This window comes from Spirosoma pomorum, assembly GCF_054776615.1.
The window spans coordinates 1-47,356 of record NZ_BAAHBP010000020.1 but is presented as its reverse complement, the minus strand read 5'-3'; the positions used below and the strand labels follow the sequence as shown (position 1 = coordinate 47,356).

Annotated in this window: 35 protein-coding genes; 16 read left to right on the top strand and 19 right to left on the bottom strand. The window is 50.8% G+C overall.

The genetic code is table 11. From position 1 onward, the window contains the following. The 3 genes from ACYVAD_RS11615 to ACYVAD_RS11605 all read right to left on the bottom strand — a co-directional run. The coding region (locus ACYVAD_RS11615; RefSeq protein WP_461139661.1) for a hypothetical protein at nt 1-2,421 on the bottom strand (2,421 nt) is incomplete at its 3' end. An 849-nt stretch (nt 2,422-3,270) separates the two neighbouring features. Then, nucleotides 3,271-4,053 carry a ThuA domain-containing protein gene (locus ACYVAD_RS11610; RefSeq protein WP_461139660.1) on the bottom strand — a complete coding sequence of 261 codons (783 nt, stop codon included), beginning with the start codon at nt 4,051-4,053 and terminating at the stop codon, nt 3,271-3,273. Nucleotides 4,054-4,061: 8 nt separating this feature from the next. Further along, nucleotides 4,062-7,571, bottom strand: a complete 3,510-nt coding sequence (locus tag ACYVAD_RS11605; RefSeq protein ID WP_461139659.1) for a ThuA domain-containing protein — start codon at nt 7,569-7,571, stop codon at nt 4,062-4,064. Between the two features lie 764 nt (nt 7,572-8,335). Here ACYVAD_RS11605 and ACYVAD_RS11600 point away from each other — a divergent pair. After that, complete coding sequence (locus ACYVAD_RS11600) at nt 8,336-8,560, top strand: iron chaperone (protein WP_461139658.1); 225 nt, start codon at nt 8,336-8,338, stop codon at nt 8,558-8,560. A 119-nt stretch (nt 8,561-8,679) separates the two neighbouring features. On the opposite strand, the gene ACYVAD_RS11595 is transcribed toward ACYVAD_RS11600, so the two are convergent. Continuing rightward, complete coding sequence (locus ACYVAD_RS11595) at nt 8,680-9,906, bottom strand: DUF6923 family protein (RefSeq protein WP_461139657.1); 1,227 nt, start codon at nt 9,904-9,906, stop codon at nt 8,680-8,682. A gap of 295 nt (nt 9,907-10,201) precedes the next feature. Here ACYVAD_RS11595 and ACYVAD_RS11590 point away from each other — a divergent pair, with 295 nt between their 5' ends. Beyond that, entirely contained in the window at nt 10,202-10,840 is a 639-nt protein-coding gene (locus ACYVAD_RS11590) for a hypothetical protein (RefSeq protein WP_461139656.1), read from the top strand. Here ACYVAD_RS11590 and ACYVAD_RS11585 read toward each other — a convergent pair. From ACYVAD_RS11585 to ACYVAD_RS11555, 7 genes are all read right to left on the bottom strand, one after another. Beyond that, nucleotides 10,832-12,352: a GH3 family acyl-acid amido synthetase gene (locus ACYVAD_RS11585; protein WP_461139655.1), complete on the bottom strand. Its 1,521-nt coding sequence runs from the start codon at nt 12,350-12,352 to the stop codon at nt 10,832-10,834. The genes ACYVAD_RS11590 and ACYVAD_RS11585 overlap by 9 nt on opposite strands. A 101-nt stretch (nt 12,353-12,453) precedes the next feature. After that, entirely contained in the window at nt 12,454-12,999 is a 546-nt protein-coding gene (locus ACYVAD_RS11580) for a hypothetical protein (RefSeq protein ID WP_461139654.1), read from the bottom strand. 627 nt (nt 13,000-13,626) lie between these two features. Beyond that, the gene (locus ACYVAD_RS11575) at nt 13,627-14,316 is read right to left on the bottom strand and encodes a hypothetical protein (protein ID WP_461139653.1); all 690 of its coding nucleotides are present in this window, start codon (nt 14,314-14,316) and stop codon (nt 13,627-13,629) included. 114 nt (nt 14,317-14,430) lie between these two features. Next, on the bottom strand, nt 14,431-15,039 hold the full coding sequence (locus ACYVAD_RS11570; protein ID WP_461139652.1) for a hypothetical protein: 609 nt from the start codon (nt 15,037-15,039) through the stop codon (nt 14,431-14,433). A gap of 287 nt (nt 15,040-15,326) precedes the next feature. After that, nucleotides 15,327-16,001, bottom strand: a complete 675-nt coding sequence (locus tag ACYVAD_RS11565) for a peroxiredoxin family protein (RefSeq protein WP_461139651.1) — start codon at nt 15,999-16,001, stop codon at nt 15,327-15,329. A 150-nt stretch (nt 16,002-16,151) separates the two neighbouring features. Further along, a complete protein-coding gene (locus ACYVAD_RS11560; RefSeq protein ID WP_461139662.1) occupies nt 16,152-16,589 on the bottom strand; it encodes a glycosyl-4,4'-diaponeurosporenoate acyltransferase CrtO family protein in 438 nt (145 codons plus the stop codon). Between the two features lie 304 nt (nt 16,590-16,893). Then, nucleotides 16,894-17,409, bottom strand: coding sequence for a hypothetical protein (locus tag ACYVAD_RS11555; protein WP_461139650.1), 516 nt, complete (start codon nt 17,407-17,409; stop codon nt 16,894-16,896). Between the two features lie 623 nt (nt 17,410-18,032). Between ACYVAD_RS11555 and ACYVAD_RS11550 the strand changes: the two genes are divergently transcribed. Beyond that, the gene (locus ACYVAD_RS11550; protein ID WP_461139649.1) at nt 18,033-18,674 is read left to right on the top strand and encodes a hypothetical protein; all 642 of its coding nucleotides are present in this window, start codon (nt 18,033-18,035) and stop codon (nt 18,672-18,674) included. 236 nt (nt 18,675-18,910) lie between these two features. Here ACYVAD_RS11550 and ACYVAD_RS11545 read toward each other — a convergent pair whose 3' ends face one another. Both ACYVAD_RS11545 and ACYVAD_RS11540 read right to left on the bottom strand, forming a co-directional pair. Beyond that, nucleotides 18,911-19,099 (bottom strand): hypothetical protein, encoded by a 189-nt coding sequence (locus ACYVAD_RS11545; protein WP_461139648.1) that lies wholly within the window; start codon nt 19,097-19,099, stop codon nt 18,911-18,913. Nucleotides 19,100-19,561: 462 nt separating this feature from the next. After that, entirely contained in the window at nt 19,562-20,443 is an 882-nt protein-coding gene (locus ACYVAD_RS11540; RefSeq protein WP_461139647.1) for an AraC family transcriptional regulator, read from the bottom strand. A gap of 137 nt (nt 20,444-20,580) precedes the next feature. On the opposite strand from ACYVAD_RS11540, the gene fucP reads away from it, so the two are divergent. The 4 genes from fucP (at nt 20,581) to ACYVAD_RS11520 (ending at nt 25,592) form a co-directional block, all read left to right on the top strand. Further along, nucleotides 20,581-21,834, top strand: a complete 1,254-nt coding sequence (fucP, locus tag ACYVAD_RS11535; RefSeq protein ID WP_461139646.1) for an L-fucose:H+ symporter permease — start codon at nt 20,581-20,583, stop codon at nt 21,832-21,834. Nucleotides 21,835-21,904: 70 nt separating this feature from the next. Beyond that, nucleotides 21,905-22,696: an L-fucose dehydrogenase gene (locus ACYVAD_RS11530; protein WP_461139645.1), complete on the top strand. Its 792-nt coding sequence runs from the start codon at nt 21,905-21,907 to the stop codon at nt 22,694-22,696. A gap of 4 nt (nt 22,697-22,700) precedes the next feature. After that, nucleotides 22,701-23,717 (top strand): zinc-binding alcohol dehydrogenase family protein, encoded by a 1,017-nt coding sequence (locus ACYVAD_RS11525; RefSeq protein WP_461139644.1) that lies wholly within the window; start codon nt 22,701-22,703, stop codon nt 23,715-23,717. 216 nt (nt 23,718-23,933) lie between these two features. Further along, the gene (locus ACYVAD_RS11520; RefSeq protein ID WP_461139643.1) at nt 23,934-25,592 is read left to right on the top strand and encodes an alpha-L-fucosidase; all 1,659 of its coding nucleotides are present in this window, start codon (nt 23,934-23,936) and stop codon (nt 25,590-25,592) included. A gap of 219 nt (nt 25,593-25,811) precedes the next feature. Here the strand turns inward: ACYVAD_RS11520 and ACYVAD_RS11515 are convergent, their stop codons facing one another. The 3 genes from ACYVAD_RS11515 to ACYVAD_RS11505 form a co-directional block, all read right to left on the bottom strand. Further along, nucleotides 25,812-27,425, bottom strand: coding sequence for a glycoside hydrolase family 43 protein (locus ACYVAD_RS11515; protein ID WP_461139642.1), 1,614 nt, complete (start codon nt 27,423-27,425; stop codon nt 25,812-25,814). A 119-nt stretch (nt 27,426-27,544) separates the two neighbouring features. Then, nucleotides 27,545-29,068, bottom strand: coding sequence for a tagaturonate reductase (locus ACYVAD_RS11510; protein WP_461139641.1), 1,524 nt, complete (start codon nt 29,066-29,068; stop codon nt 27,545-27,547). Nucleotides 29,069-29,204: 136 nt separating this feature from the next. After that, a complete protein-coding gene (locus tag ACYVAD_RS11505; protein WP_461139640.1) occupies nt 29,205-31,682 on the bottom strand; it encodes a glycoside hydrolase family 95 protein in 2,478 nt (825 codons plus the stop codon). Between the two features lie 527 nt (nt 31,683-32,209). Here ACYVAD_RS11505 and ACYVAD_RS11500 point away from each other — a divergent pair. The 8 genes from ACYVAD_RS11500 (at nt 32,210) to katG (ending at nt 42,173) form a co-directional block, all read left to right on the top strand. After that, on the top strand, nt 32,210-32,527 hold the full coding sequence (locus tag ACYVAD_RS11500) for a hypothetical protein (RefSeq protein ID WP_461139639.1): 318 nt from the start codon (nt 32,210-32,212) through the stop codon (nt 32,525-32,527). A gap of 271 nt (nt 32,528-32,798) precedes the next feature. Continuing rightward, nucleotides 32,799-33,017 carry an FtsX-like permease family protein gene (locus ACYVAD_RS11495; RefSeq protein WP_461139638.1) on the top strand — a complete coding sequence of 73 codons (219 nt, stop codon included), beginning with the start codon at nt 32,799-32,801 and terminating at the stop codon, nt 33,015-33,017. 2,344 nt (nt 33,018-35,361) lie between these two features. Further along, complete coding sequence (locus tag ACYVAD_RS11490) at nt 35,362-35,673, top strand: hypothetical protein (RefSeq protein WP_461139637.1); 312 nt, start codon at nt 35,362-35,364, stop codon at nt 35,671-35,673. A 252-nt stretch (nt 35,674-35,925) separates the two neighbouring features. Further along, nucleotides 35,926-37,602, top strand: coding sequence for a capsule assembly Wzi family protein (locus ACYVAD_RS11485; RefSeq protein WP_461139636.1), 1,677 nt, complete (start codon nt 35,926-35,928; stop codon nt 37,600-37,602). Between the two features lie 8 nt (nt 37,603-37,610). Further along, nucleotides 37,611-37,832 carry a hypothetical protein gene (locus ACYVAD_RS11480; protein WP_461139635.1) on the top strand — a complete coding sequence of 74 codons (222 nt, stop codon included), beginning with the start codon at nt 37,611-37,613 and terminating at the stop codon, nt 37,830-37,832. 273 nt (nt 37,833-38,105) lie between these two features. Beyond that, nucleotides 38,106-38,483 carry a response regulator gene (locus tag ACYVAD_RS11475; RefSeq protein WP_461139634.1) on the top strand — a complete coding sequence of 126 codons (378 nt, stop codon included), beginning with the start codon at nt 38,106-38,108 and terminating at the stop codon, nt 38,481-38,483. A gap of 115 nt (nt 38,484-38,598) precedes the next feature. Further along, nucleotides 38,599-39,099 carry a hypothetical protein gene (locus tag ACYVAD_RS11470; protein WP_461139633.1) on the top strand — a complete coding sequence of 167 codons (501 nt, stop codon included), beginning with the start codon at nt 38,599-38,601 and terminating at the stop codon, nt 39,097-39,099. A 776-nt stretch (nt 39,100-39,875) separates the two neighbouring features. Then, nucleotides 39,876-42,173: a catalase/peroxidase HPI gene (gene katG / locus ACYVAD_RS11465; protein WP_461139632.1), complete on the top strand. Its 2,298-nt coding sequence runs from the start codon at nt 39,876-39,878 to the stop codon at nt 42,171-42,173. Between the two features lie 962 nt (nt 42,174-43,135). Here the strand turns inward: katG and ACYVAD_RS11460 are convergent. From ACYVAD_RS11460 to ACYVAD_RS11450, 3 genes are all read right to left on the bottom strand, one after another. Next, a complete protein-coding gene (locus tag ACYVAD_RS11460; RefSeq protein WP_461139631.1) occupies nt 43,136-43,597 on the bottom strand; it encodes a MarR family winged helix-turn-helix transcriptional regulator in 462 nt (153 codons plus the stop codon). Between the two features lie 192 nt (nt 43,598-43,789). Beyond that, nucleotides 43,790-44,680, bottom strand: a complete 891-nt coding sequence (locus ACYVAD_RS11455; RefSeq protein WP_461139630.1) for an SDR family oxidoreductase — start codon at nt 44,678-44,680, stop codon at nt 43,790-43,792. A gap of 33 nt (nt 44,681-44,713) precedes the next feature. Further along, on the bottom strand, nt 44,714-45,073 hold the full coding sequence (locus ACYVAD_RS11450; RefSeq protein ID WP_461139629.1) for a VOC family protein: 360 nt from the start codon (nt 45,071-45,073) through the stop codon (nt 44,714-44,716). A 717-nt stretch (nt 45,074-45,790) separates the two neighbouring features. Between ACYVAD_RS11450 and ACYVAD_RS11445 the strand changes: the two genes are divergently transcribed. Further along, on the top strand, nt 45,791-47,023 hold the full coding sequence (locus ACYVAD_RS11445) for a carcinine hydrolase/isopenicillin-N N-acyltransferase family protein (protein WP_461139628.1): 1,233 nt from the start codon (nt 45,791-45,793) through the stop codon (nt 47,021-47,023). Nucleotides 47,024-47,356: the final 333 nt, after the last annotated feature.

Sequence of the window (47,356 nt, the reverse complement as noted above, 5' to 3'; positions counted from 1 at the left end):
GTTGGTGCCCGATGGCACGGTCGGGATGTTGACGTTCAACAGGCCGTTGGCGCCCAGCACACTGACCGTTACGTTGGCGATACCCGACACGCTAGCCGTTAGCAGGCTAGGCAGGTTGTTGCCGATGTTAGCGATGCCCACCGAGAAGGACAGAGGCTGTCCAGCGCAGATGGGAGCCAGCACGGGCTGGGTCAGGCTAGGCAGCGATACGGTTGGCAGCGTGATGGTTGCCGGTGGGCAGGGGCTGCCCTGACAAGCGATGGTGACCGACTGGCCCGAGAGGTTGGCCGCGAAGGTCAGGTTGCCCGTGCCGATGGTGCCGTCGGCCAGGGTATAGCTCAGGGGGTTGCCCACGGGGCAGGTGCCCAGGGTGAGGGCGGTGCCGACCACGGCGGAAGCCAGGTTGGTAGCAGGCACGATGGCGTCAATGCCCGTCACGCTGATGGGCACCGTGGCCACCTGTACGCCAGCCAGGCTGAGCGAAACGGTGAGCGTGTTGGTGCCCGATGGCACGGTCGGGATGTTGACGTTCAGCAGGCCGTTGGCACCCAGCACACTCACCGTTGCGTTGGCGATACCCGACACGCTAGCCGTTAGCAGGCTAGGCAGGTTGTTGCCGATGTTAGCGATGCCCACCGAGAAGGACAGGGGCTGTCCGGTACAGATGGGGGCCAGCACGGGCTGGGTCAGGCTGGGCAGCGATACGGTCGGTAGCACGACCGTTGCCGGTGGGCAGGGGCTGCCCTGACAAGCGATGGTGACCGACTGGCCCGAGAGGTTGGCCGCGAAGGTCAGGTTGCCCGTGCCGATGGTGCCGTTGGCCAGGGTGTAACTCAGAGGATTGCCCACGGGGCAGGTGCCCAGGGTGAGGGCGGTGCCGACCACGGCGGAGGCCAGGTTGGTGGCAGGCACGATGGCGTCAATGCCCGTCACGCTGATGGGCACCGTGGCCACCTGCACGCCAGCCAGGCTGAGCGAAACGGTGAGCGTGTTGGTGCCGGAGGGCACGGTCGGGATGTTGACGTTCAACAGGCCGTTGGCACCCAGCACACTGACCGTTACGTTGGCGATACCCGACACGCTAGCCGTTAGCAGGCTAGGCAGGTTGTTGCCGATGTTAGCGATGCCCACCGAGAAGGACAGGGGCTGTCCAGCGCAGATGGGGGCCAGCACGGGCTGAGTCAGGCTGGGTAGGGATACGGTTGGCAGCGTGATGGTTGCCGGTGGGCAGGGGCTGCCCTGACAAGCGATGGTGACCGACTGGCCCGAGAGGTTGGCCGCGAAGGTCAGGTTGCCCGTGCCGATGGTGCCGTTGGCCAGGGTGTAGCTCAGAGGGTTGCCCACGGGGCAGGTGCCCAGGGTGAGGGCGGTGCCGACCACGGCGGAAGCCAGGTTGGTAGCAGGCACGATGGCGTCAATGCCCGTCACGCTGATGGGCACCGTCGCCACCTGAGCACCAGCTACGCTGAGCGAAACGGTGAGCGTGTTGGTGCCGGAGGGCACGGTCGGGATATTGACGTTCAACAGGCCGTTGGCACCCAGCGCACTGACCGTTGCGTTGGCGATACCCGACACGCTGGCCGTAATGGTACTGGGTAGGACGGAGCCGATGTTAGCGATGCCCACCGAGAAGGATAGGGGCTGTCCGGTACAGATCGGCGCCAGTGTTGTTGGCAATAGGCTGGGCAGCGATACCGTTGGTAGAACGAGCGTGCTAGCAGTTGCCGGACAAGGACCGCCTGTACAAGCGACGGCAAGTGTCGCACCATTGAGCGCGGGTACAAACGTAAGCTGAGGTGCTGTCCCAGTTGTGCCCGTAAGTGTTCCTGATAGAACCGTGTAACTCAGGGTGCCTGTTGTACAACTGCCTACGTTGAGAACCGTTCCTAACGTAGAACCTGCGAGATTGTTTAACGTAGGAGCTACGTTAGGAACAGTGATGGGAACGATTACCGGTCCAACTACTAACCCAGCAATTAAGGGAGGAACACCCGGTGTGGTAGCGGTTACCGATAGAGTATAACTCCCTGGTGCCAAAGTTGGACTTGCCGCAATAAGAATCCCGGAGTTTGTATTAACCGTTGCTGTTAAACCCGTTGGGGAATTAGTAGTAGCATTGACAGTTATGGCTCCTGTTCCGGCTAGCGCACCTAGGTTAAGCGGTATCGTCGTAGACTGTCCCGGACAAATCTGCAGTGATGTCGGCAGTCCTAGCTGTGCCTGCGAAACCGTAGGTACCAGTAAACCCAAAAACAGCATAGCCAGATAGGCTCGCTGTCGGACAGAGAGGACGTTACCTAATAAACGATGCCACTTGGGCGGGGATGGAATAAAAGGTGTAGGCGGGGTAGGGGAGGGGCCAACCAGAAACGTAAGCAGGCGGCGCAACCAACCAAGGAACAACGAAATAAATGTTCGCATGAGATAATTGGTTAGGATAAAAAAAACAAGCCGATAATTCCGCTTGGGAAATTCAGGCAGGGGTAAGCACGTACAAACAGATTTGCACCAGGATGGAATGGTGCGTTAACGGACAAAAACTACCAGAACAGTCCTGGCCAAATAGGGCGAGCAGGCGATAGAAAAGAAGGAGGACGGCTTGGTTTGATGAGTAAATCTGATTTTTCCATAAACGTTATTTTGGTTACTTTTTGATCTTGTTTCGTCGCAAGTGGTAGGGGCGTTATGCCATACTTCCTGCAACTCCGCAAAGGCGTAGTAGCAAGAAGTATGGCAAACTTTAAATTGGTATTGTGCCTTACTTCATATGAAAAATTTGGATACTAGGTAATTTTATGATGTATGTACATTAAATGATATAACTATTCTGAGATAGATCGCCCCGATTTTAAAAATAAGGCGGGTCATTATTTATATGTGACCTAAGAGAGGAGAACGGTTATGAGTAAAAAGCATCAAATTAAATTTGGTACACTTTTATTGTAAGGAAATGTATAATTGGTAACAAAAAAATTTTTGATTGATAGGTGCTAAGTGGCATAAATTATGTTAGGGTTATCTATTTGCCCTGTGGCCTGCTTACTACCTGTTGCTGGAGAACGGATGCTAGAAACAGCATAAAAAAACCAGCATCTTTCGAATGCTGGTGAACGATAACATCAGTGAAAAAGAGGAATCGAAATGATTCGTCTGCGTTAAGAGGAGCTGATTATACTTGAAAACAGCTTCAGTAGAAAGGGCTAATTAACTTCGTATTATACCGTCAATTGTGCCGTAATCGGCGGAGCAGGCCAGAAATAAACTGAACTGCTACTCTGTTGTGTTTCGAGAAGTCCACCCAAGGGCATTGTGTACAATGGTGGTAAAGGCACGGTTCTGAAACAAGTCAGGGTGATGCCCCATAAATAGGTAAACGTTACGTGCTTTCATCCGCTCGTTCGACCAGATCACTGGATGATCACCCATCTTAATAGGCGAATCAGGGGTGTAGGTCGATTCATCGACAGCGGCTAATACGTGCACATTTGGTCGCGGGCTCTTGTCGTACACGTACCATTCTTCATGCTGTACCACGAACGAGGCCGGTACGTCCTTCATACAGGGATGCGCACGGGCCTCTACGTTGACCGTTGCTGTTGAGAATGTTGGAATGTAATTTTTGTACCGGATGCCTCCCATGAAATCCGAAAACCAGGGCCACATCGCAAAGCCATCGAACTGTCCCAGTAGCGACGCGTGGTGAAAGCCAATCCAGCCAATCTTGCCGGTTTCTAGGTAGCGAGTGAACGTAGCTTTGGCCGTGTCCGTCCAGTTGTAGGGCGGGTAGTTTAATTGAATAAATACCTGGTAACGGTCCAGAAAAGCCGCGTTAATGGAGTCCGTATTGTCAATGTAATCGATGGTAAACTGCTGCTTCTGGGCTTCCTGCCGAAGCCATGTTCGAGCGGCTGCTACGAAAGGAGCATGAACGCCACCGCCCTTTTCGGCCATAGCCAGGACCCGGTACCGAGGTTTTTCGGTCTGAGCGGATAAGTGTTCAGACCAAAAAACCAGAACCAGAACCAAGTGAACGATGAGCGGTAGCCGGGTCATAACCAATGCTAGTCTACAAATTGGATGGCATTCAATTTCAGAATAGAATTGTTGGGTTTGGTCCGTTTGATCGCAAAGAAATAAACGTCGTGCCGCCCTGAAACCGGCTTGTTTATCTGACCGGTTAGCTGCGCCATTTTGTCCCACGAACCCGTTGATTGGTAGGTTGTCGTACTGATGACCGGACCGGCATAAGAATCGATTCGAACCTCGATCTCGCCGGTCTGCCCCGCCGACCCGTATTCATAAATGAATTGTTTGATCCCTGTTAGATCAACATTTTTTAGCAAGATGTACGACTTATGGGCTCCCGGCGACAGGTTGTCTTTAAAGCGGGAGAAACCCACGTGGGCGTCGGCGTAGATGGATTTTACGGTTGCGTTACGCAGCGTCACAACATCGGTGCTCGTCAGCGGGCCAATGACCTTGCCTCCTTTATCCGTATACGTAGCCAGCATGGTGTACTGCCCCCGAACGTCGTCGGGCTGATGATCGGTCAGAGCCAGTTTACCCGTTGCGGGGAGCAGCGCTTCGGCTTTGGTCTTATCGGTCAGCGAGAAAATATACCGGACCATCTCTTTCGCGTCCTGCGAGCTGAGCTGCGGATGCGCGCTCATAACGTGCTCGGTTCCCCAGCTTCCACCCCCACCGGCAATAATCTTGGCTGCTAGCTTATCGGCCGATCCAGACTGACTTTTGTAGCGTTGCGCAATGGCCAGCAACGACGGTCCGACAGACACATTACCAACCGTATGGCAGGCTTTACAATCGCTGTTTGCCATCAGGGTTTTGCCCAGCGGCTCGGCCTGCGCCAGCGTTCGGATGGGTGTACTGGCACTGAGCGTACTTGGCTGAGGGTTATAAATGTACTGCACTTTCAGCCGCTTGGAATCAATTGGTTTATCTTCCTTGTCGGTTACCTTGACGCTGTAGTTGAAGGGTTTGTCCGGCCAGTAGAATGACTTGTTACCAGGACTGGTAATGGCAACGCTGGGTTTTGTGTTGCCCACTTTTACTAACAATGTATCGCGGCTTATTAACCCCGCCTTGTCGGTAACCGCCAGAATAGTCCGGTAGACACCGGGCTTACTGAATGTGTGGGTAGCGGTCGGAGTCGTGGCGCCAACTGTCTTGCCATCAAACAGCCATTTATACGTAACGTCGTCGTCATCGTCGAGGTCTTTGCTGCCCCGGCTGTTGAACGTAACCCGTAGCGGAGCCTGGCCGGTAGCTTCGCGGATGACCGGCATGTTTTTCCGCTCCGAGGTCAGGAAGACCGTCTTATCAATATACGCTTCGGCGGCAGAATCGGTTACGCTCGCCTGGGCAATGGGTGCGCGGTTCCCCCGGTTGTACTCGATCTTGACCAGGCGGGCATCCTCGTTATCTGCTCCGTATACTGAGCCGTATTCGAGCATATACATGTCACCGTTAGGGCCAAAGGCCAAATCGATGGGCCGCCGAAAATCGCCACTGGCTGCCATAAACGGTTCGCTGCGAACGTAATTTTCCTGCGCATCAAAACTCAGAGCCATGACCCAGTTACGCATCCAGTCGAACACGAAAAGCTTACCGTCGTAGTAGTCAGGAAACTTGCTTGTCGATGGATTTTTCGGGTCGAAGGTGTAGAACGAACCGGCCATCGCGCTGCGGCCACCGACACCCAGTTCCGGAAACTCCGGTGATGCTGCATAGGGGTACCAGATCATGGCGGGTGTTGCCGGAGGTAGCTTGGTAAGGCCGGTGTTGTTGGGCGACGTATTGATAGGACCGTTCGGGTCAAATTTTGGACCGGCTTTCTGAGTGGCGAAGTCCCATTTGGCGTAAGCGTAGTTGTTGCCTACGAAGTAGGGCCAGCCAAAATTACCCGCCTTTTTCGCCTGGTTGAATTCGTCGTAACCGCGTGGTCCCTGGATACTGTCTTTGCCCGCATCAGGACCAATTTCACCCCAATACAGTACTGACGTTTTCGGATTGACGGCAATGCGGTACGGGTTCCGGCAGCCCATGACATAGATCTCAGGACGAGTTTTGGCGCGGTCCGACGGGTCGGTACCCTTGGAGAATAGATTACCGTCAGGAATGGTGTATGTGCCGTCCGGTTCGGGGTGGATACGTAACACTTTTCCCTTCAGATCATTCGTGTTTCCTGCTGACCGCTGCGAATCCAGACTGTAGTATTCCTGACCTGGTCGTTCGTCCAGCGGGGCAAAACCGTTGGAGGGGAACGGACTGGAACTGTCGCCGGTCGAGAGGTAAAGATTCCCGTCTTTGTCCCACGCCAGTGAGCCGCCGTGGTGCGAGGCACTATTCTTCTGAACTGGTACTTTGAGCATTACCTTCTCCGATGCCAGATCGAGCGTATTATCCGACGTCAACGTAAAGCGCGACAACTGGAAATTGATCGGTTCTTCGGTTTGTCCACCGGGTGCATAATAAAGATATATGTAGTGATTCTGGCTGAATTTGGGGTCGAGTGTTACGCCAATCAGGCCGGTTCCGCCAACAGTAGTTACCGGAAATTCGTGAACCAGGGAGCGTTGGCCCGTGCGCGGATCGTACACCGAAAAATTGCCGAACAGCTCCGTAAAAAAGACCCGTCCGTCCGGCGCAACGGCCAGCTCCATAGGGGCGTTGAGGTCATTGACCAGTATAGTCTTGACGAAACGATTTTGCTCGGGCGTCACTTTGGCATACGCTTTACTGTAGTCAAGTGATTTGTTGGTACCGATGGCGTATTGAATTCCACCTAGCAAGTGCTTTAGGAAAGTCGGGTCGCTGTAGCTTTCGTCAGTATGCCCGTTTCCGGTGTAGAACGCCCGCCCCCCGTCGAACTCCTGGTACCAGCTAATGGGGTGGCTGGCCCCATTGGTGCCTCCTTCATATGTATTCTCGTCAAGCTCGGCAAGTACTTTAATTCCAGAATAGAACGAACGGTAGTTATACCACTCATCAGTACGCTCCCATCGATCTGGTAACCCGGTCGTGGCTGGATTATTTTTGTCGACTACATCGACTGTCGCTTTGCGCACGTTAGGGTTATGCGGATGGCTGGCGAAAAACGCCCCCATTAGTTTCCCGTACCAAGGCCAGTCATACTCAGTATCGGCGGCCGCGTGAATACCGACGTAGCCACCCCCCGCCTGAATATACCGCTCGAACGCTGCCTGCTGCTCGCCGTTCAGTACGTTTCCTGTGGTGTTGTTGAATATGACAGTTGCGTATTGCTTCAAACTCTCGTCGGTGAACCGAGCAGCATTAGTCGTGGTGTCAACATGGAAATTATGTTGCTGCCCCAGCTTCTGAATCGCGGCAATTCCGAACGGAATCGACGAGTGTTTCCAGCCTTTGGTTTTAGAAAAAACCAGTACCCTCGGTGTGGGTGGGTTAGCTTTTCCAACAGCGGTACTGACCGAGTAAACCGGATCAGTGGTAGACGGGAGAAACGATGTACTGGTCCAGAATAATAGCGGGAGACAGAGCAGAAAAGAAAAGCGGGCGATGGCTTGCAGGAACATAGGAACTAGCGGTACCGAAACGTATATATGTCTATAAAAGAACGTGGATGAACGTCTATACCGATAAACCCATGTTGATTTTAGCGAAAATAGTGTTGCACAAGTGTGCGTTGTTCACGGTTACCCGTAAAGACTACCAAAATTTTCGGTTCGAAGAACTGCAAACGTGGCTGCTACGTATGTAGTAGACCTTCTTCAATACGTTGTAGCCTGCCAACCCACGCCAACAACTTGTAAGGATGCGCAGGTTTACTTATCGAATTTCGTATTTATATTAATAAATGAAGCCATTTTAGTTTTTGATTCATTGTACCGTTCAGCTATGGGAACGTTGGTTGCTGTGTTCTTGTCAATTGTGGGACAACTGGTCATGACTGTCCTGTATGCTCAGGAAGCTGTAACAACAAAAGAGAGTAACTTTAATCGGATCAAATCCACATTGGCCGGTCTGCTTTATTTGTCTATGGCTCTTCTGCTCAGTTGGTTGCTCATTAGCAAGGGCATATTCAAATAGCTGAATCAGTAGAGGCTACATTGATACGTCCTTCTCGGCTTCAGGTCAGCGAAATAACAAGCCTAATACGCCTGTTGACAGAAGCAGAGTAGACTATAATTTTCCGCATCATGTAAGCGGGTGGATAGTTTCGTTGACTGATACGTACTGATCAACCGTTCCTGCTATCTGTTCTATGACCACCCAATTCGAAACTATCGACGACTACATCGCTGCCTTTCCTGAGAATGTTCAGGTGCTACTTTAGCAGATGCGGGCTACTATTCGAGCCGCTGCACCGGAAGCCAAAGAAGCCATCAAATACGGGATGCCGGCTTTCGTGCTTCACGGCAATCTGGTATACTTCGCCGGATTCAAAAATCATATTGGGTTTTATGCTACCCCAAACGGTGATGAGGCTTTTGCCAGTCAACTCGCAGACTATAAGCGGGGGAGAGGATCGATTCAGTTTCCACTGGACAAGCCGCTCCGTTAGACCTAGTGACGGAAATGACGCAGTTCAGGATAGCGGAAAACGAGCGAAAGGCCGCCAGTAAGCGGAGCCTGTGAGTCTCCCTGAATGTTATAACGTACGTTAAGTTGTACCGCCCGCGCTCATCGGGCAATCTTCCGAAGCCCCACTGGTGGACATAACTGGCAGCCCGAACAGATGACCGTCAGGGTTGCCGGGCTGGAGAAGTTACCCTGCGCATCGCTCACAACGTACTCAATGCTTGACCGGACATAGGCGGCCTGGGGCGTAAACGTAACCACGCCCGTACTGGTATTCACTGAGTAGGTTCCTTGCCCCGTAACGATTACCGACGTAACGGATGCGCCACTGGTAGGATCGACCAGCCGAACAGAAGCTGGATTAATGGCATAACTACCCGCCCCGTCGTTGGCCGTGACGCTAACCGAAGCGGTGGAGCTGGCAGTAGCCACGCAGACCAGATCATTAGCCGCCGAGGGCGGGATAATCTGATTCGGACAGCGGGCCCCATCACCAGGGTTCCGCCCCGCCAGGCTGTTCGAAAAAAGGGTAGCCGTTACGTTCCCGATAGCCAAATGTGGGGTGGCAAGTCGGTAGATGTTGCCACTGGTATTATTACCAATGTACATGTTGCCCGTACCGTCCATAAAAATAGCGCCGAAAGAACCGCCCTGGCTTTCCAGCCCGGCTACAGAGCCGATTCGGGTGGCTACGTTCGTAGCGGGGTCATAGCTGACAAGCGCTTTATTGGTCGTAACCCCGTAAATCTTGCTATCAATCGGACTAAATGCCCAATCATTGAGACCACTCAGGGCACTAGTGGCCGTACTCCCCGACAGGCGAGGGACCGCAGTCAATGAGGAGATCGGATTCCTCAGATCGACAGAGACAACGGAGTTGGAGCCGAAGAGATAAAGTACCCCGTTCGGACTGACATCACCCGTTGCGTAGCTGCCGTTGGTGGCCAAGCCGACCACGGGTAAGGTCTCTACGTCGCCGTTACTGCCCAGACGAACGATCTGGTTCGTGTTGTACCGGTAACCATAGATGAAATTATCGACCACGTTGTACCCGAAGCCATTCAAAAACCGGTAGGGTTCGGGTAGTATCCCGTCTTTGATCAGCGTAGCCGACCCTGTAGACAGGTTGAATGAGTAGAGACTGGTAACATTGCCATTGGCATTGGTAGTTGGATTGGTCAGGATGTAAGCCAGACCTGTCGAACAGCTAAATGGAGTTGGGTTCTGCGCGAGTGTCTTAGCACTCAATAGGGTCAGGAAGAAGCAAAATGGTCCTAGCCAGTGGTAACGCCACCGATTCAGTAACACGTAAAGTTGATCGAATGTCATAGTTCGGTAGGCCCGAAATGCTGTGTGGGTACAGCTCGCAAAGGTATGGTATGAGATACATATAAAAAATGAAACATTAATCGTTTTGCGAATTTTAGTAGGCAAATGTTCATCTTTTATTTACAAAACGGGCATGGCTAATCGAGGCTGGATAAACAGGGAAAAGTACCTTACTCAGGACAGTCAAGGTTCCCCAAACCCAGCAGTTTGTTAAGATCGGATAACGGCAATGGAACAGATTAAAACCAAAGCGGGGTAGGTGGGTTACAAAAGAATAACCAATGCTGATACGCTCATGACGTCATCCGGTATGCCAACGCCAACGAACGACAGTCCGCCAGAACTGGCAGGCTACGGACGTAATAAAACGATTCCGGCGATCATCGAGAAAAACGTGCTGACGGCTCTGTCGTTTTACCCCGAACTACGAGATACCGTCATTCATTTCGTGTTCAAGCAGCGGATCAAATCGTCGGTCATGCAGGCACAGCCAGTATTCGGCAGTCTGCTCCGTAGTCGGACAAACCGGGCATACCAAATCAACATCAGCGCCATGTTCCGCCTGACACACACGGCGGTGCCTATCCACCAGTTGCCCGACGAGATCATGATCGGGTGGATTGGGCATGAGCTGGGACACATCATGGATTATGAACACCGGAGTAATCTGGGTTTGGTTGGCTTTGGGCTTGGTTACGTTACGTCCCCGGCCTATGTCAGAAAGGCTGAACAGCGTGCCGACTGGTATGCAGTTCAGCGTGGTCTGGGATCGTACCTGATTGCTACCAAACGATTTATCCTCGACCACGCCGAACTGCCCCAGGCCTACAAAGACAAGATTGCCCGGCTCTATGTGTCGCCGGAGGTGATCACCGAACAGGTCCGGACGCTGGAAGAAGAGAAACTGGCTGCCCAGCAGCAGGCATTAGGCTAGATTACTGACGTACTGCTCGAACTCGCGGAAATCCTCTTCTTTCATCACCCGCGGAATCTTGGCCTGGCCCCCCAGCTTCTTGAATTCCTCACTCCAGCGGTAGAAGTGTTCGACAGGAATCACGTCGGCCTCGACCCCTTTAACCGACTTACTCCGGGCTACCTTGTAGTTTTTGTTAGTTGCCTGTAATTCCTCATCCAGTGCCGTTGCGAAGGGCTGGCTATCGATCGGGCGGTTACTACCGACGTACCATTTGTTGATGTACTCACCGTCTTTACGAACGGCTGCCACCACAAATTCCTTGATCTCTACGTCGAACTGCTGCTGCATTTTCTGCATGGCCTGGTTCATCTGGTGCACCGACAGTTGCTCGCCCACGACGTTCAGATAATGCTTGGTTCGGCCGGTGATCTTGATTTCGGCCCGAACTTTATCCGTAATCATGACCGTATCACCGATCATATACCGCCAGGTACCCGACACTGTCGAAATCAACAGCACATAATCAACGTTCTCCTCAATCTGCGCCAGAGACAGTACCTGGGCGTCTGCTTTTACCCGGCCCTGCTCGTCCATGTTCTCATCCGTGAAAGGGACAAACTCGAAGAAAATTCCGTTGTCGACAATCAACGCCATTGATGATGTATCGGGACGTTTTTGCGTTGCCAGATAACCTTCCGACGTCAGGTACGTGTCGATGTAAGTAAGAGGGCGAGCCAGAAGCGACTCCAAACTTTTGCGATAGGGGTCAAAAGCTACCCCCCCCGAAGTGTATACCTGCAAATTAGGCCAGATATCGTGGATGTTGTTCAGCCTGTTGTGAGCAATGACTTCTTTGAGCATCAACTCAATCCAGGATGGAATACCGCTTAGACTACCGATGTCCCAGGTCGGCGCTTCCTGGGCGATGCGGTGAACTCGCTCATCCCAATCTGGAATAGACGCAATATCCAATCCCGGCTTGTAGTAGCCCCGGAACCAGGATGGAATGTTAGCCGCGCTGATCCCGCTGATCTCACCTTCCTCGTGGTCGTCTTTCTCAATTAAGCTGACACTGCTACCCAGCATCATAATTTGCTTCTCGAAAAAATCGGAGGGGAGATCAAAGTTTTTGAGGCTCATCACCTGCTCAATTCCCGACTTGCGGATGGAGTCGAGCATGTCGTTCGTTACGGGGATCGCCTTACTCGTGCTGGTGGTACCACTACTCAGCGCAAAATAAGACTGCCCACCCGGCCATGTTACGTTCTGGTGACCTTCCAAGAGATAGTGCCACCAGTCATTGTATAGCTTATCGTAATCGTGAGTGGGTACTTCCCGCTGAAAAGCGGCCACGATGTCTGGACTGTTAAGAATGTCGGTGAAGTTGTACTTCTTACCAAAAGCCGTGAGCCGGGCTTTACGAAGGAGGTGCTGCAATACGTCGTATTGTGCCTTTACGGGATCCGGCTCAGATGTGAGAGAGCCATACACGTCAATTGCCTTGCGGATCAATTCGCCAATAACTGCCATTAGGTTGTTTAATCAGGTGTATTCCTATTCGATTAACTCCAGGCAGGGGGGATTGTTGAGGGTACTACTTGATTGAGAGCGTAAGGAGGACGGGGTAGATTTTACTTCATACGTACCAGAACAATTTCTAATGCATCCCCTCTGAGGTGAATACGATTACATTCGTTGGTTATTACGGTATGATAATAGCCAGCTCCTCTTACTATTTCAGTTCGGCTTTTCTGATAATATTGCCATATCCAGAACAGGAGCCCCATCCCATTGTAAGCACCGTTATGAGTATGGTCTGAGGCAATGTCATACCGAAAATAAACGAGCGGACCACGGTCAGCCAAGTCTTTACGGTTGGGCAATAAGGAATCTGGATCAGCTACTCGGTTATGATCATAAAAGGTAAGTGACCCCACTTTGGCGAAACTAGCTGTTGTTATGGGAGCCAAGCGAGAAACGGTATCGCCTATAATGGTATTCTTGATACCAGCATTCCAGGTTCCAATGATGTTTACCTCAATTGGCGGTGCTTGGCAAACCTTTTCTAGTTTAGCTGGATCGATAGGTGGGGGTAAAGGTGTAATACGAACTCGACAAGCTGCCAAAGCTATAGACAACAAAACCGTTACGAAGATCAAAAAAAGCGCGCCTTTCACCTTGAAAACCTATTTTACTGTAACCCTTAGCCTTACTCAATTTCTGTATATTACGCCGGTAATTAGTATGTATCTAATTCTTTCATTATTGTCTACAAAATAAAAGTTCGATGATAAACGGAATAAAGCTTAACCGAAAAACATTTATCCGCTGGAAAATCTACATCGATAGAGCAAGGATGTACATAGGATATGTACAATTTTTTATGATCGGCCTCGTATTGTTCGAATCAATTAAGGATCAAGAAATTGGTAGAGTTTTCTACCAATACATCTATATTTCTATCCCAATACTTTTCATTATGTTTATCTTCTTCTCTTTAGTGATAGGGTATTTAGATACAAAGTTGGGATTTAAGGAGGAGGAGCAGCGTAATCTTTCCTATTCAAATCCTATTTTAATGGATATTCTAAAATCGGTGAAAGAGATGGAAAAGGAGATGAGCGATCTAAAGGCAGAAAGGTCTAAGTAGATTGCTGTCTAGAAATCCCTATAGATCTATTTGCTGTTTTAAAGCTGTTACAGTCAAGTTTTTATCGTAATGAAAAAACTTGACTGCAATCATGATGTATTTAGTTTGATACCATATAGAGTCTCCACGCCGATACGGAGCCTCTAGTAGCGTATCAGCTATCGATTTTTATGAAATTCTTAGTTCTGCTATGTTTTTTAAGGTTTTCTGATAATGAATTTACTAACTCTTTTTCTTCTGTTGTCTCAGGAACGCCATCAATGTCAGTTAATTTATATAGACTGATAAAAGAATCAGGACGGTTACGTATGTATTCGTATTTATATGTGTCAAAACCTTCTCTTGATTCTCTGTAAATTTTAGTGTGTTCTTTTCTTAAACTGTCAATAGTAGAAGATTTTAATTTTAATGAATTACTTAGCAATGTGTCTATCTTTTTAACAGGTTCGATAAATCTAGCGATACGGATACTATCAAACTGTCTGAGTTCTTTCGTTAGCGGTGAATTTAGTACCTTGGAAGAACTAAAATCTACCTCATCTATTATAAATTCAATATTTCCATCCCAGACAAATAGAATAGAGTATTTTGTTGCAGGATTGACAAGTAGATAGGTGTCTACCTCTTTTAAATCTGCTGAGTAATTGAATTCATTTCCTCGGATGCTTATTTTAGTAATAAGATCCCTACTGAACATGTTATTGAATTTGTAAAGATGTACTTCAGAAAGGCTGGTAGTCTTGTTGAGCTTGCCAGTAATAGTAAAGCGCTCTGCCAGACACGATGATGTTATAAATACGGAGAAACTAATAATTGCTGAGATAATTGTCAAATAACGAAGCATAAATGTGCATGGTTTTGACATCTTTCAGGAAACTGTTGTGCTGAATGATGTTTGGTTGATAAATAAAATTAGGTACGCTTCTCATCAATAGAATACTAGTCACTCGCTATTTGGTTATTCTTTCCTGAGTCTCGGTGCAAAAAATAGGCCTGCTTGCCAGGTGCGGTTTTTCATGCCGAATTGCAAATCAGGCCCCAACTCAATGGATGTAAATTTATTGAAAGCCTTAAAATAACCCACTTCTACTCCGATCCATTTGTAGCGGTAGGCTACTCGGCTACTAATTCCTACCTCAATAGGGTTTTCGCTCCGGCCTAGTGGAACTCGACCAAGACGCACGTTGGCTTCGGGGCCGACGTAAAAGCCCAAACCAGTTATAGGAGTTAGGCCAACTAAGGGAGTCACCCCAACGTAATGAAAACGACGCTGGAAAAGGACATTACCAGAGAAGTCCTGATTTTCTACCCCTTTCTGTTGGTAATTCAGTTCGATCCGATACGCCAGAAAACGAGTTATATTATTGTGATAAAAAACGCCCCCATAAAAGCTGTTTCTATTGGCTATCCCGCCCAGATAAGTATTACTGCGAGAACTGGTCAGATCTGTCTTAGTCTGCAAATAACCTGCCCGGAAAGCAAAATAATTTGACTGTTTTTCTGACTGTCCGAAGCTTAGCTGATTCACAAGTAGCAGCCCAATTACGAAGGGAAAGATAGATCTCATATAGTTTCGCTAATGTAGACGGTAGTAGACTGATACGGCGCTCAAGATAAGAGAACTAAGGTATATAATTGATAATATGTGAATAAAACAATTAATGGGTCTCTGTAGGCGATTTTTTCACTACTTATACCCATTCAACCGAAGCGGCTGGCTGATGAGCTGTATGTCTTACCTGATACGCAATCAAGACTGACTACGCTCGATGATTTCTATATCTATCAGAGCTGGAGGGGTTTTATTTTGAGTTTAACATATAGGATAAACAACAGTACCTTATGTATTCAAGCTTACTTTTTGGCTGTTGCCAGTAAATAATCAATAGCGGCTTTGGCTTTATAATAGGGAGCCAGGTTGTCGAGGCTATTATCCATGTACCCAAACCAAGCCTGGCGAATCAGCCCCTGCTCGTCGATAATAAAAGTCGTAGGATACCCTGTGACATGAAAAGACCGAGCTAGTTCCTGAGCATCGGCGACAATAGTAAAATCAAAGCGGTTCTTACTGAAGAAAGTCGGCGTTAATCGATCAGTCTTGTCCGTAGAAAAGCCGAAAAACAACACGTCTTTCCCCTTATACTCATTAACCAACTTATTTAGGGCTGGCATTTCGGCTCGGCAGGGAGCGCAACCCACAAACCAAAAATTCACTACAATAATTTTACCCGATAACGATGTGCTATCATATGCCTTTCCATCCAGCGTTCTGAAGGAGGACAGAGGAGCCTTTATTCCTTGTATACATTCGCCCCAAGTATTGTATGCATTCTGGAGTTTCTGGTAAGTAGAAAATGAGTCAGACGATTGGTTGGGACCGCTAGTTTTATAGATAGCCTGTCTTGTTTGCTGCAATTCTTGAGAACACGTCGTTAAAGAACGGGCCTGTGCTAGTAAATTATGATTTGAATGCAGACTAAAAAAACTAAGTCCTGTAGTAAAAAGACGAATTAAAGACAAGGAGCGCATTATATAAAATGTTAAGGGTTTGTTTGCAAAACGCCTTTAATCAGCTTATTATCCAAAACAGTTTAGGTTGAGCCTATTTGCGTATAGTCACTTTGTGGGAAAGATACCACTACTAAACAGCGTAGGTATATTATTTATTTGAAGCTCCAATCAATTATGAATACTATTTAGCTCTACAGAGCTGAATTTACTAATAATACGTTGTATTGTTGGACGAGTATATCGTTGCAGTAGAATAGGATAAATATTAAAAAATATATTTGATAGAATCAGCCAACGTGCGTTTAGAATCGAGTAGGTAAATAGGATGTAACAGGTTACGAGAAAGACAATAATTGCTATAATCAGATGACCAGCTTCGGATATCCGGGTCGCTCGTTCGTATGCGATAAAGTTAGTAACGTCTTTCTTTATTGGTGTTTGCTGCTGTCTAATCTTGTCCCAGCCGATTTTGATTAAAAGAGCTCGGTACCACTCAATGCCTAAAGCCTGATATACTTTTCCACACTTTTCAAAAGGATATGAGTCGAAATAGCGTGATGTAAAAGCTGGCTTAAGTTGGGATTCGAGAACTGTAAACCAGAACATAAGAGAGAAGTTGAAACATATGCTGAATGCCGCTGAGGTAATATCCATCTGAAGAAGCATGAGAATTACAGCCATAACTGCCACACAAGATATAAGCAGATTTTTTATCCATTTTAGGAGCATAGAGCAATCATCTGTTTAATGTAAATAGCAGCTAGTTATAGTTCGAATTCGAGGTAGATATGAGACTATCAGTTTTCTGTTTTTGACTTCTCAGACTATAGATCAGTACTATAAGACCAATGATACAAGTTCCACCAAAAATGTATAGTAACGAAAAAAAAGAATGAATAAATAGATTGACTCACATGGTCAGGATACAGTAAAAAAAGCCTAAATAAATCCAGCTCCGCTTTCGTAATAAGGGATACTCAGTATAGACAAATGTTGATTGAAAGGGCCATATCGCTACTTTCAGGCGGGGCCAATCCCAGACTAATAGATAGATGTTAGCCAGTAACATTAAAAACGTAATGACAGGCGTTGCTGCAAAATAGTATGAGATCGTAATGACAAAGATGTTAAGTATGATAGGTAGAAACATTAGAGCCCCCAGGGTTGAGAAAAGCTGAGTCATTAACAGGAAACCTGCTAGGGCTTGTCCCCAACCAATAAACTGCCAGTAAAGACCGGACTGATACAAGGTCTCGAATAGATGCCAACTATCGTTGATCGGTGCACCAATACCTGAATCCCTAGTAAAACGGTGCCCTTGAATTTTGACGATACTGGCAAAGACAAAGGCCCCACCAATCAGGTAGCGCAGGTAGATCGTGAATAGCTGGATAATCGTCAGACTCTTTAATCTTTCGATATTCATATAATGTATGATTTGTGTGGTTGTTGGTACTATATAATAGATTAGCCTGGCTGTTTCATAGGACGTAATAGCATTATCAGGCGGACCTACACAAAATATGACATTTGCCTTTCGACGTAAAACAAAGAGATTTCTGAGAGTAGACTACTACTGATTTCAAGATGGCATCGGTGAGCTTAGGAATCAGAATGGCTGAGGTATTTCACTGGCATTGTCAAAATCTCATGCCCAATCCTTTGTAAGAGGACAATTTTGCGGGAAATACTATACGAAGATACCCAGAGTACTATCGCGGAGCCTGGTCAACAAGACCGGAGAGGGAGTTCGGGTCGAATCATTCGCCACGTAGTGAGTACAGCCCGAAGGCGAATAACGGAAGCTGATCGTTGCCGGTACTCGTTTGAAGGTACGAGTTTTGTTGGCTCATCCACGCGCTGAAAAGCCCACCGCCCAAGCATAGTCAATCGAGTAGTGGAAACCAGAAAAATCCAATAAGATATCTGGTGGCACCAACTTAATAGCTTTTCTAGAATGATTCGTTGAATTTGATATACAACCTAGCGAATTACATCCTTATTTTTGCTGATTGTTAACTGTTTTTAGTAACAACGACATATTATTCTATGAAAATAAAGTTTTACTTAACTAGTCTACTTCTATTAATCCTGGCATCTCCACTGGCCGCTCAATCGTCTAAAATTGATATAGTTTGTGGATTGGGTGGGGCGGCACCTTACACGTATGGGGGCGTATGGTTTCAACAAACAACGGGCCTGGTCTTTCTTGAGCCCTATTATCACGTCTCTGACCATATGTCCCTTAGCTTACACCTGGAGAATTTATTCCCGTCGATGTATAAAGCTACGTACAATGCTACTGAAACCATGTACGGCCGTGTTCGGGCTTCGTTCATGCCTTCGGCCGCTCTTATGGTCAACTATCATTTATTCAATAGGAGTAGTGAGTGGCAGTTACGATACGGCAACCGGGTACTGAATCCGTTTATCAGCGCTGGGATAGGTACATTTTTTCGGGGGCAAGGTGAATTGATTTCCCAGAACCCTCCCCAAACGATACAGCTAGGTATATGCACAGGGGTGTTAGGCCGGTTGGGCGTAATGACAAATCGTTGGGTCATAAGTACCGAAATGAATGTACTGAATGAAAATAGGAAACAGGGCTCCCACAAGAGTTGGTGGGGCGGTAGTATGGGCTACAGGGGCCGGAGTTATGTATCCCTGAAAGTTGGTTATACGTTCAAATAACATAGACTGTTACTTTAAGGAAAAAGCGCCAGCATCAACTAGGATGCTGGCGCTTTTTGTTGCGATTAAAGCGAAAGTTTCGGAGACATTGACCGGGTCACACTAGACCGAACAACGGCGGCTAACGGATTCCGCGGCTTTTGATCCGCGAGAACGGCTGTGCAATTATCTTGCTAAATAACCGTTGCGGAAAATTGAGATAAATAATTCAGTAAGAACTGATTAGCTCGAAACTTCTAGCTCAGTGGATGATTCAGGACGAACCAGGTAATAATTAAGGCCATGGTTAGAAATACACCAGCAGCTACGGTAGACCCGACTCGGTTAAGTGTATTCTCGTGGTTAACAAGAGCCTGTTTCGCGAATACAAATGTCATCATTAACTGGCCGATCACGGCGAACATAAGAACAAGGGCAGACATCATGTTTGAGGATATTTAGAGAGTTGAGCTTACTTTCTCCTACTGAGACACCACACGTTATAAATGGTCACAAAAATGCTTATAAAGTTGCAGATAGGTAACTATAATGTTAAACTGGGCTGTACAGATCACTCGATTTCGTAGCAGTTGGAACGCGCCACGGCGGCCAACGCGATCTGCTACTGGATACGAAGTTAACTAGCTGCCAGGGTGCCGACGGTCAGCCGTTGCTGTACGAAAGAAAGGAAATTAAAATGGACACTTTGGCGCGGTCAATTCTATCCGAAAGGCATAGTATGCACATGGCGAAATCAAGTGGTTACTATGACCGAAATCTCCATAGCTTACCGCTGTTTGGCCTGAAAAGTGGAAAACAACTAGTTGTTGATTAACGCGGAGCTTTGTGAACGTAAAAGGGGATTTATTTGACCGCAAACAAAGAAATTCTTAACCGCTCTTATTGTATCAGCACTTGTCTTTGTGGAAGCGCTGATAGAGCAGGGGGCTTCGACCGGTTACCTCTTTGAACTTCTTGTAGAAGCACGTGAAGTTATTGAATCCACTTTCGTAGCAGATCTGCTTGATGTTCATCGACCCGTCGATCAGTAGCTTACAGGCGTGCCCGACCCGGATCTCCAGTAGAAACTGCGAGTAGGATTTGCCCGTCCGCGATTTGAAATACCGACAAAACGAATTCGGTACCAGCCCCACCAGCGAAGCAATGTCGGGCAGCCGAATCTTTTCGCAGAAATGAATAAGCGTATAGTTGTAGATCGTATTGAGCCGTTCATCTTCGGCTTCCGACGCTTCGTACTGAAAACCCAGCGACGCCAGGTAACTGCTGTCGTCCGTTTCGCCAGCCGTTAGCATGCATTCCATCAACCCAATAATGCGGTAGGGATCTTCGTCTTGGTAGAGTTTCTCCATCAGACTAGCTACGCGCTGACCCACCACGCCCGATAAGGACAAGCCCCGACGCGCCCGGTCCAGGGTGGTCTTGAGCGACTTATTCTCGGGCAGGGCCAGAAACTGATGTCCCCAGAAATCTTCTGTGAAGTGAATAACCGTGGAGTACGGCAGCCGGCAGGCTTTTGGCTCACCCGGCTCGGTTTCGTCCCGATCATAGTACCAGTAGTGGGGCAGATTAGCGCCGACCAGCACCACATCGCCGGCCTTAAATCGGCGAATACTATCCCCAACGAACTGCGTGCCGCTCCCCCGGTGAAAGTGAATTAGTTCGACCTCTTTGTGACAATGCCAGCGATTATTGATGTTCGGAATCAGCTCCCGCCGGGCACTGAAGGACCGATTCGGGGCCGTAGCTACCTGTAACAGCTGTGGTTTCATGCCAATATATTGATGAAGAATTACGCTAATTGTCGCTTTTATGGTTAAAATAGCTTACAATATTGATAAGTTCCTAATTAATCATTAATAAGAAACATAAGTTCTTTGTGGGACCAGAAACCCCGTTGTCTGTTTCCATGAACCCAGTCCAGAATCGTTTCGCCATTGTCATCATTACGGTACTTTTCTTCCTGTGGGGATTTGCGCTCAACCTGAACCCAATCCTGATTCCCCACCTCAAGAAAGCCTGCCAATTATCGGATGCCCAATCGGCGCTGATCGACTCGGCGTCCTATATTGCCTATTTTGTGGTTGCGCTGCCAGCGGGTCTGTTCGTTCGACGGTACAGCTATAAGGCAGGCATTACGCTGGGGCTGTTGCTGTTTGCATTCGGTACGTTTCTGTTTTACCCTGCGGCCGAACAGCGGCAGTACAGTCTGTTTCTGGTAGCGCTGTTCGTCATTGCCAGTGGGCTTACGCTGCTGGAAACATCGGCCAACCCGTACATGCTGGTTTTGGGCCCCGCTGAGTCGGCTACGCAGCGGCTCAATTTTGCGCAATCCTTCAACGGGCTGGCGGCTTTTCTGGCCCCTTTAGTGGGGGGTACGTTTATTTTATCCGGGCGTACACTGTCCGATAGTGAACAGACGGCGATGTCACCCGCTCAGCTGGACACGTACCTGCAGGCCGAAGCTTCGTCGGTTCAGCTGCCCTTTCTCATCATTGGTATGGTCGTGCTGGTCGTCGCCATGCTGATTATCAGAACCCGCCTGCCAGCCATCCAGGAAGACGATGCGCCATCGCAGGCAACTGGTGGTTCGCTGCTGAGCCAGAACAATTTGTGGCTGGGTGTTATGGCGCAGTTTTTCTACGTAGGTGCGCAGGTTTGCGTCAGTAGTTTTTTCATTCGGTTTGTCAATCAGGTCGCTGGTATCGGCGAAAAAACGGCGGCTTTTCTCCTGTCGGGTGCGTTGCTGGGCTTTATGGTCGGTCGCTTTCTGGGTACGCTCCTAATGCGTTATATCGCTCCGCCCCGTCTGCTGGCCCTCTACAGTGTGTTCAACGTCGCACTGCTGATCGTTGCCGTGTTCAGCCGGGGTATGATTCCGGTCTATGCCTTGATCGGCGTTGAATTTTTCATGTCGATCATGTTCCCAACCATTTTTGCCCTGAGCATTCGCGATCTGGGGTCGAAAACCAAGGTAGGCTCGTCGTTCGTCATCATGGCTATCGTGGGTGGGGCCGTCTTCCCGGTGATTATGGGACGCGTTTCTGACCTCAGCACGATGCAGAACGCCTATCTCGTGCCCGCCATCTGCTTTTTACCCATTCTGTATTTCGCCGTAAAAAACTTCTCGGTGAAGCGGGTGACGTTAACTGCTTCTCATTGATTATCAACTAACTACTAAAGGCGCTGCGGGTTTCCGGCAGGGCTTTCTTAGACAATTCTCAAAAAAACACATGGATTTACAGCTCGCAAACAAAGTCATTCTCGTAACGGGTGGCGCCAAAGGGATCGGCGAAGGGATTGTCAACGTGTTGGCGGCCGAAGGGGCTATTCCGGTTGTTGTTGGCCGAAGCGAAGCCGATAATCAGCAAGTTGTCGACGCCCTAAAAGCGGCTGGCAAGCAGGCCTTTCAGGTCGTCGCGGAACTAACCCGACCGGAGGATTCGGAGAAAGCGGTCAACGCCGTGCTCACCCAATTCGGCCGGATCGACGGGCTGGTGAACAACGCCGGGGTAAACGATGGTGTCGGGCTGGAATCGGGTGATTACGATCGGTTTATGGCCTCGCTCCACAAAAATGTGGTGCATTACTACCTGATGGCCCATTACGCCCTGCCCGCGCTCAAAGCATCAAAAGGCGCGATTGTGAACATCACCTCGAAAACGGCTGATACGGGCCAGGGGAATACGTCGGCCTATGCAGCGGCCAACGGCGGGCGGAACGCGCTAACCCGCGAATGGGCTGTCGAACTACTGAAATACGGTATTCGGGTCAACGCCGTCGTGGTGGCGGAATGCTGGACGCCCCTGTACGAACGCTGGATTCAGTCGTTACCCAATCCGGCGGATAAACTGGCGTCGATCACCGCGCATATTCCGCTGGAAAACCGGATGACGACCGCCGAAGAAATTGCTAACACGGTGGCGTTTCTGCTGTCGAGCCGCTCCAGCCACACCACCGGTCAACTGGTCTACGTCGATGGTGGGTACGTTCACCTCGACCGGGCGCTGGCCAATGCTGACTAAATTGATGAACATTTTACGTTGTACAGCCCCCGGTCAGCTTACTTACGGTGTCGAAGCGATGCCCGACCTCCGACCGAACGAAGCCATTGTCCGCATCAAACGCATCGGCATCTGCGGAACTGATCTGCACGCCTACGAAGGTACGCAACCCTACTTTTCGTATCCCCGTATCCTGGGGCACGAACTAGCCGGTGAACTCGTCGCGATTGATGGTGCGACCACTTTTACGCCGGGCGAAGCGGTGACCATCATGCCGTATTTTCACTGTGGCCACTGCATCGCCTGTCGATCGGGGAAACCCAACTGCTGCCAGCAGATGCAGGTATGTGGCGTGCACGTCGACGGGGGGATGCGCGAGTACCTGTCCGTCCCGGCGTCTTCGCTCCTGTCCGGCAACGGCCTGAGCTTCGACGAACTGGCGCTGGTCGAGCCCCTGGCGATCGGGGCACACGGCGTTCGTCGGGCGGCCGTTCAGCCCGGTGAGCACGTACTGGTGGTTGGCGCTGGCCCTATTGGGTTGGGTGTTATGGAATTTGCCCGCCTTGCTGGCGGTATCGTGACGGCACTGGATATCAACACCAGCCGGCTGGCCTTTTGTCAGCAGCAGCTACAGGTTTCGCACGTTGTTGATGCCCGCAGTGAAAACCCGATCGAGCAGATTCGCGCCATTACCAACGGCGACATGCCCACGGTCGTCATCGACGCAACGGGTAGTCTGAAAGCCATCGAACAGGGTTTCTCGTACCTGGCCCACGGTGGCCGTTACGTACTGGTCGGGCTTCAGAAAGGCGAGATCCGCGTTAGCCACCCCGAGTTTCACAAGCGCGAAGCCACGCTGATGAGCAGCCGTAACGCGACGCGGGCGGACTTTGACCATGTCATGACGGCGCTGGTAACCGGCCGGATAAACCCGCTTACCTACATCACGCACCGTGTTTCGTTTGAGCAGGTGGCCGATGCGTTTGAGAGCTGGCTCGATCCCGCTACGGGCGTTATCAAAGCGATGGTCAGTATCGACTAATGAGTTTTTTAAGTGTATTTAGTAATACCCCCCGCCCCCTGAAGGGGGAGAAATTTGCCCACGATCTTCGTCCCCTTTAGGGGGCGGGGGTAAACGGTCCAGCACTTAGTAGCCCTGCCCTGAATGGACTCTGTTCGCAGGTAAGTCTAGCCCCCTTTAGGGGGTTGGGGATAGTCGACCGTTTACACAGCCTATAAACCGATAACCAACGTAATTATGCTAACAAGAAGACATCTGCTAAAAGGGCTGGCCAGCGCTGTGCCGGCCTGGTATCTATCCAAAGTAGAGGGGCTGGCGTTCCCAAATGCCCCGTTGGTCGCTGGTGAGCCCATGGCGGCCGGTAAATTCAAACCAACCTGGCAATCGCTGGCGCAATATCAGGTACCCAACTGGTACCGCGATGCCAAATTCGGTATCTGGGCGCACTGGGGTGCCCAATGTCAGCCCGAAGCCGGCGACTGGTACGCCCGCGAGATGTACGACGAGGGTAGCTGGAAGTACAATTTTCACCTGAAGAAATACGGTCCTCAGTCCAAATTCGGCTTTAAAGACGTTATCAACGAATGGAAGGCCGACAAGTGGAATCCAGATCAGCTGTTGGCGCTGTATCAGAAAGCGGGGGCGGAATATTTCGTCGCGATGGCGAACCACCATGATAATTTCGATAACTACGACAGCAAGTACCAATCGTGGAATTCGACCAAACTGGGACCGAAAAAAGATTTGATCGGTGGCTGGGCCAAAGCCGCTAAAAAACACGGCCTGCGCTTCGGTGTCAGCGTCCACGCGGCCCACGCCTGGAGCTGGTACGAAACGGCGCAACGTGCCGATAAGAAGGGGCCTTACGCCGGTGTCCCGTACGACGGGAAGCTGACCAAAGCCGACGGTAAAGGTACCTGGTGGGAAGGCTACGACCCGCAGGAGCTATACGCCCAGAATCACGCCTTGAGCGAAGGCAGCGAGAAAACCTCGAATATCCATAAGCAGTGGGACTGGGGCAACGGCGTCAGCGTACCATCCAAGGAGTACTGCGAGAAATTCTACAACCGCACGGTCGATCTGATCAACAAATACAGCCCCGATCTGGTGTATTTCGACGATACGGCCTTACCGCTCTGGCCCATCAGCGATGCCGGTCTGCGGATTGCGGCCCACCTCTACAACAGCAATATGAAGCGGCACGGGGGGAAGCTGGAAGCCGTATTGAACGGAAAAGTCCTGACGCCCGAGCAGCAGAAGTGCATGGTGTGGGACATCGAGCGCGGGCAGTCGAACCAGATTGAGCCCTTTGTCTGGCAAACCGACACGTGTATCGGCAGCTGGCACTACAACCGGCAGATCTACGACAAGAACGAGTACAAAACGCCCAAAACCGTCATCCACACGCTGGCCGACGTGGTGAGCAAGAACGGTAACCTGCTACTGAGCGTACCCGTGCGCGGAGACGGCTCCATCGACGAGAAAGAAACCGCCATTGTGGAAGGCATTGCCAGTTGGATGGCGGTGAACCGGGAAAGTATTTTCGGCACCCAGCCGTGGAGCGTGTTCGGCGAAGGACCAGCCATCGAATCAGCCGCTCCCCTGAACGCACAGGGGTTCAACGAAGGCAAAGGCAAACCGTTCGGAGCCGAAGACATCCGCTTCACCACGAAAGGCAACGCTCTCTACGCCATTGTGATGGGGTGGCCAACAGACGGAAAAGTGCGGATCAAAACGCTGCGCTCGGGCAATACGGCGCTGAAGCATAGTGTCAACAAAGTACAGCTGCTCGGTCATTCGGAGAGTCTGTCGTTCACCCCTACGGGCGACGCCCTGGAAGTGACCCTCCCCGGCCGCAAACCCAGCGACTACGCCCACTGCCTGAAAATCACGTAGAGAGTACTTCGAAAAACCCATGTCTAAAACTCTATCATTGGCGGCTTCAGATGTGGGTTTTTCGTAAAACGAACTGTCAGCAACACCGTCTTTTGCTGGTAGTAGAAGCGATTTGATTAGTGTGAGAAGACCGGCCCTCAGCCAGAAACTGGTCCGCTTATGACTACTTCAACAGGGCATCTTTTGGGAGCAGCCCCTACTTGTAAAGATTACGATTTATTAGTGGCCCGCATACTGGTACCGTAAGTAATCAACGTCGACTAAACCCGCATCGGCGGTTAAGTTGTAATTGAAGATGCCCAATCGATCGCCCCGGTAACTGCCCCAGACGAGCTGCGTTTTCGTCCCTATAGGCGTAAAGTTTTTGCCGTCTGTGCTGTAGTAATACTGGTTTACACCGTCGAAGCCCCAGGACGATTGCAGCCAGATGATTTTTCCACTAATCGCCGGACCCGTCGAATCGGTATCGTTAACAGTATACACCAGATGCCGTTTACCATCCTGTTGTTTTATACCCAGTGCGCTGTAGCTGGCCGTCGACAGATGCGTCAGGCCGGCATGTTGCCCGTCGGCCATACCACTCACGTCAAGTTTTACGGTTGCTACGTTCGATGCTGTACGCATGCTGCGCTGGGTGATGGTGTTGCCAACCCGGAGCAGTACTTTTTTCGGATTCCGGGGCTCGATTGGCCGAAAGGCGTGCAGCCGAAGAAAGCCCGGCCGGGCAGTCAGCGACCATTTGTCGGACCGGGGTTGGTAGTTCCACTCCCATTGGGGCAATAACCGGGTGCCGGTAAACTCATCGTTGGTCTGCATGCGCAACGGGGTGCCTTTACTCGTAATCGGTTTCTTGGCTGACCAGATCATGTTTCCGATGCCGTCGGCGCCTACCGACCCCACGATAGGCCACCCGTCTACCCAGGTTACGGGCAGTAAACTGGCAGCCCGCCCTTCCCAATCGCCAGTACCATGATGGGTAAAGAACCACCACGCGCCGTTTGGCAGCTGCATCAGCCCGCCCTGATTGGGTTCCTTGTCGGTTGCCGCGTTGACGTGGTTGAGCTGCCGGATTTCCCAGGGGCCGTACAGGCTTTTTGACCGCTCCATCATCATCACCCGCCCCTCTTTGTTGACCTCGCTGAAGTAATGGTAATAAAGGCCGTTGATTTTGTAGAGCTTGTTAGCCTCACTGCCTTGCGACTGGTGAATGATAGTGTCCGACTCCATGATCAGGCGCTTGCCATCGGGGGTCATCTTAAACAGGTGAATGTTGTACTTCTTGCCATTTTTCGGATCAAGCCCAAACTGGGTAGCGATGAAATACAGTTGCCCATCATCATCCCGGAACGAACAGCAGTCGTCCCAGCCCTGCACCTTCCAGAGCTGATGAAGGGGCTCCCAGGGGCCAGCCGGATTGGTAGCACTGCTCATGAAAAAGCCATCGTCCGGCGTGCCGAAATACACCCAGAACTTATTGTTATAGTACCGGATCGACCCCGCCCAGATGCCTTTTCCGTAGCTATTCATTTTGTCCCAGTTGAGGTCGGGACTTATCCGCGTGAGGTCGTCGGCAACGTGACTGAGCAGTTCCCAGTTGACCAGGTCTTTTGAATGCAGAACCGCCATACCGGGCGAATACTGCATGGTGGACGAAATGGCGTAATAGTCGTTGCCGACGCGAATGGCGTCCAGATCACTGAAATCACTGGGGAGGACCGGGTTGCGGTACGTTCCATTTTCCTGATCACCCCATTTTTCCGTTTGTTGCCCTTTTGCGTTCAGCCCGAAAAGCGATAGCAACACCAGCACTGAAAGTAACCTTGAACTAGTCATGTTTATTCCGTAATTGATAAAATTACTTACCACTTTTGGGGAGTTAATTCACTCATTGTGAATCGATCAGCGGCAAAAACAAGGTCCGCCGGTCAAGCTAGCTGATAGCCAGCCCGTATTCAGCCGATGGCCGCTTCGGCTGGTCGTTGATTCAGGTGCATCGTCAGCGTCTCCGAAACCCCTTGCGCCAAGAACTGTAGCAGGTACGCGCTAACAGCCGCTTCAAAGCCAGGTAATTCGGCTAAGTCTTCCCCCCACAGCGCCGTATTTCGTAGCACCGTTGCCACGACCTGTTCAGGCGACGACTGTGCCCATATAGTAGCAACGTAAGCGGCTTCGCTATCCTGAATTACGTACCGTTCCCCGGCCCGATTACCGTAGTAAACCCCATCGTCCAGCTGCACCCCGCGCATGAACAACAAGTAAGCCGCGAACCCAAACGCTATTCTCAGGGGTGGTTGCGCCTGAGTCCGGTAGTACTGCATCAGTGTCGGCACGTTTCGCAGCTTCATTTTTGCCGTGTACTGCACGGTAATCGCCAGCCATCGGTGTTCGATGTACGGATTTCGGAAACGATCCTGCGTCTGCTGACTGAATTGCGCAGCCGTTTGGCCATCCACGGCATACGGGATACCGGGCGTCAATTCCGCCGTCATCAATTGATCGATGTAAGCCACGACGTCCGGTGTTTCCATGGCTTGCCGAACCGTATTACACCCGGCCAGGTAGGCCACGCCACAGCTTAGCGTATGTGTCCCATTCAGAAGCCGGAGCTTCAACTCCCGAAACAGATCGATGTCAGGCTGAATAACGACGCCTTCGTCAGCTTGCGCAAAAGAGAGTCTGGCTTTAACCCGTTCATCGCCTTCAATCGCCCAGAGCTTAAACGACTCCGCGACGATCAGCAGCTCATCCTGGTAACCGAGTTGCTCAGTCAACGCCCGATGCGTCGTTTGATCGGGTTTACCCGGTACAATGCGGTCGACCAGCGAATTGCAGTAGGTGTTGGCGCTATCGAGCCAGTCGAGGAACCGGTCTTCCAAATCATTGTAAACAGCCAGTTGCCGAACGATGGCCCGTAACGTCTCCCCATTTTTCGGGATCAATTCCGTGGGAACGATAATCAATCCTTTGTCCGGATCGCCAGCGAAGGCCTGGTAACGGGCGAGCAACACGGCCAGCAATTTACCCGGAAACGAGGTTGGCGTGCCTTGACCAATTGACTCGGCCGCGTACTGAATACCGACTTCCGTCGTATTGGACAGGATTAGCTGCAAATCGGGGCTTGCTGCCACCTGTAGTATTTCCGGCCAGGCGTGGTCGGCAACCAAAACCCGGCTGATGGCCGAACAACGCACATTTTCCTCAATTATCCGCCCATTGGCTACCCCCCGGATGCACAGGGTATAACGGTTGTTCTGGTTAGCAAACGAAGCGACGTCGCCACCGCTGGTCGATTTGACGACGACAATCCGGCTGTTGAACACGCCCTGCCGGTTTGCTTTGTCAATCAGATAATCGGGCAGTCCGCGTAGCAGTACGCCCGTGCCAAATTGTAACACACGTTCAGGCAACTGCTCTGTTCGCGAATTGTCGGGCCAGGGTTGGCTTGTCGGCAGGTCTGTCGCTGCTAGCGTATTCATAGCTTCAGATGGTATAAACAGTCAATGAGTAGGTCGTGCCGCCAGCGTTCGGCGAGCGGTGCGGGTTTTTCGGCAGTCCTCAGCGGGAGGCCACGGTTGCTTCGTGGTGCTCACTGCTACCCAGCCGGGCAATTCTCTAGTTGGCCTGTATCGTGTATACTTTCCCTTTTTCCGTTTTCAGCCGCAACACGTAGCCTTCATCAGTTTTCACGGCGGTTTGCTTACTGCCCTGAATGCGAAAAGGAACCTTGGTGAGCAGCGCTAACTCACCACCGGTCAGCGATTTTAGGGTAGCACCGGTCAGGGCTGATTTTTTCCAGTTCATGCTCACCTCGAAACCACCCCTTGCTTTCAATCCCGTTACGCTGCCTTCCGACCACGAATCGGGTACGGCGGGCAGCAAATGAATTTTGTCTAGATGGCTCTGCAACAGCATCTCCGCCATGCCCGCTGTGCCGGCGAAGTTACCGTCGATTTGAAACGGTGGGTGCGCGTCGAAGAAGTTGGGATACGTACCCCCGCCCCGACTCATCTGCGTACCCGTCGTGTTGACATACTGCATCAGCTGGCGGATGAGCGAATAGGCGTGGTTGCCATCCTGCAACCGGGCCCACCAGTTGATTTTCCAGCCCTTGCTCCAGCCCGTACCTTCGTCGCCCCGAATTTCCAGCGTCTTCCGGGCGGCCGCGAAAAAGGCCGGCGTCTGGGTGGTAATCTGCCGGCCCGGATGGAGGCCGAACAGGTGTGATACGTGCCGGTGGTGCGGGTCGGTTTCGCGGAACTCCTGGTTCCATTCCAGCAGCTGACCCTGCTTTCCGATCTGGAGTGGCGACAACTGGCTACGCTTGGCGATCAACTGGTCCCGGAAGGCTTTATCCTGGTTCAGCACGGTGGAGGCTTCGATCAGGTTGGTGAACAAATCCCAGATAATCGACATGTCCATCGTAGTGCCTACCGATACGCCCTGCTGCTTCCCGTTAGCGTCGAAAAACTTGTTTTCGGGCGTGGTCGAGGGGGCGGTTACCAGCTTGCCGTTTTTATCGGGCACCAGCCAGTCGAGCGAGAACAGAGCCGCCTGTTTCATGATCGGGTAAGCCTGCTCGGCCAGAAATTTTTTGTCGCCCGTAAACTGGTAATGCTCCCACAGATGCTGACACAGCCAGTTGCCGCCCATCGGCCAGTTGGCCCAGACCGGATCGCCATCGCCCCGGTCGCCGACGGCGTTACTGAGCCCCCAGATATCGGAGTTGTGGTGAGCGACCCAACCCCTGGCGTTGTAGTATTCCTGGGCCGTTACGTGCCCGGTTGCGGCCAGATTCGGAATCCAGTCGAGCAGGGCGGTATGCATCTCCGACAAATTCGTGACCTCGGCAGGCCAGTAATTCATCTCGGTATTGATGTTGATGGTGTAGTTCGAACTCCAGGGGGCCCGCAGCTCTTTGTTCCAGATGCCCTGCAGGTTGGCCGGCGGACCGCCCGGGCGGGAAGACGAGATGAGCAGATAGCGTCCATACTGAAAATACAGTGTTTCCAGGCCGGGATCGTAGCGCCCCGTAGAATAGGCTTTCAACCGGTCATCGCTGGGTAACGACGTGTTTGGGTTCGACGCCAGCGTATCCCGAACGGAGAATGTGCAGCGGTCGAAATAGCGCCGGTAGTCGGCCTGGTGGGCATTTAGTAGCGTTGGATAAGACTGCCCAACAGCCTTGGCCATGTACGAAGCGGCCAGGCCTTTCTCGTCTTTCCCGTCCTTGTCGGGGCACTTGTCGAACCCGTTGAAGCTGGTCGCGGTTGTTACGTAGAGGATGACCTCGCTGGCGTTGTCGATGTGGATACCTGCCGTGTCGGTTTTTACCGAACCGTCTTTGGCCACCGCTTTGATGCAGTATTGAAAGCGCATGCCGTTGCAGCCGGTGGTGTCGTCATACACAATGGGTTGCCGCCCCTTGGGATTGTAATAGTTCGGATCGACACGGGCCGGAGCTTTCCCGTTGATGACCAGTTCATTCGCTCCCTGCGCGTTTTTCTGGATGCGCAGTTGCGAGCGGGTGGCTACGTCGAACGTCAGTTGCCGGGCTTTATCAGCGCTGAGTCGAATCACCAGCGCGTTAGCCGGGGCCGAGGTAAACAGTTCGCGTTTGAACGTAACCCCATTGATGGTAAAGCGGGTCGTGGCGACGGCATTGGCGATGTTCAGGTCGCGGTAATAGGCTGATGGTTTTCCGGCTGGAAAGCGCTGGTTAAGCAGCAGATCGGCCAGCGGCATGTAGGATTCCGTGTAAAAACCCTGTAGCTTTTTGGTCAGCTCGTCCGCCTTAGCATAGTCTTCCTGGTTGAGCAGGGCCTCCCGGATGGCAGGCAGGTACGTAGCAGCCTGCGGATTGACGCCTTTTTTGACGGGACCACCCGACCAGAGCGTTGATTCGTTAAGTTGAATCAGCTCCTGCTCGACGCCACCGAACACCATCGCCCCAATTCGGCCGTTGCCGAGTGGTAAGGCCTCAACCCATTGGGTAGCCGGTTTGTCATACCAGAGTTTCGGCGTTGTTTGCGCGGGTAGATTACTGGTGCCGAGTGCAAGCAGCAGGCAGCTGGAAAAGAATTGTTTCTTCATACGTAAGAAATAAGGAACTGTGACCAAGACTAATCACTGTCATTCCCTTTTTTAGCGGTTAGCAGGCTTAAAATCCGGACTTAGTCGGGCAATTTAACCGGAATCGGCACTATATCCTGACCTGCCCAAACCTGCTTTTAACGCCCTGTCTGCGCCGGAAAGGCACTACTGGCCGGTGGTAGTACTTTGTTTGTCATACGACAAGGAATAGCGTTGACTGTAAACCATTGATTAGCAGTTACGGTGGGCATTTATAGAGCAATCAACACGATCAACATCGGCTACGGTGGGTAGATAATAGTCCTCATCGCATTGACCGATACAAAAGAAAAGTATTCTTAAATCAATAAAATATAGATCTTATCCAACTAGTAAGTGATTTTAACATAGCGAGGAACAACAACGCTTTTTGTAAATTACTTCTGACCCGTGATTGGGGTAGATAACGCATTTGGGATAAATCCGCCACACTACTGGACAAAACGGAAGAGACGCGGTTTCACCAACCTACGCAACAAGTTGAGCAGGTGTACACCGCAACGCTGGCCGCTCCTGAGTCCGTCGCTGATTCTACACAGTTTAAGGCCATCAGACACTACTTGATGACCCACCCCAAGATTCAACAGGTTAGTGTGTCCTCGTTTAATACTCCCTTCAGCACCAATACTATCAGCTATCTACTGACTTATCAGGCTAAGAAGCTATTCGCCAATGTGCGGTTTGTCTATCCAGCCTATGCCTCAATCTTAGCCATTGATATATCGAGGGGCGGTGGTTTGCTCAGGCCGACACCCAAACTTCGCTTACTCCCGCCGTCATCACTACCACGCAGGCTCAACGACTAGTTGCCAACCAGCAAGCCCTGAGCCAGTGGATATTAGATGAGTTAGACCCCCTTTACCATTCAAGCGGTGGGAGTAGTTACTTGCCGGGGAGGCAATGACGAATTGGAGCGAGCTCACAATGAGTTATTCCTACTGGCCTCTTCCACCAAAATAGCTCCTAATTGGCGGCTGTTACTCCGTACTAAGGCGCCCTTGACACTCAGGGAAGAAGCGGTTCTGATTACTCAGGTGAAACAGGCTACCGCGATCGATATCCGGTTGGATAAAGAAAGTGGCCGACCAGAAGCTTTTGCAGCGTCACCAGTTTCTGGTGTGGACGAGTTTGCAGGCGTTCGTCACCGTCTTCTGTAGTCTGTTCTGCGTGATTGGGCTACTGGGTACGCTGTTAACCGAACTGTACCGACGAGGAGAGGAGGTTGGTCTGCGTCGAGTGGTTGGGGCAAGTCTGCCTCGTATCTGGCTTCAGTTGGTGGTTGAGCATGGAGTGTAAGTATGTACGTGACGGGCCTTGCCTCAATGTTGACCTGGCAATTCCCGCTGTTGGACCTGTTTGATCTTTCATCAGATCTTTGTTGGCGAGCCATGGTTTTAGCTTGCTTATCAGTACATCAGTACTGGGCTTGTCGACTGCCTTTATTTTTGGAGTTTACTATCCGCTACTACGGTTTACGCCGGCGTACTCGATGAAGCCTTATCGAAGAGAGTGACCAAGCGTCTTGGTTAGTTACGTAAGCATACTTGCCACTCGCTAAACCCTTTTTCATCTCGTTCGGGAATATTTTCTGAGATAGGTAACGCATTTAGCTATTTCATACATTCGCGAACATAATGTCACTTACACAGCAACCCAATAAGCAATTTTAGGATTTTTGATGCATAACTCTAAAACTCAACAAAAAATAAAAAAGCTACTTTTCAGCCTTCTTTTCTGCTTTATTGTTCATTGGAGCAGTGCGCAAACGCCTATACGTAAAAACTCCATTCAGCTCCATATAGAAGCTCTCTATCCGAAAGCCGATCAACGACCACAATCGCCAGTTCCCAAATATTCCTTGATTTACACCAGACGGTTGGCTGAAAGCAGATGGGTTACCGAAGCAGGAGCCAGTTATACGAGTAGATATGTTCGGGAACAATTTACTCCCTATCAATTCTTTTTTCCTGGGGATCGTTCTCAGTTGGTTACGCTTGATCTGTCAATTATGTACAACCTGCTGAACAGCGATAGACATGCTTTACGAATTGGTACTGGACCTTCTTTGTGGTACACGAGAAATAGTGTGATAGCAAATTTGTCAGGCACAACTAGTATTGGTGGTCAACAGCTTCCAGATGTCTCATTCACTAGAAACTATAGCCATGACTTCAACTTAGCTTTTACTGTCAGGGGGAGTTACGAGTATTCCCTAACCCCCCGAATGATAGTGGGCCTGCGGGCTAGTTTGGGTGGTAATGTACTTAAGGGTAATAGCTCCTCTACTTTAGTCGGTAGCCTATCGACGGTGGGTCTAAGTACTGGTTATCGCTTTTAGAACGTATATGTTGTGTTCTACTTGTAATAGATTAATCAGTCAGTGCAGGTCTTTGTAATTAAAATCCCCTGATGTATTCGCACTTATACACTAGTACGTTACATGAAAGCTTCTTCGTCTCGGGTGGGAGCCTTATTTGAGCGGCATTTGGGAGTCTGTCAAGCTGGATGATCAGGTTCGCTAAAAACAGCTTGTGTGCCAATTACAAGGACTATAGCAGAAAGCAAACTCCGCAGCATAGGGGCTAGGTTGACCCTTTCGAAAGCAATAGTTCTAGTAGTAGGTCACCTGACCAATTGGGCGAGCCGTCTAGTTGTTGACCTAAAAAAGAAAGCGGCCTCATGCGGGCCGCTTCTAACAGCGTAAGTATAATTAATCCAGCGTTGCAAGCGCTAACGGGTTGTTAGTTACAATTGTTGGGGTAAAAAATAGGGCAGCCAGCAGCCGCCCCGTTTTCCTTCCTGTAATTATACTATAAGGCTGTAAATGTAATGGACAAGGTCGATTACATTTACAGCCAGTAACCCTTTGGTGCCTGCATTAACTATTGAACCGAGCGCCTGCGTACACTAATTTTCTGTTGTTCTGATCGGACAATGGGCCCATCATTTGGTGAACCTGGCTGGTGGTTCAGGCAAAGAAAATCATCTGCTTATGCTGAGTAGACTTTGGTAGAAACCACTAGAGAAACTACTAAACTGACTAGTGGCTTAGGGTTGATTAATCCGCCTGCTGGATGGTCCGTAAAGAATCTGGGGCGAACTGATTCTTAACCAGTCAGCTATATGTGTTCAGGGTAGAAAAAAGCTCGGTTCACTACGTGAAAATTTGCCTGCCAGCTGCTCATTAGAATTAGTAGTATATACTCAGAGTAGATGCCGACAGGCGGAAGAAAAGAACGGGATGGCTGCCCATTAGCCAAAAAGAAAGTTGCGGTAGCGTGAAGACCAGTATACTGAGCCACAGTGTCTTAGTAGATGGAGACGAGTTGATAATTTAGAATTGTTCTAGAGGGGAAAGATACTTTATTTGTTGTACGGAAGGGTATATACGTTCGAGATTCGGATTATAAGCAGTAACCGGTCAAGTAGTCGCTGCCCAAGGGCGGAGTATGGTGCCCCCACAATCAGTATTAGTTGTATCCAATTAACGTTGTCTGCCATGAATTAGCTGAAACCCCGCGCCCCCCTTACGGTTTGTACTGGCGTAAACACCCCACCGGAAGCCCGCCTACAGGCTACCGGTGTCAGGGCCATACCAGCGATAGCGCCCGCCGGGCGAACTTCTGCCTTCCTGTTTTTGGTGCGGCTTGGCTTAGTTGGGCTGCTCGGACTATTCTATGCGCTGGCTACTCTGGAAGTTGATCCGGGCGAGCTAGGCGACACCTTTGGTGATACCTACGACACCTATCTACATCAGCTCTCCCCCAAATCGACGGTTCCTTTACCGGCGCCAAGCCCAGATGTCTTAGGCGAGCTTGAGCCGTTTTCGCTTAAGATTGTACTCCCTCACTATGACGGCCTGCCTGGTCGACTGGTTTCGTTTCCCCTTTCTTCCTCAGCACTTCCCCGTCGACGACGATGGCATCTGCTGTGCTGTGTCTGGCAGATTTGAGCCGCTGATCCGTTGATCTGTTCGTATTCGCGTGCGAACAATACTGGCTTGCTGAACTCTACTTAGCATCGTTGAAAACAGCGACAGCCGCTACGTCTGTTCTCTTTCGGTCCGGTCAACGATCGGTCTACCATTCTCTTCGTCTTTATGCTGCGTAAAACTGCTCCAACCCCGTTGGCTGGCAACGCCGTGGCTTAGTTTAAGCTGGTGATTGACAAAAAGGGTTGAAGCCAAGTCCATCCTTTCTTTTTTATGGAGTTTTCTCCGAATCTGCATCGGCAACTCGGTGGTGGTCGATACACCCTATCCGTATTATTGGTTGGGATGACCAGCCTATCGCTGGGCGCCACAGTGGCTGATTCGTTAAAAACAGGCCATCTGTTGCCGCTGGTACGGGTGCGGTCGCTGGATCGCTCCTACCGGCTTCCCAATACCTTTCGCTGGATTCCGACGCCCCCACTTAAGTCTACGCCACGGGCAGCGTCCGCCCGGTGGGGAGGGATGGTCGAGCTGGGTGGATTTGTTTCCTCATCCCGGACAACCCCCTTCTGGCTACAAACCAATCAGTACGGGCTCGTACCTAGTACCACGCCCGCCGGGCTGCTGCGCTTGCAGCTAAGCCGGGCTTACCGCCAGGATTCGCTGGCCAGGCGTCGCAAAACAGATCTCGGTTATGGGGTCGAACTGGCCGGTCAACTGGCCCAGTCAACCCAGCTACTGCTGGTCGAAGCGTATCTGAAAGCCCGGTGGGGCGTCGTTGAAGTATTCGCCGGCCGGCGACGCCAGCGGGTTGGGTTGGCTGAGAGCGCGCTCTCCTCGGGGTCATATATCTGGTCGGGTAACGCCCTGCCCATTCCGATGGTCCAGCTCGGGCTCCCCAATTACGTACCGATTGGCTTTACCAAAGGCTGGGTGGCCCTGAAAGGATTCTTCGGCCACGGCTGGTTTGGCGACAATCAGTACGTGCAGAGGGCCTATCTGCATCACAAAGCCATTTATCTGCGGTTGGGTCGCCCCCAGGCCCGGGTCCAGTTTTACGGCGCTTTTACTCACTTTGCCCAGTGGGGCGGTTACGCCCCGTTTCTGGAGCAGGATCCTACCAGTTCGTTTAATGGCCAACTGGCTCAAGGCTGGGATGCGTATGTTAACGTGGTCTTACCGCTGAAGACCGATGCTCTGAAAGATCGTACTAAGTTTACCACCTACGATCAGAACCGAGTGGGTGATCACCGGGGTACGGCCGAATTGGCCGTTGACATCCGGCTGGCGGGGGGTACCCTGCGAGCTTACCAGCAGCACTTTTACGATCTGGGCCGCAAGCTCTATACCCTGCGCAACATTGAAGACGGTTTATACGGCCTGCGCTACGTGCGGGATAAACCCAGGCCAGGCTTTCTGCGTGAGCTGGTTGTGGAGCTCTTCAACTCGGGCAACCAGGGCGTCTTGCAGTTTGGCCAGAGCCTGGGGGGGGAACCGGAGAATTATTTTCTCAATGGGCAGTACCCAGACAGCTGGTCGTACCGGGGGCGCACTATTGGCACGCCGTTCATCACCCAGAGCAGCCAGACCGCCCAGTACTTGGATCGCCTGCCGTTCTCGGGCAATACGTTGACGAATCAGCGCATTGAGGGCGTTCATGGTATCAACAACAATCGGGTGTGGGCTGTGTACGGGGCGTTGTCGGGTCGATTGGGACCACGCTGGGGGCTTGAAACCAAGGTGTCATTCAGTCGTAATTACGGTACGTTCTCAACCCCTTTTCCGGCCGGTACCAACCAATGGTCGGCGCTGGGCTCGCTGCTGCATACGGGCGTCAACGGGCTACAGCTGCTGGTTTCGGTGGGCTACGATCAGGGGCGGTTGCTGGCCAGTCCGCAGCAGGTGGGGGGGTACGTGGGAATACGGAAACAGTGGGGCCGCCAGCTGTGAGTCAGTCCGTGTCCAATAGAGCTCTAAAACTGGCGCTGCTGGCAGGCAGTCTACTGATGAGCTGGCTAGGCTATACCTTGGTGAAGAGTTGGTTGGCGGATTGGCCCACGGGGGTTTGTGACCCTTGGGGGACGGCAGGCTTCTGGGGCAAGTCGCTGAGCCTAGCAGGCTGGCTGGTAGCTGCCATTTGGTTTTTACTGACCCGGAATTCATTAGCCCGGAAGAAGTAAGCATCAATTGAGTGATTTGGCAGAGGCCGATCGAATGACCGACTGGGGTGGGATTTAGGAGGTAGTCCGCTGGCAGTAGGGAATACGTGGCCTGATTGATACAAGTTGACTTCCCGTTTACCCCGTATCAATCAGGCTCACAAGAAAGGACGTTCAGCCCTGTTGATTAAGACCGAATGCCCAAGTTCGGTTTATATGTTTAACCGTTTGGTCTGCTCCAGCTAAAGCGGAGTCAAGAAAGAAAGTAGAATAATGTTTACACCTGATAAACGAATGATTATCGTCGTGGACGACGATGAAGATGACCGGTTTATCGTCAGCCAGGCGTTTGAAGCGCATGGTCTGGCTGATGAGGTAGTGATGCTGAAAAGTGGCACCGAGTTGCTGAATGTCCTACGGGAGGCTCCGCTCCCCAAACTAATCTTACTTGATTTGAATATGCCAATCCTAAGCGGGTTAGAAACCCTGACGCTGATTCGTCGCCAGCACAGTGCCGCGGTCTTACCCGTGGTCATTCTGACGACTTCGGACATGACCGAGGATCGCCAGAAGGCAGCCTCTTTACAGGCCAACGATTTTATCACCAAACCCGTAACGGCGGCTTCGTATCGACGAATAATTGCCCAACTGTACCAGCGGTGGTTAAGCTAGTTGGGTAAGCCGGTACTAACGGATTCAACGGTCGTTTCATTTCCGGTGCTGGAAGATCGGCTCTCTCAGCGATCGTTCCTAGTATATTATTCGTATCAATTCTCATGCCTCACCCATGATGCTCATAGTTACCTTGCTGGATGGGCACCAGTCCCCCAAAGACTTCGCTTTCCAGGTAGCGGCCCTGGAAGAAGGGTTGACTTTTATCAGTAAACTGGTAGCCAAGGGCGAAATCCTGCTTCGCGTAGCCCTAGTAGACAAACATAGCTTGATGCTCCTGCCGGTAATGACGTTTGATGGCGCTGATTTTTCTGGGCCAATGCAGCAGCTTGAAGCCGCCTGGAAAGCCATCCTGAGCAAACCGATCAACCGGCCGGTTAAATCGGGCAACTGGGTTAAGCGGTTGATGGCCCAGTGCGAGTTACGGATTATCCAGCAGCAGCAACAACTAACCGGGATTCGATATTTGATTACTCAGTTAGCGGAGATGCCAGTGGTGGGGAGACAAAAGCAGGATCAAATAGACCGTTACTGCCAGATGCTAATCATCTACGAAGCCCAACTTTCCCGCACCTGTGCACTGCGGCAGCGGTTGCAACAGTGGCGTAATCGATAAGCAGAATGGGTAGCACTGGCTGATGCCGCAGGATAAGCATGGGGGCAGGCGTTGCTTTTCCTGCCAGGCAAAGGGAAACGTTCAGTTTGCAAACGCAGGGGCTGATACTCTGATCCTTCGTCTTACAGGGGAGGATCAGTTTCTTATTTATCGCTGCTGATCTGTGTAATGAGATTACTTACAAACTGCAGCGATCAATGAAATTCTGAAAACATTAAAACACGCACCTCGTTAGTAGAAAATGCTCAGGAAACGTGTGACCTATCAGCTGCTGGAAAGCGGAAATAACCTCTGCCCATCATTCAAGACCAACAGGCTAATCGATTTGGTACAGCATTATTCAAAAAACCGAGCCGGACTTGAGCTCGTTTAGTTTTTATGGAGATGCGTTGTACCACTGATTTAGATTGCCGGAGGCATCCAAGCTACGGTCATTATAACCTGCCCCTGCGGCATCCATTACCTGTTTTGGGACATCGTCCCACCCACAGATCTCAACTATGACCATTCGCGGAAAACTTGAGTTGGACGAGGTGTCAGGTTCAGGGATAGCTTATGCCCATTTGTGCTTGATACCCCTGGTTGCACCAGCCTATTCTGGTTCGTCACTCTGGTTTTAATTCTCCATGATGGGAATTCTACTCAATTTCTCAGACTTGATTATTGTCTTTTTCCAACTGGTAGAGTAACTAATTTATAGGCTATAAGTCAACTCCCGATTGATACCGGGAATTCAAAACAACACAACAGTTTAATTCAACACACTAATTCTTACGATGAAAACCATTGATAATCCAGGGGGGCTTGACAAGTGCCCATTTATGGGCACACGCATCGGCGGGGCCATCGGGACGGCCCCGCAGAATGATGACTGGTGGCCCAATCGGCTGCAGGTAGAGTTACTGCATCAGGAGCAGCCAGCCGCCAATCCCTTGAGCGAGGAGAACTACAAAGAGTTGTTTAATAAAATCGACTTCCAGCAGCTTAAACAGGACATCAAGGATCTGCTTGTTGATTCTAAAGACTGGTGGCCGGCAGACTACGCCAACTATGGGCCACAGATGATTCGGATGGCGTGGCACTCGGCGGGTACGTATCGGATCGCCGATGGTCGGGGCGGAGCCGGGCAGGCCATGCAGCGGTTTGCACCGATCAACTCCTGGTGGGACAATGGGAATACCGATAAATCGCGCCGGTTGCTGTGGCCCATCAAGAAAAAATACGGCTCGGCGCTGTCGTGGGCGGACCTGATCGTGCTGGCGGGTAATTGCGCGCTGGAGATCATGAATTTCCCAACCTTCGGCTACGGCGGTGGTCGCCGGGACGCCTGGGAGCCTGACCGCAGTACCTACTGGGGCCCCGAATACTGGGGTGGTAAACCCGTCGACCAGGTACCCGCGTCAACCCAGCATAAAGGGCACCCCGACGAGATGGTGAACAACAACCTGCGCTGGCAGGGGAGTCCGAAAGAAGCGTATTTCGATCTGGAAAACCCGCTGGCCGCTACTCACCAGGCGCTGATCTACGTGAACCCGGAAGGCCCGGCCAACAACGGCGACCCGGATGATTCGGCCCGCGAAATCCGGGAGTCGTTTGCCCGCATGGCCATGGGCGACGAAGAAACGGTGGCGCTTATCGCCGGTGGACACGCCTTTGGTAAAAGCCACGGCATGGTAAAACCGGACAAGATCGGAGCCGCGCCAGAAGCCGCGCCCATTCATGCGCAGGGTTTCGGTTGGCACAACCCGGTTGGGTCGGGCAACGGGGCCAATACCATGACCAACGGAATCGAGGGTTCGTGGACACAGAATCCCACCCGTTGGGATAATACGTACCTTGAAAACCTGCTTGGCAACGAGTGGAAAAAAGTGGAGAGTCCGGCTGGATCGATTCAGTGGACACCCGTTGACCCAAACGCGCCAAAAACGCCGGACGCCCACATTCCCGGTCAGCTAAACGACCTGATGATGATGACGTCGGACATCGCGCTCAAGGTGGACCCGGAATACCGTAAGATCTGCGAGAAATTTCTAACTGACTTCGACTACTTCACGGACGCTTTTTCGCGAGCCTGGTACAAGCTGACGCACCGGGATATGGGTCCCAAAGAACGGTACCTGGGTCCCGAAGTGCCAGCGGATGACATGATCTGGCAGGACCCGCGCCCCGACCGCGATTATGACCTGATCGATGAGGGTGACATTGCCACGCTGAAACAACGCCTGCTTGACAGCGGCCTCACCGTATCGGCGCTGGTGTCGGCAGCCTGGTCGGCGGCATCGGTGTATCGCCATTCCGATAAGCGGGGCGGTGCTAACGGGGCTCGTATCAGTCTGGAACCTCAGAACAACTGGGAGCTAAACCGGCCGGAAGAGTTACGCCACGTGCTGCAAACGCTGCGGGGTATTCAAGGCGAATTCAACGGGCAGCAGGTGGGTAACAAGCAGGTATCGCTGGCCGATCTGATCGTACTGGGCGGTTGTGTGGCAGTCGAAAAGGCGGCCCGCGATGCAGGCGTATCCGTCACGGTTCCGTTCACCCCGGGCCGGGTCGATACGACGCTGGAACTGACTGACGTGGAAAGTTTCAACTGGCTCAAGCCGGTCTCCGACGGCTTCAAGAATTATCATAACGACAAAGTCGGCTACCGGGTCCCCCCCGAACGTATATTCCTCGACCGGGCTCAACTACTAACCCTGACCGCCCCCGAATGGACGGTGCTCGTCGGTGGACTGCGCGTGCTGGAACAGAATTACGATTACTCGAAGCACGGCGTATTTACCGAGCGTCCGGGTCAGCTGACCAACGATTTTTTCCAGGTGTTGACCAGTATGGACTACGAATGGGTTCCCCAGGATCAACGCGAGATGTTGTTTGATGTCCGGGAGCGGAAGAGTGGGGCCAACCGGTACACGGCTACTCGCTGCGATCTGATCTTCGGGTCGAACGCTCAGCTACGTAATATCGCGGAAGTGTACGCTGCTGATGATGCACAGGAACGCTTTGTTCGTGATTTTGTGGCCGCCTGGAACAAGGTAATGATGCTCGACCGGTACGACGTGAAAGACGAGTAGCGCTCCCGATTGTCGGAATAACTCTCAGGCTTTTTGTTGTCCACGATACTGCGTTGCACAACTCTTAAGCAGGTCCTCGCGTAGTTAGACAGACTTGTTTGATCGCGTGAGCCCAGATCAAACAAGTCTGTCTAACTCCTAAAAAGGAAAGCGGATTTGGTGGCTGGGTATCCCACGTGAAAACCATTACAACCGAGTCGGCGGAGTTGCCCTAATAGCTGTTTGTCATAGCAGTCATAGTCTATGGTTTGGCGCAGTGGACTGAACGTTCTTAGTTCCACTGCGCCAAACCAATAGCAACGGCAACCTATTTCGACACTATCGTTGCAATAAAATAGCTGGTAACTCGTCTAGGTAAGGTATTCAATGTCATAGTAGTGCCTTCCCGGAAGCTCATGGTAAGCATCTTTATTAGGCGCATAAGCGATTCGTTATAAATGCGGATACGTAAGGTTGTTTTTAGTTTTGCTCGCTGAACGTTCAATTCTGCTAAGAACCAGGCAACTCCGGGTTTCTATCTTTGTCAGCAAACGCACTCCACAATTTGAAATTGATTTTGAGAATAACGGGCGTGTGTTGTTGAATTGACTAATGCTCTTGTCCGCCAAGGCTTACCTAAGTATCTCATGTCAACGAAAGGTCGGTACCAAATTCTCGGGAGAAGGTGACCGTTTTTGTTATTTGTCAACGGTGAAATCGTTCATTTTCTTGTTTCTTGAGGGTTGGTAGGATGCTGTCAAGTTGATTGAAACGAGTTTTCCAAATACTTCTGGATTGGTTTATCCACTGATCCAGCTCTTTTATTTTTCAAGGTCCAGGGAGTAATAGATTTCGCGGCTATGCTGTTCCCTAACACCTTGGCGGGGCGTGTTAAAGTTGGCCATAATGGCGTTGGGTGTCATTGCCTGCAAGGCAATCGGGGTGATGATTGCCAGTCTAGTTGGGGCGGCCCCGACCTACTGTTAGCTATCCTTGTTTTGATTGATCAGTGACTCCATCGTTTGGTTGAAGCCAGTAAGCGCCGTTTCGGACAGCGAAAAAAAGGCGACGTCCGCCTGTTCGACTGCCTTCAGAGCTTGCTGCAAAACCTCCGCACCGCTATCGGTCAGCGTGATGGTCTTGGCCCGGGTGTCGGTAGGGTGCTCTTGTCGGCGGATGAAGCCTTTGTCTTCCAACGTACGTAACACTTTGGACACCATCATGCGGTCTGTGTTGCTTTGGGTAGCAATGTCAACCTGGGTCACCATATCGTTGTGGCGGGACAGCCATCCCAGGGCCGCCAGTAACACCAATTGGGTTTGGGTCAGATCCAAGGGATCGAGCACTCGCTTCTGCTTACGTTGCCAAAGCATGGTCAGTTGGCCAAGCAGGTAGCCTGGGCTATCGGCAGTACTCTTAAAGTGAAACTCAATTTCGCGGGGCATACTAATCGTAGATACAGGAGCTGGCTATAGATACTGTCTTTTCTGGGGGGCAACCCAGGGCTCTAGTTGATTCAGAACCCGCTCCCCATGCGCATAAACGACGTATCAAACTAGCTTAGATCACTCATCGCACGGGCTGCAGGTGGGACTAGGAAGTCGAGGATCTTTGGCAGACGTTGACCTGCCTATCCATCAGCGATACGCTTCAGTGAGAAAGTCCGCCAGTGGGCGTGTCGGACGACCTAAAATGGTCGCTAAGTCCGTCGATTGTTGGTCAAACTCGCCTTGCGCAATGGCGACACTAAAAGTCTTCAGAATCTCAATCACCGGATGGGGTAAACCAAGCCGACTCAACTGGTTTTCAAAGGTAGCCACATCCGGCGAAATGTAGGTAATAGGTTCGTTGAGAATCATTCCCACTTGTTGGGCAATGGCGGAAAACGTGAGGGCTTCACTGCCATTAAACGCTAACGTTTTGTTTTCGTACTGCTGATGATTGAGTAAAATCGTGGCTTCGGCCTCGGCCAAATCGTCTTTGGCAACAAACGAGGCCAATCCATTGGCCGTAGGCAAATAAATCGTTTTTGTCTTCATGAGTTGACTTCTGTCACCGATGAGCATTTGGATGACCTCCGCATACAGATTATGTTTCAGGATGGTGTAAGTGAGGCCTGATGCTTTGAGGGTGTTCTCCGTCTGTTTATGCGCATCAACCAGCGTTGCCAAGGGCGATGATTTAGTTTGGTCTTTCCAGACGGCACTGGTATATACGATATGGTTGACACCAGCCTGTTTGGCTGCGGCAATCACGTTCTTATGCAGTTGTGCCCGCTGATCATCGTCGCCTGCCGAAACGAAGTATAATACATCAACGCCGGTAAACGCATTAATTAAACTTCCTACATCGGCGTAATCACCAATTCTTACGGCGATACCCTCTTGCTGGTACTGTTTAGCGAGTTCGTTTTTGCCATCCCGTACCAAAACCGTCATCGTTTCAAGGGCTGCTTTTCCTGTCAAGTGATTGATCACCCGACGGCCTAAATCGCCGGTAGCGCCGGTAATTAATAGTTGGTGGGTCATGTTTTTCGCTGGATTTGTGGTGAATGATTTCGTTCAGTTGGTTTCAAGAAAGGTAAGTTTGTAGCCGTCCAGATCGATGACGTGGAAGGCCCGGCCGAAGGGGGTTTGGATAACGGGTCCCGCCGTGGTGACGCCATTGTGAATGAACTGCTGTTTCAACTCATCCACGTTTTGCTCAACGGCAAACCAGATCGCCACGCCGATGCCCAGTTCTCGGCCTTCCAGGGACTCGAGCGGGGTACGAATCGCGAAGCTGGCTTGCCCTTGGTTGTACTTGAACACACAAGCTTGTGGGCTGAGGTCACCCACTTGGAAGCCTAATTTTTGTTGGTAGAACTCCGTTGACGCGACTAAATCGTTGACCTGTAATGACGCAAAAGTTAGTTGTCTCATGATTCGTGTTTTTTGTTGTCACAAATATAGTATACACGACAACAGTAAAAAAGAATAGTTTTTATAGTCTACTTTTCGCTATTCAGTTAATACGTTAACCTGCTATAAGAGAGTTGTTTGCTCAGTGTTCAACGGTCATGACTAGTTGATGGGGGAGCAGAGTTGCCTTCGATAAATGGGAGAATGGGGCTTGGCTAAGTCTGACTTTCTCGCTCAATCACTTGGTGTCCCCAGTATAAGGTAGATTGATTCGGTTACGTTGTTCTAACTTCGGCTGACTAGATCTGAATTCATTGATCGTGGGGCTACCCTATGTGACTATAATAAACGGGCAATAGTGGAAAAAGTCGTTTCGTCTTACTTCGAAGCGTTTGTTGCGATTTAGCCAATATCGTTTAACGTATTAACTGGCTATCAATCGGCCTCTTACCGCTCAATACCTAAAAGCTTACCACCAAGTCAATGTAGATTTATCCCAGTCCGCTAATCCTTATATAAGGCAAAAAGATTGATTGACCCGGCCTATACGAATAGTTTGAAGGCTTGGTTGACCACATTGGCGAAGGAGCTGTCAGGGGCTCAGACTCAACTAGTCCGTAATCCGTCTCATCAGCGGTGCAACGTTTTTAACCAATCCCTGTCTTTGGGCTGATCTATAATAATCTAAATAGCTGGCTCATGACCTGTCGCTTTGTACTTTTAGTTCTTCTTGTCCTATTGAGTGTACCTAGCAAGCTTAGAGGCTGCACCATCGTTTCGGCAGCCATAAAGGGCGAGGTATTCGTCGCTTCAAACGAAGACGACTACACTCCCTTTTCCCGGATTTGGTTTAATCCAGCTACTAAAGGGCGGTACGGATCGGTTTGTTTCGGTCACAATGACTTGCAGGCCCAGGCTGCCGTTAATGAACACGGCCTGTTTTTTGACTTCACCCAGCAGAACATTGATCCAGCTCGCTTTAACATCCAGAATCCTTACCAGGGCGATTTGTTTATGACTATCCTGGGCCAGTGTAAAACCGTCAAAGAAGCCCTGGCCTTTCTGCTGACCCATCCCTACGCCCGATCTTCACAAGCGCTGCTGGCCGATGCCCAGGGGAATTCGGTCATCATTAATGCGGGAGCACAAGTCGAAAAGCAGGGTAACTTCCAGATCAACACCAACTTCGACGTGTGTAACCAAACAACTGGTAATTATTCGTGTCAACGCTATGATATCGCGAATGAACTGTTGGCTCAAGCAACCGAATTGTCGGTTCCCTTCTTCAAAAATTTGCTCAGTCGCGTTCACCAGGAGGGAAAGCTTTCGACGCAGTACTCGATCATTGGTGATTTGAAGCGGGGGCTCATCTACGTCTACAACTTTCACGAGTATGAGAATAGTTACCTCATTGACGTAAAGAAAGAACTGAAAAAGGGCTACCGGCTGCAAAAAATCGCTCAGTTGTTTCCTCCTTCGTTTGCTTACGAGACGTATGCCAAGCAGAGCCCCCTGTATCAGAAGGAGCAACTCTTAGATCGGATCGATCAAGCTGGGTTTGAGCAGGCAACGCAGCCTTATTTAGCCGAGAAGAGAGGCCATTCTAAAAAAGACACCGCCTTGACGGTGGCGGTATTAGAAGTGTCGCTTCAATTAGTGAAGAACGCCTGGAATCAGCATCAGCATGGCCAGATGTGGGAGTACTGGTTTAGTTTGCCTGGGGGGTACCAGGTTCCTCATTGGCAGGACAGTCGGTTGACGCAGGCTGCTTTACTGTTGAGAGCACTGATGAGCGACCCGCTTTTAGATGCTAAAACGCATAACTTTTTAGCCGAGGTATATGCCTACACGCAACTAATATCGGGTAACCCCGGAGAAGCCATTAAGTTCTATCAACAAGCGAGCTCCGACGCTGATCAAGCATACCCCGTTTCCTATCAACGAGCGAAAACCATGCTGAGTCGGCTTTGAAACAATTCTGTTGGTACAAGTTTAAAGTTCATCAAACGTATTTTAGATTGAGATGCTACTGAAAGCAGGTACTTTTCAGGTGCTTAGGGGGCGATCAAGCAGCGATCCTTTCATCAACAAAGCCGTTCTACCATAAGCAGCCATCCTGAGTGTTCAACTGAAACGAAGGATAAGATCCGGAAGAAGATAAAAGAGCATTTTGATATGGAGATATATGATGCTCAAAAGGAAGCAGCCGACGAAATGAGGCCCAGGCTGCTTATTAAGAGCGTGTTTTGAAATCCATAAAGGCTGAGAGTCAGAGCATATTTGTGTCGACCAAGACATACAGCA

Coding starts and splice junctions, on each gene's coding strand:
- ACYVAD_RS11595 (WP_461139657.1), bottom strand. CDS start 9,906: ATGACATTCGATCAACTTTACGTGTTACTGAATCGGTGGCGTTACCAC.
- katG (WP_461139632.1), top strand. CDS start 39,876: ATGAAAACCATTGATAATCCAGGGGGGCTTGACAAGTGCCCATTTATG.
- ACYVAD_RS11570 (WP_461139652.1), bottom strand. CDS start 15,039: ATGAGATCTATCTTTCCCTTCGTAATTGGGCTGCTACTTGTGAATCAG.
- ACYVAD_RS11460 (WP_461139631.1), bottom strand. CDS start 43,597: ATGCCCCGCGAAATTGAGTTTCACTTTAAGAGTACTGCCGATAGCCCA.
- ACYVAD_RS11585 (WP_461139655.1), bottom strand. CDS start 12,352: ATGGCAGTTATTGGCGAATTGATCCGCAAGGCAATTGACGTGTATGGC.
- ACYVAD_RS11565 (WP_461139651.1), bottom strand. CDS start 16,001: ATGCGCTCCTTGTCTTTAATTCGTCTTTTTACTACAGGACTTAGTTTT.
- ACYVAD_RS11485 (WP_461139636.1), top strand. CDS start 35,926: ATGGAGTTTTCTCCGAATCTGCATCGGCAACTCGGTGGTGGTCGATAC.
- ACYVAD_RS11520 (WP_461139643.1), top strand. CDS start 23,934: ATGCTAACAAGAAGACATCTGCTAAAAGGGCTGGCCAGCGCTGTGCCG.
- ACYVAD_RS11450 (WP_461139629.1), bottom strand. CDS start 45,073: ATGAGACAACTAACTTTTGCGTCATTACAGGTCAACGATTTAGTCGCG.
- ACYVAD_RS11550 (WP_461139649.1), top strand. CDS start 18,033: ATGAAAATAAAGTTTTACTTAACTAGTCTACTTCTATTAATCCTGGCA.
- ACYVAD_RS11610 (WP_461139660.1), bottom strand. CDS start 4,053: ATGACCCGGCTACCGCTCATCGTTCACTTGGTTCTGGTTCTGGTTTTT.
- ACYVAD_RS11600 (WP_461139658.1), top strand. CDS start 8,336: ATGCGGGCTACTATTCGAGCCGCTGCACCGGAAGCCAAAGAAGCCATC.
- ACYVAD_RS11575 (WP_461139653.1), bottom strand. CDS start 14,316: ATGCTTCGTTATTTGACAATTATCTCAGCAATTATTAGTTTCTCCGTA.
- ACYVAD_RS11605 (WP_461139659.1), bottom strand. CDS start 7,571: ATGTTCCTGCAAGCCATCGCCCGCTTTTCTTTTCTGCTCTGTCTCCCG.
- ACYVAD_RS11545 (WP_461139648.1), bottom strand. CDS start 19,099: ATGATGTCTGCCCTTGTTCTTATGTTCGCCGTGATCGGCCAGTTAATG.
- ACYVAD_RS11475 (WP_461139634.1), top strand. CDS start 38,106: ATGATTATCGTCGTGGACGACGATGAAGATGACCGGTTTATCGTCAGC.
- fucP (WP_461139646.1), top strand. CDS start 20,581: ATGAACCCAGTCCAGAATCGTTTCGCCATTGTCATCATTACGGTACTT.
- ACYVAD_RS11525 (WP_461139644.1), top strand. CDS start 22,701: ATGAACATTTTACGTTGTACAGCCCCCGGTCAGCTTACTTACGGTGTC.
- ACYVAD_RS11560 (WP_461139662.1), bottom strand. CDS start 16,589: ATGTTCTGGTTTACAGTTCTCGAATCCCAACTTAAGCCAGCTTTTACA.
- ACYVAD_RS11590 (WP_461139656.1), top strand. CDS start 10,202: ATGACGTCATCCGGTATGCCAACGCCAACGAACGACAGTCCGCCAGAA.
- ACYVAD_RS11555 (WP_461139650.1), bottom strand. CDS start 17,409: ATGAATATCGAAAGATTAAAGAGTCTGACGATTATCCAGCTATTCACG.
- ACYVAD_RS11540 (WP_461139647.1), bottom strand. CDS start 20,443: ATGAAACCACAGCTGTTACAGGTAGCTACGGCCCCGAATCGGTCCTTC.
- ACYVAD_RS11530 (WP_461139645.1), top strand. CDS start 21,905: ATGGATTTACAGCTCGCAAACAAAGTCATTCTCGTAACGGGTGGCGCC.
- ACYVAD_RS11510 (WP_461139641.1), bottom strand. CDS start 29,068: ATGAATACGCTAGCAGCGACAGACCTGCCGACAAGCCAACCCTGGCCC.
- ACYVAD_RS11455 (WP_461139630.1), bottom strand. CDS start 44,680: ATGACCCACCAACTATTAATTACCGGCGCTACCGGCGATTTAGGCCGT.
- ACYVAD_RS11505 (WP_461139640.1), bottom strand. CDS start 31,682: ATGAAGAAACAATTCTTTTCCAGCTGCCTGCTGCTTGCACTCGGCACC.
- ACYVAD_RS11515 (WP_461139642.1), bottom strand. CDS start 27,425: ATGACTAGTTCAAGGTTACTTTCAGTGCTGGTGTTGCTATCGCTTTTC.
- ACYVAD_RS11470 (WP_461139633.1), top strand. CDS start 38,599: ATGATGCTCATAGTTACCTTGCTGGATGGGCACCAGTCCCCCAAAGAC.